The organism is Legionella pneumophila subsp. fraseri (assembly GCF_000586315.1).
Classification (GTDB): Bacteria; Pseudomonadota; Gammaproteobacteria; order Legionellales; family Legionellaceae; genus Legionella; species Legionella pneumophila_B.
On sequence record NZ_JFIM01000031.1, the window covers coordinates 1 to 50,896 of the forward strand.

Genomic DNA, 50,896 nt, shown 5'->3' on the forward strand with positions numbered 1-50,896 from the left:
ATGCCTAACGGAATTAGTGATCAAGTCCTCCGGAATACGCATTCATCCTCACCGCCTACGTACCGCTGCTTGCCAGCGGTATCCATAAAATAAATTTATGATTGTTTTTCTATGTTTTAGGACCGCTTGAACTCAACTCATCGGCCATGTCATTTGTGTTTCTCTCTTGCGTAGCGGGAGTGAAAAATAAAGGAGGAGTGTGGATAGGCTCCTCGTCCTTTTCTGAGCATTCTTTATCAGGTTTACCCGCAGAGTCTGATTTTAAATCGATGCCTTGAATCTCGGTGTTACTCTCACGGTTTTTTATAATATTTAATGGAGTTCTATTCCAAAATACACTGGCTATAATACCTGATATCAACAAACCTGCTCCTGCACCAATAAAAGCTCCCGCTATCGCTCCCATTAATACACCCAATCCTGGCAAAAGGAAAAAACCTATGAGTCCGCCAACAATCGCCCCTGCTCCTCCTGAGGCGGATGTACCCCCACCTATAAAAAGACCTGTTCGCATAGCCGGTGATAATTGACTTTCTTTATCTTTAACAGTTTGCCGAATAGTTGTTTTTTTTGATTTATTAGTATTTTCAATTTCGGAGGATAACCCTTTTGCTCCTGCTTTAAGTTTGTCAGTGGACGATATTGGCTCTTTTTTATCTGCAGCCCGCATAGACTGAACAGCAGGATGAATGTGCTGTCTTCCTCTGTCTTTATCAACAAGGGCTTGCGTTTCTTCGCGCGTTGCCATACGAAGCACATTATCTTCATTACCTAAATTATCCAGTGTATCGATAAGAATCGGATTATAACTACCTTCTGGAGCTCCAAATTCTTTCATTTTCTTATGGCTATAGGCACAAGTAAAATCCCCACATGAGTAAGCATCACCTTGCGGATGTTTCGGACCCGTATGCCGTATATTCACAAGCTCTTTGGGAACGCCACACTGGTTTAATAAATCAAGTACATAGTCATCAAGTATTGCAGCGCCTTCAGGCCCATAAGGGTCAAATAATTCAAGATCATAAGCTGTATCGCTAGTGCCGCCTTGGGGTTTGCTTAAATAAACTCCTCGCCAATGTCCGGGTCCAACAGGTATCATAATGTAATGAACTTCAGGATTGAATACATCACTTGCCAAAGTGTCTATAATCGCATTAGCAGAATGAGAGTCGTAGCGATTGAGAACTGCCATCACAACGATACGCCCCTGAGATTTTGGCATGAGCAGAGTCATGTCATGATCTTGCATTTGATCACGCTCTGTTCTTAAATACAATGCTGTTTCATCAAAACGTCCCTGCATAAGATGTCTTTGGCGGTTTATTTCAGATTGAGCCTCCATTTCTGCAGTGATCAATCCATAAATGAAATAAGAAGTTCCCTCCAAATCCGGACTGTGTTCAGACTGGCTGTCTTTAATGGTTTTAATTAACAAATTGATAACATTTTGGTTTTGGGCATACAAAGGAATATCATCTGCTGCAGCGAGATTATTGATAAGCTCTATGAGTTTCTTGTCTGTTTCATTAAGTTGTCTGGCGTATTTTTGGATTAATGATCTTAAACTTTTATTCTGAATTTCTTTACTTAATGCCATATTATCGCTCCCAAAATCCCTATACAGATGCTATATAAAACAATTAAGAAAAAATGAAGCCTCTTCCCTCCTCTCTAATAATGCATGCTCCATCTGAAGCAGCTCGACAATGCTTTTGACTCTAAAATAGACCTCTTGCCCAACCTATCTCTTTTGTTTTAGGGCAAGAGGTCTAATGAAAGAAGAAATAATTAACCGAGAAGAAATTTACTCTCATGATTAATTATTGTACCCATTGAATATATGATTACTTAAACACGATAATACGTTCATGTCCACATAAAAAAGAGCATTACTTACCCATGATAGAGATCACAACTTATATCTTTATTGTCAATACATCAGTTGGATGCGAAAACAATTGATTTTCTGCAATCACTTTTGCCCCGCTCTTTTCATAAAATCGATTCAAGCCAGGTTTTAAAGTATCCAACATAATGTATTCCGATTTTGAACAGCTAGCTAATTGTTTCGCCTCATCAATAATTTGCTTTCCAAAACCCATTCCTCTATAAGGTTCATCAATATAGACATACATCAACTCACTCACTACCGGGGGTTTAAATCTTCCATAGTTAAATTCCGAACTCATCTCTTTATCGAATAAAACGAACATGGCAATGGGTTGTCCATTAAAAGTTCCTATATAAGTATGCTCTTTCAAATCAGACAGGATTTTTTTACGAAACTCTACCCCTTTATTACGAATATATCCCCATTCGTCTTCTGCCCATGTTGCAACAAGATCCAAATACTCCATACACTCAGACAGTTTAGTAAAAATGAGTTTGTGTTTGGACATTGCTAAACTAAAAAGTAACATCTGATAACCCTCTTGATTAAAATCATACAACCTGCAAATTTTATCTAACTTTACCCTGTTCTATAAATACCTTTCTCTAATGTGCGCTAAATAATATTGCGGGTTTAAGTTTTCGCCTGTTGCTTGATGCAATAACTCTTGATAAGAAAATAACTTTGCTTTTTGATGAACATTTTCTCTAAGCCAAATTAACAACGATTGAAAGTCACCTGATTTGATTTGATCATTGATATCAGGGATTGCTTTTTTGGCCGCCGAAAACAATTGAGCGGCAATTAATGCACCAAACGTATACGCTGGAAAATAGCCAAAATTTCCAGAAGGCCAATGAACATCTTGCATCACACCATTTTTGTCGTTCCCTTTGGTTGATAATCCTAAATATTTTCTCATGAAGTTGTCCCATACCTCTGGTAAATCATCAATAGTAATCTCCGAAGAAAACAAAAGTTGTTCGATTTCGTAACGCAGTATTACATGTAGTGGATAAGTGACTTCGTCTGCCTCAACACGAATTAAATCAGGTTGTACTTTCGTACAATGAAAATAAAGATTTTCTTCAGTTATATTTTGAGCTTCTTTAAAATATTTTTTCGCGATAGGAACCAAAAAACTTATAAAGTCCAAACTTCGACAAATTTGCATCTCAATAAGCAACGATTGGCTCTCATGCACAGACATTCCCAATGAATGGCCAACAGGTTGCCGACTCCATTCTTTTAGCAAGCCTTGCTCATACAGGGCATGACCTGTTTCATGGGTAATTGCCATTAAGGAAGATATAAATTCCTGCTCGCTGTATCGGGTTGTCATGCGAACATCATCTGAAATACCACCACAAAACGGATGGTGGCTAACATCTAATCGGCCACGATTAAAGTCAAACCCCAATCGAGACATGATTTCAATCCCAAATTGCTTTTGTTTTTCCGCAGAAAAATCACCTGAAATCACTTTAATATCTCGCCTTTTTTGTTTTTCGATAACGTTGGGAATAATAGCTGGTATTTCTTGTTTCAAGATATCAAAAACCGGGGTGATGGCCTTGCAATCCAAATCCGGGGAGTATTCGTCGATTAAGACATCCAAACAAGGCTTATTAAATCGTTGTGATTTAATATCGGCAATCATTTTTACTTTTTCAAATAACTTTTTAAAGTACGGTTTAAATGAGCGCCAATCATTTTTAGCTCGTAATTCCCGCCATGCCTGAACACATATCAAAGATTCATTCGTAAACTCTTCTATCAGTTGCGCTGGAATGCAGGTTGCCTGCTGATATTGCTTATCAATCCAATAGATATTTCTTCGCTGCCATAATGATAAACCGGGTAAATCTTTTGCCTGCTTTATCCAGTCACCTACTTTCTTATTGGTTAACCATTCATGTTGTACAGCACTTAAAGTGGCCAACGCTTCTGCACGCGCCTGCCCACCACCGGCTGGCATCATTGTTGCTTCATCCCAGGAGACAATGGCTGCTAAATTTTCAAAATCGTAATATTTTTTAAAATGTTGTTCTAATTGTTGGTAGGGGTTCATGAGAAATCCTTAGGTAATTCTTTAAAATATTGCTTCCTGGTGGTACTTAAGGGCTGTATCAAAGATTCATATAAAGAATAAAACAGTTAAACCCAATATTCTCTCAAGTCCTATATTCCAAGATCTAAATCGCTTTGGTTATCTGAAGCCTTGCTTTTTAAGTTGTTTAACACACAATTTACTTCTTTTAAATCCTTGAGAACAAATTCATATCTTCCCTGGACATTAACAACCTGGATATCTTTGGGAAAAAGTTCTTTTACTTCATATTTAAAATCTCTATCCGGTTTTGTATGAATACGGACTGAATTATTTTCCAAAACAATTTTTGGAATATCTTTTTCTGTATAGCCCTGAGACTCTAAAAATTTAAGCAGTGTATTCATCTCACGATATTTATCCAGTAAGTTATCCACGGAATCAGCAATTACTGTAACCGGGCTATATAAAAAACAGTCATTTTGGGAGGAAGGTTCTTCATGATGTCTAAACAGGCTGAGATTTTGCAACGTTGATGACTTATCGGCTTTCTGTGTTACGATATGGTAAGGTATCAGATAAGCCAGCTTTTCCTGTATCTCTTCTGGTAACACTGCAAATAACCGCTTGGTTCGCTCAATATCTTCTGGTTTATCCGATGTACAATGCGATAAAATCAATTTGACAATGAAATCTTGATATTCCTTCAGAATATACTTGGAATCAAACTTAAGTTTCATCTGAAAATCTTCAATTAACTCCGAACAAGCTATATTTCTATCATGAGTTGTAAATTCTTTATATTGACGACTCATTTTATCGATTAACTCTTCACTCAAAGAATCGCCTCTTGTCATACCAAAAACACATAAGAAACCGCGTATGGATTGTTTCGTATTAACATAACCGCAGGTGGCGTAGTTTTGTGCTGACGCAAAAATAAAAGGGTGTAAAATCCGTGCCTCTTTAAGACATTTCCTGATATCTTTTTCAAATGATTTCTGTTGATATCGAAAAAGACCCAATTTATTTTCACCTATTTCAAAATGAGAGAAAAACTCTTCATTCAGTTTACCGTTTATCTCATAGATAACGGAACCAGCTTTTGGATCTTTCTTCTCAATTAAATCCTGCTCAGTAAGACATGACGTTATTCCTCCCTGCCCACGGTTAGAAAATACAAGATAAGTTTTATTTGACTTTTCATCCCACAATATAGATAAACCAACGCCATGTTGAGTCCATCCTACTGTGAGCAATAGAGGTTCTCCTTCCATATAGCTTTGATATAAAATTTTTCGCGCTACTTCCACATTTGATATGGCGTTTAATAGCACTGTCTTTTGTAGTGCCCTTAAAATAGGTTTGAAATCTTCACTATTGTCTGTCTGATTGACATATTTACCGACCGCATGTAACAAAAACCTGTTTGCCTGTTCAGCACCAGCACTATATTCGTTTAACCCTAACCTGTGCGCATAACCTTCCAAACTTCTTGCTTCGGGTATATGAAATCCCCTTCTTATAAAATACTCTATCAGGCACATACCCGCTTCAACGGAGTTGACCTTATCTAACATCAAGAACTTTAGCTCAGGATTACATACAGGTAACAGAAGTTGAATCATCTTGACATCACTCAACTCAATTGCCCGTATCAAACAATCCTCTATTAATGTCTCAGGAATTTTATTTATAGAGTCGACAAGCACTTTCCTTATTTTCACCAGTTTTTCTTCATCTCGATCTTCCATTGCCAAAATGGCTGCATCAACCAGATCCATCAATTCAAGAATTTCCTTATCACGAACTGATAAAACAATATCTACTTCTCCTAATTCTTTAGGATTAAAGAAAAATCGCTTTTTCTTACTTTCTAAAATACAGTAAAAAAATGCTGTATGCCCATCGGAGTCGGTAACATTGATATCAGGTATAATTTTAAGCTCTATAATCGCTTTTACTGCGTTAAAATGACCTTTTTTAGCTTCCCTTAAAAAAACATCTTCTAATAGCTGATTATTTTCTCTAATTGCCTTCTTATTTTTCAAATAATTATAAATTTCTACAATGTTTTGAGAGTATTTATTTCCTTCATAAGGATTGTGCAAAAATAGAAAATGCAATAATTTTTCCTCAGATAAAGAAACATGAAGTTCATCGATAAGGTATTTAATGATATCAAGACGCCCACAAATAAGAGCCAATTCCAAATAATACTGCAGGATTTGTTCATGATTGAAAGACTCATGATTGTCTTTTCTCTGTGTGAATAAGTTTCCGCTCTCAAACTCTTTTTTGAATATTGATAATCCATTGGCTATAACAGCGGCCTCTGCTGGAATTAAATAATTATCATCAACCAAATAATTATAATATTTTTCATCAAATCGTTTATCGATTTCCAAAATACTTTGAATTGATGATCTGGAGTCAGCCAAAACTTCATCTCCTCTTGATGGTTATCTTTAAGTATAATCAAAAAATAACTAAGCAGAGGTTTCTTTGTTATTTATATAATCATATAAAAATTATTAAATGCGTTTTTTATAATTTTCATACATATTGCAAAAATAATTTTGTCTTTTATTTCAATACGAAAAAATTGTTTAATTACTCTACCAAACTCTGTAAATTAATTGTAAACTTGTCGCCGAAAAGATAGATTCTTAATTAGATTATCTTTTTTGGGCAGTATTTTTTGGATTTAATTTTAGTTTAGGAGTAATGATTATGCCTTTAACACCCCCCGCCTCACCAAAAACTGAAAGACGTTCTGAAGAAGATAATCAGCAAACAAATCAACAGGGAAACCAGCAAGGAAATCAACAACCCAAAAGCAGTATATTGACTCTTTTTGGTTTTACTCCTAATGCCATGGTCATGCCATGCCCCAAGGGCCACGCTCACTTCCATGTTATGGATATTCAGGCGGATGATACATTAGTATTTGCTACTATGGATGGCAGCCCGGAAATAATGAGTCTATTGGCACTGCAATTCCTGATGCAAGGCATAAACTTAAATGTTGATGACGAACTGGCAGCAGAAACAGATGCGAAAGAAGCAGAAAAAACAGAAGAATCAGAATTTTCATCTTCTGAATCTGAGAGTGAAGAAAAAGTAGATGAAGAAACGGAAGAAGAAGACGAAGAAAACGAAGAATCAAACCGTTTTACAATGTAATATATCTGCCCTCTTTTGAAGGGACATCCCGTATTTACCTTAGGTAAATACGGGATTTTTTTAATTCCTCTGTCTCCAATATTGTCAATCCTTATCAGAATAAATGTCCCAATAATCAAACGAGAGCAATTAATCTCGGTAATAAACTATATATCACTGAATATCCCTTATTTTCTCAACCAATATTTTTCTGCTTTCAAAAAATCAGTTAAGCGTTTGGAAAATCGATAATAAATAAAAGGGCTATAATCAGGTTATCGCTGAAGAAAAACATCAGTATAGGGATATGACGAAGATGGGTAAAAAAATAGCGGTGGTCACAGGTTGCTCAAAAACATCCGGTGTAGGATATAATCTTGTATGTGAAATGCTAAATCGTGGATATCAAGTCATTGCGACAGTGAGAAATCTTGAAACGAGCCAAATTGACAAAGCAAACATTTCAAACTCCAGCCATTTAGATATAAAAACATTAGATCTATGCGATGAACATTCAATTGACCGCTTTATTAAAGAAGTTTTATCTCAATATCAATATATTGACGTATTAGTTAACAATGCGGCGAATGTGGTTATTGGCCCTGTTGAAAGCGCAACCACTCAAGACGTATTAACAACTTATCAAACCAAAGTATTTGGCCCATTGGCTTTAATCAGGGGATTCATCCCTGTAATGAGAGAAAGAAAAAAAGGCTTATTGACAACGACTTCCACGATTTTTACCTCTGTTCCCTTTAGTATTCCAGGAATAGCAATCTATTTTTCAGCACTTGCAGCATTTGAACGATTACAAGAATCCTTGGCAATTGAGCTGGCTCCATGGAATATCAAAGTAATTAATTTCCAACCTGGGCCAATTGCAACAGAATTGACTCGATTTGAAGGCTCTCGCTCCGATATTGTTGAGAAATACTATAAAAATTTTACGGAACAAGCTTACCTATGGTTCCATCAGAATACTGTTTTTCAAACTGCGGCCGAAGTGGCCAAAGTATTTGCTGAAGTCATTGACACGGAGAATCCTGATTTATGTTATCAAAGCAATCTTTTTGGAAGGCAATTTGTTGCAAAAAATAAAATAGATACAACAGGACGTGAGGGATTGAACGAACTTCTGGAGCATTTCAAAAATTTACCCCATGACAATCCTGACGATTGGAAAATTCAATAAATGATCTACTGGATAAAGTCATGATATCCGCCGCGAAATCTCTGTGCATAAGCAAAAAAATCGGTCATATACGCCTACGCGGGCATGACTGATTTTTTTGCTCATGTACAAAACACAAAAATAGATAATAATTGACTAATTTTTTAATATTGGGAACAAAGTTTGTGATTGACTGGACAAGATCAGTCGCAGCGCACATAATTGCAGTTTTTATTTAATAAAGCAGATGACAACACCGCTCATTGAAATCCGTCAGATCTATAAATCATACGGCAATACGCCAATTTTGAATAATGTGTCGTTAAACGTCAATGACGGTGAATTTTTAACCTTGCTTGGCCCTTCAGGTTGTGGAAAAACAACCCTTCTTCGCCTTATATCCGGTTTTGAGCAACCAACGCAAGGTGATATTTTTATTAATGGTCAATGTGTTAATCAGTTACCACCACAAAAAAGGGATGTGCACACTGTCTTTCAAAGTTATGCTCTTTTCCCTCATTTGTCAGTCTTCGAAAATGTCGCGTTTGCCTTGCGCTGCAAAAAAACTCCTAACCAGGAAATCAAAGAGCGCGTCCTTGATGCATTAAAACTGGTGCAACTTGAATTGTTAGCAGAACGAAATGTGAAACAATTAAGTGGAGGCCAACAGCAACGTGTTGCCATTGCCCGAGCTATCATCAACAGACCTCAAGTGCTGTTATTGGATGAGCCATTAAGTTCCCTTGACTACAGGCTTAGGAAAGCCATGCAATCCGAATTGAAGCAATTACAAAAAACCTTGAATATGACGTTTATTTTTGTAACGCATGATCAGGAGGAAGCCTTATCAATGTCTGACCGTATTGTCGTCTTTAATCACGGCCACATTGAACAAATCGGAACACCTAAAGCAGTCTATGAAACACCGGCAAACCTGCATGTTGCCATGTTTATTGGCGAAGCGAATATATTCGATATTCAGGTTCAGTCAATAAAAGATCAAGACATCATAACGAACATTGAAGGAATACAATTATTCTGCAAAAACACTGGCAATTATCAAGTTAACGACCGACTTCATTTGATCGTGCGTCCAGAGGACATTCGAGTTTGGAGCTTATCTGAGGTCGAAAAGACAGAAGGAATGTTGCCTGGTCGCATTGTTGATATTGTTTATAAAGGTTCTACGGTTGATCTCAAAGTGGAATTGTCATCAGGCAAAATCATCAATGCTTCAGAGTTTTTTGATGAAGACGATGATAAGCTCGAATACACACTCCATGAAACCGTTTGGGTACAATGGTTGCCTGGCTGGGAGGTTTTATTACCTTATGAAGGCTAAATCATTCGCCCTGTATTTATTGTATTTTTGGTTAATTATTTTTGGCTTCATTCCTTTGTTGATGGTGCTGGTTGCCAGCTTTTTATCACAAGACAGCATTCATCTTGTTACCTTGCCATTTACATTGGAAAATTATTTTGACTTGTTCACCCCTGTTTTTGCAAAAATCCTTTTCCGCTCCTTGCTGATGGCTTCTATCACTACCCTGCTTTGCCTGATCATCGCATATCCTTTTAGTTATCTAATGATTAAATCAAAACATCAATCTATTTTATTGCTGTTGATTATCATACCTTTCTGGACAAGCTCATTAATAAGAACTTATGCACTGATTGCAATTCTGAAATATAAAGGGGTGATAAATGACCTATTGCTGAAATTGCACTTGATTGATGTTCCCTTGTCACTACTCTATACCAATTTTGCAGTCGTTATTGGCTTGGTTTACAATCTTTTCCCTTTCATGGTTCTACCCATTTTTACTAACATGGAACGGTTCGATTTCAGGTTAATCGAGGCAGCCAAAGATTTAGGGGCAAACAAATGGTCGATATTTACTCGAGTATTTTTGCCTAACACAGCCCCAGGAATCTTGTCAGGCTGCTTGTTAGTTCTATTGCCAGCAATGACTTTATTTTACATACCTAATGTATTAGGCGGTGCTCGATCCATTTTATTAGGTAATTTAATTCAAAATCAGTTTCTTGTCCTAAGCGATTGGCCGCAGGGAGCCGCTACCAGTGTGCTATTAACTTCCGTCTTGCTTATTTTAATGTTCATTTTTCGGCGACAGAACAATGAGGTCATTCGATGAAAACAATGACACAACGTCTGTTTCTTTTTTTAGTTTATGCTTTTCTTTATATTCCCATAGCAATACTGGTGCTCTATTCAGTGAACGATGCTAAATTTTCATTACAATGGCATGGTTTTTCTTTGCGATGGTACAGAGAACTATTTCATGACCGCGGCTTGTGGTCTGCCGTTTTCAATTCCATCATCCTGGGTCTTACCTCCTCTTTAATCGCTACAACAATGGGGTTACTGGCCTCAATTAACTTATTTTTATTTCGTACAAAACACCGCCAGATCCTGTACACCTTATTACTATTACTTATTATTATTCCCGATATAGTCCTGGGTGTTGCCCTATTGATTTTCTTTAATATTACCCAAGTGCCGCTTGGCTTCTTGAGTCTTTTAGCCGCCCACATTACTTTCTCAATTCCTTTTGTTATCCTAACCATTAATTCGCGAATAAATACTTTAAATCCCAACATTTATTTTGGCGCCCTCGATCTCGGTGCCAGTCGTTATTATGCTTTAACGAGGGTCTTACTCCCTTTATTGTGGCCTGCTGTTTTAAGCGCTTTTTTATTAAGTTTCACTTTGTCATTTGATGACGTCATTATCAGTTATTTTGTGGCAGGGCCTGATTTTACTATACTCCCTTTGACCATCTACTCTTTAGTCCGTGCTGGAGTCACTCCTGAACTCAATGCACTGTGCTCTATTACATTTGGTTTATCGATGATTCTCGTTATTATCTCTCATCGCCTGTCAGGTAAATTGATATGAAAATTATTTCTTTGTTGCTTGCTCTTCTTACATTTAAGGCATTCTCCAATCCAGTAGTTAATGTCTATGCCTGGGGAGGTGAAATCCCTAAAAAAGTCATTCAACAATTTGAACAAGAGTCAGGAATTAAAGTTAATTTTTCGACTTATGATAGCAATGAAACCATGTACGCCAAGTTAAGAGCCAGTCAAAAAACTATTTACGATGTCATCCTCCCCTCCGCCTATTTTGTAGAGCGCATGCAAAAACAAGGTATGTTGCAATTACTCGATCACAAACAACTCCCGAATCTTCATAATCTGGATAAACAATTTGTCGAGAATGATTATGATCCGGGCAACCGTTATAGTATACCCATCATCTGGGGAGCAACCGGGATTTTCTTTAACCATAATTCTGTATCGAACCCGCCAAAAACCTGGCAAGGCTTATGGGATAAAAAGTGGCGTAATCAGTTAATGTTACTTGATGATTCACGCGAAATATTTGCCATAGCCCTGATGAGCCTGGGGTTTGATCCCAATGATATCAATCCAGGCCATATAAAAGCAGCCTATGAGCATCTCTTACAATTGGTACCTAATATTAAGTTATTTGCCAGTGATAGCATTCAAGCCATCATGATAGATGAGGATGCTTTTATTGGATCAGCATGGAATGGCGATGCTTTCAAAGCACATACAGAAAATAAAGCCATTGGGTTCATTTATCCTCAGGATGGTTTTGTGATTTGGGTGGATTGTTTAGCTATCCCTAAAAACCCGCCCCACCTGAAAGAAGCCCTCCAATTCATTAATTTTATACTGAAACCGGAAACAAGCGCTCAAATTGCACTAAAGGAAGGACATGCGATTACCAATGCCGCAGGAAGAGCATTATTGCCATTACCTATAAAAAATAACCCTGTGGTTTATCCGCCAGACGAAATACTAAAGAAGGGTTATTTCCAACGCGACATCGGCGAAGAAACACTAGCGCTTTATAATCAATATTGGGAACAGTTAAAACTTGCTTTTTAGTTTTCTGTTGTGAAGTAGCACTAAATATCCAGATGAAGTACTTCATTAACTCAACGAATTAAAATTCAGAAAGCAAGATTAAATGCTTACTTTATATTCAAAAAGAAAATAATTATGCTTAATTTGTATAAATTTAATCTATTTTGTGGTCTTATTTGTCTCATTTTTTACATATTATTTTCATACTTAATATTTTTTTTTCATACCAGTTAATATTTGCTTAATAATAAATTGTTATCATTACAGCACATTGATTTAAGTGATTCAAAGAGGATTTACAATGCAAGAACGTAGAGAGAAACAGGGTAATAGTTCACCCTATCTGTTGACGCCCTATGAAATGGCCAATTTAGTTTTTAAAACAGGAGCTATTTCTTTCACTGTTTCTGCAGGAACTCAACCATTTCAATACTTGCTAAACAAATTGCAATTTTCACAATCTGGAACTCCATCTGGATTGAGCGGAGGACTTTTTCGAGGCATGTACCGTGGATTCCTTCCTTATGCTATTGCAGGTCAAAAACGCGGTGCTGTGGCTGTAACCCATAAACAAACGAACAAAGCAACAGAAGAGGAAGAATTCGAAGCCCCATTCCGTCAACGTTGGTTGGGAACCATATTCTTTTCTCAGGCTGATCTATTGGTTAGTAATGGTTTAAGTGGAAAAGCAAGATTGCAAAATGTCGGCGTTATTAATGCTGAAAACTTTAAATGGTCCCTTTCCAACTTTTGGAAATTAACTTCAGTCAACTGGGGTTCTCGTTCTTTTGCCGGTGGGGTCAATTTTGCATTGATAGGATTTGCAGGAGACTATGTCAGTTCATTTTATAAGTTTGATAAAGACTTGTATAACAAAATATTAGGCGGCGCTACTTCTGGTGTCATTGCGACATTATTTACAACCGTCCCTAATGCTTATGCGGATAGTAAATTGTTGCAAACCAAAGTGGCTGAAAATAACCGTTTAGTTACTGTGTCACCCTATACCATGTTTGGTCAAATGAAATCACATGTAAAAGCGGTTGGTCTTAAAGATGCGTTCATGACCTTTTTTAAAGTGAACTATTTGCAACAGGTAGCGGTAAGAGCTCCTCAAGCAGCCATCACTTTTGCCCTCATTTTTGGTATGGATGAATATATGGGTCCTCAACCTTTGAAAAAGATTTGGCCTGGACGAGTCGAAATCGAAGAGCTTGAGTCAGAGACTCCATCCCCATCCCCTGCCAAGAAATAATTAAGAGTAACAAGGATGTTATTTTTCATCATTGTGCCTTAACAAATAACAATACGTTTTACGGTATAAATTGTACTTATTTAATCTACATGACGTTAAAAAAGATATGGTTGATTTAATTTTAATCATATAAACAGGGAAATGTATTGCATTAGGCAGAAATTCATTTAGAATGAATGATGAATAATTAACAGGATAATTAATTAACTAATCAGGACGGAAAATATGTTATCATTTTTTGGGAAATGTATGTTAAAGACCTTAAGCGGAGCAACCAGGACTGCAGCACTTGATAGTGCGAGAGTTACAGCAACAACAACGTTGGTCCTAGGTGGTATGTATTTCTGGGATAGAATGGCTAAAAATTATGTACTATCTGACAAAAATACTTCCAAACCGATAAGCCTTGATCTGACTAATGACGAATATATGCGCCCTAAAGTTTAAACTAAAAGATTATTTTTGCTCCCAACTATCCTGTTGGGAGTATTTAGCTCTTACTTCAATCAAAATCTGAAATACGCTGCAAATTCTATTGTTTAAAACGAGAATAAATTACCCTACCTATCCAAAATACGAATAAAGCAATAATTCCCCACAGTAAGATCATTGGGACAAACAAGATAACAAATTCGATGACTCCATAAGTAAACTGCCGTAAATTATCTATTAAAGCCTGGTAAGATTTCATCACAACTTCAGATATTTGCCATGTGGAATTTTGTGTATTTTTTATCGCAGGATCAATCTGCAGGTAAATTGTAACTAGTGAATATGCGATAGATTCCTTGTAGTACTTAATCTGCCCTTCTATCACATCAATTTTTCTCTGCGTTTCACTCAGTTGTTGATAGACAGCAAGTACATCAGAAGTATTTTTTGCACCTTGCATAATTTTATTTAATTGATCTTTAGCGACTCTGTAATTTTTCAGTTCGCTTTCAAGATCAACGTATTGCCGGGTAATGTCTTCACTCGTGATCGATTCCTCAATGACTTTAACAGCCAAAGATTTTAAATTTTGCAATACATTGTTTAAACGATTACTTGGTACTCTGATACTGATTTGAGCTACATTCCCACCAACATAGAAGCTATCCTGTCTTAAGTTAGAGTTTACTACATATCCTCCCTCTCGCTCAGCCATCTGCATAATTTCATCAATAACTTTAGTCGGATCATTGACCTCCAGAGTGATATTCGCATTACGAATTATCATTCCTTTCATGACTTGATCTGAAGCAGAAGGATTATTGTTGCTATCACCAGAACCACCTGGTACCTCATTAACTTTTTCAACAATGGGATAGGCACTCCCCATTGCTGGAGCACCCCCATATAATGTTTGTCCGGCTCGATTTATCAGCATGTTGTACGCAAATAGAAGGACAGCGTAAACTCCAATAGCGACAAACAAGTATAAAATTATTTTCTTCATTTTTAATTCAATATTCCGATATTATAAAAATAAGTGTGGCATAGACTAATTGAAATAACCAATAGTCTTTTTTGATTTAACTTATAGTTAATTTAACTACCAAAACCATCAAAAATTAATCCTGATCATAAAATTAGTAATAAACTAATAAGAGGCAGGGAGGTGTTTCATGGAAAAAATAGCACCAACACTAAAAAATGAGATCATCAATACAGCAATAGACATTGCCCAGGATACCTCTTGGGAAAAAGTGAGGCTGATTGATATCGCTAAAGCATTAAATATCGATTTAAATACGATCCGATATTTTTTTGCGGAAAAAGAGCAAATTATTGATGCCTGTTTTGATCGTGCTGACGAAACCATGCTCAATGCTGTCTTAAAGCCAAAATTTGATTTGCTGACAGCCAAAGAAAAACTTCATGATTTATTAATGACTTGGCTAAGTACTTTCGAAGGACAGCAAAAAGTAATCCGGCAAATGATATTTCATAAATTAGAGCCCGGTCATCTTCACCTTCAATTGCCTGCAATCAAACGCATCAGCCAAACTGTTCAATGGTGGCGTGAAGCGGCTGGTCTTAGAGAGACTTTTATTCAACGTGCCATACAAGAAACCGGATTAACCATCATTTATCTGGCTACTTTTAGTTATTGGTTATTAGATAATTCCAAAGAACATCTCGCAACCCGCCTTTTTTTGGAAAACAAATTAAATATGGCAAAAAATTTATCCAATTTTTGGAGTTTTACTTACTATGCACCATCCAAAATTAGCTGAAAGACTTGGTATTCAATTTCCTATCATTCAAGCACCTATGGCAGGAGGAGCCACTACCCCAGAGTTGGTTGCAGCAGTTTCTAACAGTGGTGGTTTGGGCTCTCTGGGTGCAGGGTATATGAAACCTGATGAGATCAGACAAGCGATTATAAAAATTCGCCAATTAACAAGTAAACTTTTTGCTGTTAATCTTTTTATACCCGAAGAGCATCATGCTACACCAGAGCAAATTCAAAAAGCTTGTGATGATATTAGTCTGTGCTGCACTGAGCTAAACATTGAAATCAGTCCCGTGAGTAAGCCCTACTCCCAATCTTTTGTTGACCAGATGCAAATCCTGATTGAAGAAAAAATCCCTGTTTTTAGCTATGCATTCGGTACATTAAAGCCCATGTGGATAAAACACTTGAAGGAAAATGCGACATTTTTAATAGGAACAGCAACCACTATACACGAGGCAAAAATACTTGAAGCCAGTGGTATTGATGCCATTGTTGCACAAGGAAGTGAAGCAGGAGGGCATCGAGGCACTTTCATCGGTAATGCAGAGGATGCTTTGATTCAACTATCTGATCTGATACCCCAAATAATAGAGAAAATACAAATTCCAGTGATAGCCGCCGGAGGAATCATGAATGGTAAAGGCATAGTTTCTGCCATGAATGCTGGTGCCGCTGGTGTGCAAATAGGAACCGCTTTTTTAAGTTGTTTTGAAGCTGGCATCACTTATAAATACAAACAAACCCTGTTATCACAGCAACAAGACAATACTGTACTAACACGTGCTTTTTCGGGAAAGCTTGCTCGTGGAATTCGAAATAAATTCATTACTTGCATGGATAAGAGGAAAATAAATATCCTCGACTACCCCATTCAAAATGCATTAACCCAGGTAATGAGGCAAAAAGCCAGGGAAAAAGATAATATTGATTTTATGTCGTTATGGGCTGGACAATCAGCTCAATTATGCCGGCCTATGTCGGCAGGTGACTTAATAAATACTTTAGTTATTGAGGCAGAAATGAAGTAAAAGAAACACCCGTTATTGCAAAATATTTTAATCCATTTTTTAAGCGTGGTTTATAATAAAAATTATAAACAACATAACAGGATGCGTATGTTTCGTTACTTTAAACAGGGATGGAACGGGGAACTTAAATTTTCTGAAGTTCTGTTTGGTTCAGGTGGTGATTATTTTTTGCTTGAAGGCGGCCTGGCGTATATTGGATTCTATATTTTATTTGCCATTTTGTTAATGGCATCTAAACCATTATCTCTGGATAATATATTAGCCTTGGCTCTCTTCTCCTATGGCATAGTCTTATACATCTGGTTAATTAAAGCCTTTTGGGGATCGGCCAATCTTTGTTCAAATAAAATTTCAGCAGTTTTGATTCGTACCTTTACGATTATTTTGCCCTTGATTTCGATTGTGTTGTTTTTTCTGATTATCATTTATTATCTTGTTACAGCCATTATAGACGCTTTGAGTGGCTGATTATATTACGTTCTGTGAATGTTTAAACATCCTTTAGAAAAAGGGAATTTGATATGGATATTAAAAAAAACAAAGCAAAAACGTTTGTCAATTACATGCTTCATCTAGCCAATATCAATATCAATGGCCAGACACCTTGGGATATACAAATTTATAATGATGAGTTCTACTCCAGAATATTACGTGATGCCGATTTAGGCTTAGGTGAAAGCTACATGGATGGTTGGTGGGATTGTCAACGAATTGATTTGTTAATTTCAAAACTGATTAATGCAAATCTTGAATCCCAAATTAAAGTTAATTTTAAACTGGCATTTAAAGTCTTTTTATCCAAAATATTGAACCTGCAAACTCCAAAACGCTCCCTGCAAGTTGGCAGACATCATTACGATAGAGGGAATGATTTGTTTCAAATTATGCTGGATAGCAATATGAACTACACTTGCGGTTATTGGAAAAAGGCTGAAAATTTGGAGCAAGCCCAACTCGATAAACTCGATCTAACCTGCAGAAAGCTCTGTCTTAAACCCGATATGAAATTGTTGGATATCGGGTGCGGTTGGGGAGGACTGGCAAAATATGCTGCTGAAAACTATGGGGTATCCGTAGTCGGCATAACCATATCACAGCAACAATACGAGTTAGCTAAAACACGCTGTGCCCATTTGCCGGTTGAAATCCGATTTCAGGATTATAGGGATTTAAATGAAAAATTTGACCGTATAGTTTCCTTAGGGATGTTTGAACACGTTGGTTACAAGAATTACCGAAAATACATGGAGATTGTTCATCAATGCTTAAAGGATGATGGTTTGTTCTTATTACACACTATAGGATCAAATGAAAGTGTTACAAAAGCCACGCCCTGGATTTCAAAATACATTTTTCCCAACGGAATGACTCCATCCATCATGCAAATAGGCGAAGCTTCCGAAAAATTATTCGTCATGGAGGATTGGCATAATTTTGGAGCTGATTATTATAAAACCTTAATGGCATGGCATGAGAATTTCAACCAGGGATGGGACCAAATTAAATCCCACTATAACGAAAAATTCTTCCGTATGTGGAACTATTATTTACTCTCTTGTGCTGGCGCTTTTGATGCCAGAATGTTGCAATTATGGCAGATTGTTTTTTCCAAGAAAGGAATTCACGGGGGGTACTCTGCGCCGAGATAAATGTTTAAACGATTTATTCTGCATTGTAATACCCCCAACAGCAAATCTGATTTTCCATTCCATGAAGTTAGCAAGATGATTCATCTATTCTATTAATTTTGCTTGCAATTTTTATTATCTGGAATATAGTTTGAACTGAAATTTTGTCTAAAAAGGAATTAATATGCCAAAAAAAAATGAACCAAGTGGAGAAGAGCTGAAAAAAGCAGGGATAGTGGTAGGAATAACAAACCTGCTTTTATGGCCATTTTATTATGCCGATTCGAGATGGGGATTGTTTGCATCCATATTCGCTACTTCCGCAGTACTTTATGCTTCTCACGAAGTAGGGGAAAGTAAACGGCCAGTTGAAAATTCAGTGACGCGACTCGGTCTCTTCCAGCAGCGTGGAGCCAGTGAGGCTGAAATCGAAAATGCTTTTAATAATACAGTGACAGGTGCTGCTGCGATATATGATTGGCTTGTTCCTGGCTCCAATGGCCCCAAATAATCATTATCCTGTCTTAATTAAATTATATTTTTGGGAAGTATTATTGTATCCAAAACCACGTCATTCTGGAGATTGGTAAAGATCTCCAGAAATCTGTAGTCTTTACTTCTCATGGCCTTTATCCAATACTTATAATTAATCTGCTCATGGTAGATAAATAATGAAATTTCGAACTAAGTTATTTCTTGGCTTGCTGCTCATTGTAATTATTACTAACGGCATATTTCTGTTTTTATCTTATCAATATGGTAAAGAAACAGTATACAAAGAAGTAGGCTCATCCGCTTTATCCATAGCTGCGGCAACAGCCGTTCTGATGAATCCGGAGGATATTCAGAAATTTAATCTGGATACGTCTGCAAACTCACCTCTTTACAAAGATCTTGAAAAAAAACTTCTTGAAGTACGTAACGCAAATCGCCGTAAAGATGTTTATGTCAATTTCATATATAGTTTATTTCCCGACTCTAATAATCCCAAGGTACTTCGATTTGCTGTAGATCCTGAAGAAAACATTATAGATAAAACCGAATTGGGCACAGTCATGAAACTTAAGACTGAATCAGGGCAAACAATTAATGTAAATTATGAGTCTCCTGTCGTTCTTCCCGAATTTGTTGAAGACATCTGGGGTAAATGGCTGACCGCTTTATATCCAATAAAAGACGCGCAAGGGAAATACCTTGGAAATATCCGGGTGGACGTAGACGCCGGTTCGGTTAACCAAAGATTTCATTTCTTGCTGTACTCAGGTATTGCCGTCTTTATCTCAACATTTTTATTTGCCATGTTTTTAGGTTGGTTACTTTTTCAGTGGTTTAATAAACCCTTATTAAAAATTACAACCGCACTCAAAAATATTGCCCAAGGTGATCTTGAACAGCATCTCGACATTAGGACAAAAGATGAATTCGCGGAAGTGGGTCGAGTAATCAATGAAATGACTGAAGGATTGAGACAGCGTAACATGCTGCAAGTAAGCTTAACACGTTTTATTTCTCATGCTTTAGCAGAAAAAATTGTGAAATCCGGCGAGTTACCGCAAGTATTTAGCGAGAGACGTAAGGTCACAATTATGGTCTGTGATATACGCGATTTCACAACCATTTCGGAGCGTATAAAACCTGAATTGGTAGTCGATTTTTTAAATCATTTTTTTGAGAAAATGATAGAAGCTATTACCTCGCAACATGGAATATTGGATAAGTATCTTGGAGATGGTTTTTTAGCGATTTTCGGTTCACCTGATGATGACGCCTATCAAGAAGACCATGCTATCCATGCCTCATTAAAAATGCGAGAAGCGATGAAATCACTCAATGCCGATTGGGCAAAAATATTAGGCACTGAAATACAAATTGGTATTGGTATCAATACAGGCAGTGCCATTGTCGGGAATATTGGAACCGATATACATATGGAATACACAGCTATTGGCGATACTGTCAATTTGGCTTCCCGAATAGAAAGTGCCACCAAAAAACTCAACACAGATATCCTAATCAGTGAATACACGTATATTGCAACAGACCATACGATGTTTCAATTTATAGAGTTAGGAGAAATTTCTATCAAAGGAAGAGTTCATAAAGTGAAAGTTTATACGCTGTAGGATTAATTATTTTTAATCTGTAACAATTGACTGAAAACCCTCTATCACACCATATCAAAATACACCCACTAATTCTTGTGTCAAAATGGCATAGTCTTAATCAACACCAACAACACTTTGCTTGCCAGCTAGCCTCCCTTGGTTGGATTTCGCGAAGGCGATGTCGTTTTATCTTTCTCTATTTTGTTGTGTTCAGCTGTCTTTTTGGGGGAATCGCTAAAGAACTCGTGTCTACGTTCCTGAGGCCGTGCTCCCCGAACAACGGGTATTCGTTGCCTTTTACTTAAATCCATTTTGGGTTCTTCTTTTTCTCCAGATGGTTCAGATACATGCTGTCTTGTTTTTTGTACAGCAGTAGTTTCGCCGTGACTCAATCTGGGTTTCTTTTCATGTTTTTTCTTTATTGTTTCTCTATGAGATTTAAGTGATTCCTGGACTTGCAAAGGAGTAACAAACATTAATAAATCCGGATTTTCTTGGGTTGACTGCCCATGAAGTGATTTCTCTACCAATTCTTCATTTTCAGTAATGTGTTGTGTCAGAGTAGCTATTATACCCTGAGGTAAAATGTCAATTGGCGTGACTTTGTTGTTAGTCGTATTAATTGAAAAAAGTTCTCCATTCTTGTTTATTCCATAGCGAATGCTATGAATTCCATCAGAAGCTTGAAAAGATGCTGCAATGAAGACATACTTATTTTCAGTATCAGACTCATTGGCTGAACTCCAGCGCAATATAAAGTCTGTGCTGGACTTGGAAAAGTATTGATTTACTTCTTCAGCAGTTCTGATGTTTTCCTTGTAATGTCGGTCAACAAATATTTCCTCCATCACTTTATATATTTTTTCACTTTCCAGAGATTCTAGTTGTTTACGACTGTACAAGTTATAACCTTCAATCCCATTATTGGTAACATAAAGACGCCCTTTATTTTTCGATTCGATCGTTGCTTCCTCGGTAAAATCAAAAATACGGATGTCTTTACTACCATTCTCTGTTACAAACTCCATAGCTGGAGTTCCCTCTAGAGTTGGGGAATAATGACCATCAAATCGCATAGTAGTTGCTGCTGAAGCAATAATCCTTGTATTGATTTGTTTTTCCCTGAACAAGCGCCCCAATAAAGCTGCCCCACTACTTAGACCACCCTCACCAGCATTACATGCCCAGAGAACTATCGTTATCGTATCACCTGCCTTGAGATTTCCATTCTTCAGAATCAGGTCTCTAAACTGTTTATAGGTCCAATCGGTACTCATTGGCTGAATCGGAGTCGCTAATGGGGGGACATAATCACCGGTAAGATGATCCAGAGTAGTATTGCTATGTCCGGTAATGAAAACCAAACTGCCATCTTTAATTTGATTAAAGTATTTTCGCTCGTCAGGACGAGCCTGGGCATCCCTATGCATTTTAATAATAGGAAAACCAGTCACATGGTTTATTCCAGCAGCAGTTCCTCCTCGACGAGGAAAGATGCTTGTGGTTTCAGGGGATTGTGAACTTAAAACGATTCCAGTAGGCATTAGTCATACTCAATTAGCTTATCTTAAAAATTAGAGAAAAATTATATACAATCTGCTTTTTTATTATTTTAAATGCAAGGTTGTTTTACTTTGCTCAATTGTGAGTGCTTTATAATGATCAACGGGAATCCTCTTGATTTTGAAAGAAACTTTCCATTAGCTTCGTGCTGTCCAATATAAAACCATTATAGTCTATTATAAAAACATTAAGGTTATATTAATAACAATTAAGCATTAAAATAAAGAATACATTCGAGATGTTTTGGAGTTTTTAAGATATGCTGAAAAATGGACTGCAAAAAGCTGGAATATTACCCATAATATAAAAAGTAACAAATCAAGCAGGCAAACATCATGATTAAAAGAGGAATAGAACGGCTTATTTTTTCAGAGATCGAATGCGATATGAAAAAATGTTCTATGACTATTACAGGCAAACCCATATCCTATGGGAAATTGTTTGATACTGTAAATCGTATTGCATCTCACTTTCAAAATGCAGCACTTTCAGGAAACCGCATTGCTTTTATGCTGCCCAATAGCCTTGAAATCATAGCCATTTACCTGGCCTGTTTTCAATCAGGATGCATAGCAATGCCTGTTAATCGACGCTATGCCCCACCTGAGTTTGAAAAGGTATTGCAAGATGCCCAACCAATTTATTTAATTATCGAAGCAAAGAAGTTATTTTTGTTAAAGAAAATCAATTGGTCAGCGACGGGAATTAAAAAAATTTTTGTGCTAGGTGAAGCTCATAATCATCCCTATTTATCTTTTAATGAATTATTAAGTGCACCAGCGAATTGCCCAAAACATCACATAAATTATAAAGCGCCTGCAGTAATTTTTTATACCTCCGGTTCAACGGGAGAACCCAAAGGAGTTGTTCATACGCTTTCTTCCATTGAAGCGATGCTTGACTCGACTTCATTGGCAATGGAAAACATTACGGCTGAAGACAAAATGATAATTTGTGAGCCACAATGCCATGTAAGTGGATTTATCGAAACATTCTCTACATTATCACGAGAAGGTACCGCGTTAGTTCATGATGGTTTTGATATGGATTGGTATCTTGTGACCGTGCGACATGAAAAGCCAACACTCGCCGTACATCACATTGATACCTATATAAAATTATTAGACTCTGGACGCTGTAATACAGAAACGTTTCAATCATTTCGCGGAATTTATACAGGTGGAGATGCACTACCCGTAGCAGTCCAGGACAAATTTCTGGCTTGTTCTGGTAAACCAATTCAAGTGGGTTATGGAATGACTGAAGCCATTTGGTTAACTGTCTGCAGAACCCCTGATTTGACTCAAAAATCCTGTATTGGCAAACCAGTACCAGGAGTCACATTACGTCTTGTGAACGCAAATGGAGAGGAAGTACCTTGTGGTGAAACAGGAGAAATCCAGGTAAAAGGCGATATGGTGATGCATAGTTATTGGAATAATCCTGAAGAAACCCGCGAAGCATTCATAAAGGGCTGGTTTAAAACAGGGGATTACGGAGCACAGGACGAGAAAGGTAATTTTTATTATAAGGGTCGGATTAAAAACATTATTATCCGCAATACCTCCAATATTATGCCGGGAGAAGTGGAAGCAGCCATTTATAAACATCCATCGATTAGCGCAGCAGCTGTGATTGGTGTACCTGACAAGAAGGAAGGAGAAGTACCAATTGCTTTTGTAGTCGTGAAAAAGAGTAACCAATTGACAAGAGAAGAATTATATTCTTTCTTATTTGAGCAAATTGCTCAATATAAAATACCTGCAAAAATATACTTTATTGATGAGATGCCCTTGACCAATAGTGGAAAAATCAATCATAAGAAACTGTATGATTATCTTTAAAATTAAAAAAGCACAGTTTGCATGAGGTCAATAAGCATCACAGAACTATTTACGACCGAGCGACAAAATAAAACAGCCCCGTTATGCAAGGGAGCTATTTTAATGCAGGGGCATTATTTAAACCTTCTAATTCCTTTGCAGGCTTGCGTGAAAAAAAAGTTCCAAAATAACTCAAAATGGATCTATTAGAACTTGTCTCTTCCTCGTCGTCAACTTCTGTTATTTCCACCTTTGGGTACAAACTATCCTGAACCATTCTAAAGCCTGAAAAAACACTTTTAAGAATGAAAGGCAAAAAAGTTAACATAAGCAGCATAGTGCTTAAGTTTGTAGATTCATTAAACAGAGCATAATTGGCCAGGGATTGAAAAACAGCAATTATCAAAGCAATCCCCATAGTATTGGAAATCAATCTTGAAGCATTAATGTTCCGATTATCCATTGGCAAATCGGAACTTTCATTTATCTCATAAAAAGCAATCCACAACCACAATAAGTCAAAAACGACACTATACCAATGCTGCTGATTCATTTCTGTGACATCTGCTCCGACTGTTTTAGCCAAATCAAACGTCATTTTTCCACTTTTGAGCGCCAGAGCCATGGTTGGTTTTTCCTGCGAGTTGGCTAGAGGAGCAAATTTTTGAACAAACAGACTTTTGGGTAGATTAATGTCAAACAGTTCATAAAAAGTTTTCTGGGAACCAAACAACCGTCTTAGCTGCTCCTCACTAATATTGGATAAACCATCCACACCTGGAGCAAAAGTTCCATCATCTGAATGATGAGCTATCACCACATTCGAGTTTTTCATCATCATGACATCATTGGTACCATCTCCATTGGCGACAACAAAATAATGATGCTCCTTAAGATAACGAGCTAAAATACCTTTTCCCTCAGTGCTCATTTCAGCAAAAATAATGACAGGACGTTTTGCTCCCTCTCTATCCATTAGTTTTTGGAATCTAGTCAATATTGCTTCATTAATGCCTGAAAATATGACTGTGGAATCAGATGGATAATGTTCTTCATTTAAAAGTTCCATACCTTTTTCATCAACCTGATCAGCACGCAGAGTAAGAATTTTTCCTGCATTAGCCGGGCACAATACTTTGGCAATATTTTCTGCTGCTTTAGTCGTATCTCCTGTTGCTACAAAAACTGGAACGGATATTTCGCGACATTGGGCAATAAATTTTTCTGCCCCTTTTTTTACTGGATTATCAATAATAAAAGTACCGTAATACCCCAAACTTTCGAGTAAGATTCTCTTTTCCAAAATAAAATGCTCAATCTCCTTTTTATCATCCTTGCCAAATAATTCTTTTAGAGCAGCAAACTCATGTTCACTGAGCTTACCTCGAGCCAAACACCAATCACGAGATAATACACCTGTACGACTTTGCATAGTGGTATAGGCTTTTAATAAAGGAGTTTCTTTAAATGCTTCTTGTTTAGGAACCCCACAAAAGGCCAGATAATAATTTGAACCATCCTGAACCAGAGTCAAGCGTCCACCAAAAGTACGGTATAACCCCAGATGAAAAGTCTCAATTTCTTTCCGGGTTTCTCTAATGGTAATCACTTTTTTAAAATGATTATTGCCATGAATAGCAACTTCCAAACATTGCTGATTATTCAATAAGGATTTGAATAATTCCAAAATGGCATGCTCTTCAGGTTCCAATTCCTTTTTATTGTTTGTAAAAGCATTGCAAAACACTTCAAACGATTGCAGCCATTGTGTTTCTTCTGGCAGGAGCAAGCCTTCTTTTTCCTTTAATGTCTTCTGTACCTGAGGAAGCATATCAGTAGTCCATAACCCCAATACATCCATTCTTGTCGTTGTAAGAGTTCCGGTTTTATCCGAAATAATGGCAACACCATTGGGAAATCTGTCACGATAATAACCACCAAGAGCATTACATAAATCAACCACACGAAGAGCGTCTATGGTCCCAAAAGGTTGTTCCCCCAGGTTGCTATTCAATTTTTTCATCAAACGGCTATTCACAGTTTCCCGTAAAAAGGCTTCAGAAAAGGGAATCATAGTTTGAAAGAGTGTAAACATAAGCCTTAAGGTTTCTGCAGGCATTGCAGTAATATCCCTTTGTAAAAAAGCCGCCATAATAATGGAGCCTAAAATAGAATATAAAACACTTCTTTGTTTTCGTTCGGCAATAATTTCATTAATGACCGCTTTTTTCTCATAATTACTGCTTAATAAAAGTTCTTTTTCAGGTTTAATTTGAATAAAAATATTGTCATTACCATACAAGTTTAACTTATCACCTACCAACACCCCTGCCTGTTTGCCGTCTCTGACTGCATGCAAATCCACTTTGTTATAATGTGAAGTAAAAGCAGGCTTGGTTTCATGTTCTATCCAAACATCTTCCCCATTTTGGGCTTTAAGATTAACGCTGAATTTTTTTTGCTCGAGCGTTTGCGTAAACTCCCCTTTTAAATTTCGCTTTAGGGCAACCAACTCTCCAGAGAGCGGTACACAAGCCAAATCGATACTGCTATCACAATAAACCAAATCCCCTGTGCGTAATCGATACCTTGGGATACTTATAAACATTGGACCATCTGCAGTAAATCGTAAAACCTGATGTAACTTATGATTGTATTCGTAATCATGCTCAAGTTTTTGTTGCTGGATGCGCATTTTTTTTATAGTCGATGGCGCCAAATCTGCTAATAATGCAGGCAAGTTACGAAATTTCTGCATTATTCTATCCGCATAGCGAATATTGTGTGAAATGAGCCCCAGCTGAAATGCGCGTGAACTGATCATCAGTTCGCTGGCGATAAAGTGGTTGATTTGAAAATACAGATTGGATATCGGTGTAAGCCCGCTTGAAATCACTGCTGTATCCGAACGCTGTGCTCCTCGATTGTATTGGATTCGCACCAAAATCTCTTGTATTTTTTGTGTTAGATAAGAAATCCCGCTGGGAACAAGCAAGGCACTGGTTCCCAGCCCGGCAATTAATGAATATTCATCAGAAATACTATCATTCAATAAATAGGTAGTCCCTTTAAAAACGGAACTGTACATGTAAGTTATTGCCATCACCTCACTAGCCACAGCAGCAGACAATTCAACCTGGGAAGTGAATTTCCTGTCTGTTATCCGGTTTAAAGCACAATAACCTAATATCGCTGCACCAAAAAGAAATTTAAAAATAAAATCATATTCCGGACTTCCCGTTTGATATTCGCTCATGGATCGGGTTAGATAATCACCAAGAAGCAATGCCGCCCCAGAAGATATAGTTGGCCAAATGTATTTTTTAAAACTGCTCCAATCCATAGAGTCTAAAGAAAAAGTCATGGCTAAAGTGTTATAAAGCTCCCTGATGCGGGTAGAAAGAAAATTCCCTATTCCTTCTACAGTACTTCTCAGATAATACGTTCTATCCGGCTCAGTATTTTGTACCAATTGAAGCGCTAAAGCTCTGTTCTCTTTAGGAGTGGGTTTTTGCGATTTTTTTTCGGTGGCTTTCAATATTTTCATGTTATAAATCCTTTTGTACACCAATAACACTCTATTGGATCTTTAGAGCTCAACCTGATAATTAACTTATCTCTATAAAAGTTCAAGAGGATTTGAAAAAAATATTTGCAGCACGATTCGAGAAAAATAAGATTCTTTCAGGACTTACGAAAAACTCCAAGGTCGAGGCAAAAAATGTTTTTAATGAGGGAGTTTAGATAAACTAAATGACCGAGTTAAAAACATTTTTTAACAAAGAGATTGGGGTTTATCGTAAGTCCTGTCTTTAAATAAGGTTATCTCCTGAGTTGTAACTGACATTGGCCTCATTTACCCTAGGCGTTACGTATCCACTTATGTTGCAAGCGACTTAAAGTGCCATTTTGCACAAGATCGGCAAGGATAATATTGACTTTATCTCGGAGTTTAAAATTATCTTTAGCAAACGCGATACCAAGTTTTTCATGTGTCTCAGCCTGCAAAGGAACGGCCAGGTTGGGATAGTTTCGAATTAAACAGGAAATAACAGGATATAATTTAATGACTAAACCAATTTTACCAGCAGCCAGCTCTTGTATGGCCAATTCTATTTCATTGTATGCATAATATTTAATATCGCTGAGTATGTTCTTACGTAATAAATCCTTAGCTACTTCGTCTGAGGTATTCCCTTTCTGTATACCAGCAACCAAACCTTTCAAATCACAAAAAGAAGAAACATTTGGCTTTAATTCAGTATTAACTGCGATACCTTGATTAAACTCTAGATAGGAGTTCGAAAAAAGCACTTGCTTTGAGCGGTTTGGTGTGATGGTCGTTCCTGAAATGACAACATCGTATTCTTTATTAGCCAATCCTGAAAAAATATCATTAAAATTTTCTCCCTCATATTTGATCTGGACTAGCTGCAAATTTAAAATTCGACAAATTTCTTTTATTAAATCACTATCAAAACCATCACCTTGTTCAATATCAAACGGTGGATCCGGATAAGCAGTAGCCACCAATAACTTTCCCGGCTTTAGAATCATAGATACAAACTCTTGTTGGAATCGATTTATTTAGTATAGAGTAAACAGAAAAAAATTCAGCCAAATATTTGATATATCATTGATTTAAATGAATAATTTATCCATGCTCACTAGAGCAAAATGGCTAGGATTGGTTATGCAACCAGCAGCTAAAATTACAAAAGCCAAAAAGAACATAAAAAAATCATTATGTTTATTTATTTATCTAACCCAATGTTATATAATGCAGAATTTTAATCATTTAGATTTAAATTAAATCTAAATCAACCAGAGATCACATCATGCGTATGAAACTGTTTTCTAAAACAATTCCATTAACCAGCCAGGAAGCCTATCAAATATTATGCACAACAGATTATCTTGAAAAAATTTCAAAGCTTATCTTTAATTTTCAGCAATTGTTTAATGTTAAAAGCAGTACTCTTCTTTCTCATCACAAGTTCAACCCCAAAGTAAGTAACAATCAAGAATTCCTTCAGGATCTGGAAGCTCGTTATGATCGCCTCAAGCAGGCAGTAGAAAATAATGAACCTTACCCTTTTTTATACGGTGATGTTTGTTTGTTGAAAGAATACCTCCAGGTCATTCTAGGCTACTACCAGGATCAACTGAAAAGACATCAGCCCGTAGCAAAAAGCTATTTAAGCGGGATAACTAAAAGCCACAAATTTTCAACTCTAATGTCTGATATTTCAGAAGAGGAGCATCCTGAGCTTGGCAAAAAGGATTCAGAAATTTTAATCAAGTACACCATTAATTTCTGTGCAAAAAAAATCATGATGGAAGATCTAAAAACAATTAGTGACCTTGTAATAAAACCATTTTTATTTGATCACAAAGACGAACAGGATTTTTCTTATTGTAATCTATAAGCTGGAAAATAGATGAGAGGGCAGTGACCTGCATTTGACGACATCTCTAAATCGGATACTGCCCAATCCATTCCAAGCCCTACCTTGAAAAACCTCTTGATTGCGCAGCTAACAATATTTTATTTCACTAAAATAAAACCGATCCAAAATGAAAACTATTGCCCTATAATTAAAAAAGATAACTTCTCTTATTAAAAATGGACCAGATTAACAAGAGACCCAATTTATGAAACGGATAGTATTTATACTTTTGTTTATAAGCAATTTTCTTGTTCATAGTGAATCACTCAAGGTAGGTATTTTACAATTTGCCCCTCCTTTTTCATCAAAATCAGACAAAGCGAATCACTATTATGGTTTCGTAGTCGCCTTGATGAATATAATATGCAACCGTTTGCAAGAAAAATGCGAATACATACCTATTACTAATGAAGGTGAGTTAAAAGGCTTGGATCGAGGTACTTTTGATATTGTTTTTAGTTCAACCCCTATCACGACATCATTACCTGACAACTATCGGTACAGCTTACCGTACTTAACCAGTGATGGTCAGTTTCTAACATTAAAAAACAACTCAATTAATACCTTGAATGATATCAATTTTAAAAAAATTGGTTTCTTTAAGATTAATTTTCATCAATCTCCTCTTTTAAAAAAATACCAAACTACCAATACTCTTATAGAGTTCACAGATCCTGCAGAATTAGTTAATGCACTAACAGCAAAAGAAATTGATGCCATCTTAATCAACTATCAAGCGTCACGATTCATCGTGAACAATCTAAACCCGGCTGAAGACAATCAATTAAAATTGATTGGCGATAAAATACCGATAGGAAGCGGCTATGGGATCATAGCTCTTAAAAACCAATCGGCGTTGATTGATAAAATCAATCGCATTTTATTGGAGATGGAAAAAGATGGTTCCTACCTTCATATCTACAACGAATATTTTGGTGCAAACTCTGTGTATAATCTGCATCATTAGTTGGTTATTGTGAAAATTGCTATATATAATGGGTATTTAAATTTTCGAGTAAAGCACGAAAATCAGTTTTTTCGAAAGCGCTGTTCTATTTAAGATCGCTTGATTTTTTCCAAATAATTAACTGCTGACCCTTTACCAATGCTACTCCTGCGCCAATATGATTCCATTTCACAATATCTTGAGATGTCACTTTATAAAGCCTTTCGAGTGTATGATACGTTTCATTGGGTTGGACAATATGTATGACTCTGTACACTTTACCTTTTATTGGCGTCTGCCTTAAGAACTTTGACTTTGAAATTTCATGGAACGGTAATACAGGAGTATTCTTGGTACTCGGAATTAACAAGACCTGATTGGGTCGTATGGAGCCATCTGGCAGACGATTTAATTTTTTTATTAATGAAGCTGTCGTATGGTATTGTCTGGCAATACTTTGTAAGCTATCCCTCGGAAGGACGAGATGTTTTCTCCAGCTCACTCGTTTATCGACAGGTGAACGGGATAAATTGAAATAAAATTGAGTCACTTTTGCTATAGGAATAAGCAAAGTGAAGGGCTTATAGGGTGCTGTAGCCCATCTATTATAGCCCGGATTTAATTTGGTTAATTCATTAACCGAAATGCCCGCTAAACTGGCCGCATGATTCAAGTCAATTTGACTGCCAATATTCACCTCTTCAAAATAAGGTCGAAATGGTATTGCAGGCAGATTTATTTTATAAGCTCGAGGGTTGCTCATGATTTCAGCCAGAGCTAAAAATCGGGGGACATAAACTTGTGTTTCTTTAGGTACATCCAGATTCCAAAAGCTGACACTACCCCCCTTAGGGTTATTTGCTTTTACAGCTCTGCCTATGGCTCCTTCGCCAGCATCGTAAGCTGCGATGGAGAGTATCCAGTTTCCGTTAAACACTTTATTTAAGTGCATCAAGTGAGTCAGGGCTGCGTCAGTTGAATGATTAATACTTCGTCTTCCATCAAACCACCAATCCTGTATTAATCCTAATTGATTTCCCGTCACTGGCATTATTTGCCATAAACCTGCAGCACCAACTTTTGAATAAGCAAAAGGGTCGTAAGCACTTTCTATCATTGGGAGTAATGCCAGCTCACCTGGTAAATTTCGTCTTTGTATTTCTCGAGTTACATGATAGAGATAGGGCTCAGCCTGTTTACAGACCTTGGTCACAAAGCCAGGATGATCCAGCAGCCAGCGTATTTGATCTTGAACCTCTGGGCGATGGATTTCATGATTCATCTTAAATTCACTGCGCAAAACATCCCATACATCACGTGTTTCAAATGCTTTAGCATGAGTAGTGAAGATAAAAAAAATAAGACAACTGAATAGCAGCTGCATTTTTTTATCGATAAATGTCTTAATCAAATTACGATTCCTGCTCTACAAAGCTTCTCTGGAGTCCGTTGATATGTATTGTTTCTATTCCTGAACCAACCGTGAGCGTGTCTTATAAAATATACTCCTCTTGGTAGCTTGTATAAAGCACTTCCTAAAACATAAGGCTTAGGCCAATTTTGTTTAATTATGTTGTACCTGTTTAGTATAAAATTAATTAGAGAATCTATAAATGTTTTATTTAAATGCGCACTAACAGTCGTTATAATTATTTCATATATCCCCATTATGTAACGAAATGAAACGGTGATCATCTGCTCTATGGCGAAAATTTAACACCCTGTCTATTTAACGCTTTTTTATTAATATTGCTCTAACATTTGTTTCGGTATATGCTGATGGCTCCTCCAGCAACTATTTATAACAAACTGATTTTTATCAGGGCGGTAAGTGCTTATTTTCATATGGAAATGGGATAGCTGGTTGTGTGTATCAAGCATCAAAGAATGATAAGAATTAATATATTCAGGAGAATGGAAATTATGGGCACTTTTTTTGAATGGTTTCCCAGAGAAGTAGGTTTAGATAAAAACCCAGATGCGTTTAGAACAGATTGCTATAAATACTATTGGGGAGAACCTCCTCGATGGGGTGGTACCGTTGACGCATGTGAAGTTGAAACTAGTTTATACACTATGGTATATAATTCCATAGGACTTTTGAGCTACTTGATACCTTTGGTAGGTGGATATTTAGCATTACATTTTGCACGAAACGCAAACTCCAAAGCATTTTCCGAGGACAATCCAGAACATGGCCTTGAGCAGTCTGTTCTTACCCTTAAATAGGCTTAACTATTTGATCTAAAATCAATAACTTAAAAGCCCAGATAAAAAGATACGCTTTAAAATCGAATCTCGTTAAGAGATTTTTATATGTCAGGAATTTTGCCTAAGATGTCGGATCGTTGATCCGACATCGAATGAACAGGAAAACACCTGATCAAATATGAGTTTTTAAATTGTATTCACATTATCGGTTTTTATCGATAGCAAATCTTTCAATTCATTACCAATATGCTCATCTTCTAACAACGGCATAATGGTAGTGCCAAGTACTCCTGTAGTCAGTATATCTCTATCCGTATCATTGAGTGGCTCAGCTCCTTCCGTTTCAAGATTTTGAAATAATTTGGTGATAGCGTTTAGTTTGTCTGTCTTACTGTAACCTGCCGCTCCAAAAAAACTGAACAGTGTTCCAGCCATTCCATAATAATGTTCATATGTCCTTTCTTGAGTAGAATCGATATAAGGTTTCAACGCTTCTCTCAATCGTGCAATGGCCACCGATCTTGTGTCAGGCTCACTGACAGGTTCTTGATGAGTAACGGTCACAGGAACAACATTCTCTCCATCAATACCGTTATCATAATCAACACTTTCAGAATCTGAAATGGATTCATCAAGGGTTTCCTCATTTTCAGCAGCCAATTGGAGCTCGAGCAAACGCACTTTTTTTTGCAGATTTTCTATTTTTTCAGGCAAGGTCTTTGTAGCAAGTATAATTAAGCTCACAATAGGGTGCTCTGGGTCAATAAAAACCCGTAATTGATCTTTGTTTTGTATTAATTCTGAATTTTCAAATTGAGATAATGCTCTCCTTTTAACTTCTGTTGACTGACTCAACAGGGCCTGATCAAGAATGAGAGCCAATTCATTCGCTTCTTTTTCCAGTGCTCTTAATTTAGACATAACTCTTCCCAATTTAGTGATAATTTTTTTCAAACAGTGATTAATTATAAAACAAAAACATTAAGATAATCTTAACTTAAGAAAAATGGGCTATATCGCGAATTGGCTCAAACCAGTTGCTGTAGCCCCCTTGTAACAACAGATAGTTTGAGGCCGTTAGACTCACTCACCCCGGTCAGATACCGCTACGATGAGTAATCACACTGAATTTTTAGAATCATTCACCAAATTTATAAGCTGTTGTAACTCACAAACTGAACCACCACACGCTGGAATAGGAACCGGATTGCCATTATAGGTAATTTTTACTGTGTAATAATTTGCTCCATTATCGTAGAGAGAAAAATTAACATTTGAGGCATAAGGGGGAGACTTTTCCAAAGGAGCGCCTAAAAAGCTCAATACACTGGCTATTGTAGTATCATGGGCAGAAAGTAAAACATATTTTAGTTTAGATTTTTGCAAGCTTCCGGAATTAAGATAATTTGTTATGTTAGCCATCAGCTTTGAACTATAGACACTCGCTATTTGTTGAGGTTTCTCTTGCGCCATAAAAGCCCACTCAGCGGAATTGATAATCGTTTCAATATCGCTAGGAGTTAATCCTTCCGGCATAGGAGCATTATGGATTTGATGAATATATAAGGTATGACCAACTGTTTCCAGATCCTCCAGATTATCAATCTTAATACCAGTCAGACGGCTCCATAATGGGTATTTCTCTTTCAATTCATTATTTTTTTGTTGCCACTCCCTGGTAGAAAAAACATATTGCTCCATTAGCTTTTCCCGTTCCTTACGATCTACCTGCTGAATGATAACTTCATCGTATTTGGACGGTGCGCTAAATACTGGAATAGGCTGAAAAGCATAAGGTAAAGCAGAAGTACCTGAAGGAGTTGTTGGTCCAGTTCCAGGTGGATATAACCCCATTAACAATGACTGAGCGCTCATCAAGGTTCGTGCATAATCCGTAGAGCGGACATAGATGGTTCCGTATTCATAGTGCTCAGGTAACAAATGTGACTCTTCAACATATTTTTTGCGAAATGCCATGCCCATTTTGTATTCTTGTTGCATACCTTCTGCCGTAAGCTGGCCAAGCCCCTCTTGCCATTGGTAATTTACAGTAGGCAAAGCAACAATCGGCGTTCTGTCACCATGACGAATAATATCCACAGCAAAAATCAGCTTGTCTTCTGCCAATAAAATCGAAGGTACGCTAATTAATAGTGCGAAACTCAGGCAAATCTTGTTGACCATGTATTCATACTCCTTGAGATAAAGTAAACGAGAGGTTATGTAAAAAATTCTTGTTATATCTTGCGGCCATTGGCTAACCTGGGTTTCGCACTATGACGAAGACACAAATAAAAATCAAGACATCGCCTTTTGTACGCCTTGATTCATCTTGAACTTGGAAGAACACTCTATGTTACACAGGAAGTAAAGAAATTGTCCTGAAATCAGCTAGAATTAAGATATCGCTCAATTGTTGGGTGAGAAATCCCTTGCCATATTGGAGTAGCAATGAGCTGTTATGCGTGCAATTGGAAATTGATTTATGTTTTTTTCATTTTTATTATCTTTAATAATTGTCCATTTGCTTTTGCAAGCCCTTCCCTGACCAAGCAATTACACACCATATTAAAAAACAATCTCGCAGACTCATTAACTCCCGGAGCTGTATTACTGATATCAAGTCCAGACATAGGCACAATTTCTGTCGCGGCAGGGTTTGCCGATAAGGACAATAAAACTCCAATGAATATTATGGACAGTTTTCGTCTTGCCAGCATGAGTAAAACCTTTTTGGCTGTAACTGTCTTAAAACTGGTTGCAGATAAACAGTTAAATCTTGATGATAATATTGCAGACTTATTACCAGATAGTATAGATATTGAACGCATACCGAATGGAGATGAGGTAACAGTTCAACAATTACTGCAAATGCGTAGTGGTATTCCTAATTATACGGATTATGCTTCTTACAGTGATCTCACTGATACTATGGTAGACAAGGAATGGACACCTGAGGAATGCATTAAATTAGTCTACGATCAAAAGCCTAACTTTAAGCCGGGAAAAGATTATGAGTACAGCAATACTAATTATTTGCTACTGCAATTAATTATTGAAAACTTGACAGGAGAATCCTATGCTGAATCAATTAAGGAATACATCCTGAAACCTCTTCATCTCAAAAATACTTATATAGAAAAACAAGAATTTGATGATGACCATCATTATTTGTCAACACATGGCTATACTCTGGAAGATGGTAAAGTGGTTGACGTAACAGACTATGATGATGGTTTCGGCTTAGCTGATGGCGGAATAATTAGCACAGCTGAAGATATTAATCTCTTTGTCCAGGCATTGTTAAAAGATAAAATACTTTTATCTTCAAGTTATTTAAAAATGATGCTTACCTTTCCAGATGATTATGGTTTTGGGATAGGACGTGAAGAAATTGATGGGGAGATAGCCTGGTCCCATAATGGAGCAAGCTCAGGATATCAAGGTCAGTACTATTATTTTCCAGATCGGCAATTGACTGTTGTCATTTTAACCAACTATTTTGACAGTGATATCATAGAAGACATAGCATCTCAGACTCTCAGTGCGATTGACAATTCTGAATAACTACTTGTCCGTACTCAACTAATAGAAATCCGCAAAATAGATTATATGTTATACTAAGTGAAAATTATATGACCTTTTATGAGGGCAAAATATGGCCATTTATAAATTTGAAATCTCGACCATGCAAAACGGCAATACACAGATATCAGCAAGGCATAAATCAACAGGAGAGATACATGGCTATGTTCAACTCGCCTCATCGGACAGGTTAGAAAGCAGAAATTTGCTAGAAATAGACCAGCTTTATGTTGACAATAATGCCAGAGGACATGGATTAGGAAGTGAACTTGCCTCAAGAGCCATTAAATATGCTCTTAAAATGGACAAAGGCATTCATATGATGATTCAACCAGGCTCGGATGTGTTTTGGAAAAAATATTTTAATTCTCGTTTTGATGGAAAACGCATTACCCTGTTTGGTGGAGAAACTTTAAATACCAATTTAGCTGATGGAAAAATATTTGAAATTTCTAAAGAAAGTCTGGTTGCCAATTACAAATTTCCTCAAGATAGACACTTGCGTGATCGAGATATGGAAAGAATCTGCACCAAACTCTCTAATTAAGTGTCAGGCTCTAAAGCCTGACTTGGCCAATTGGATTACTTACAAACACCATTAATAACACAATTTTTCAATTATCTCGCAAATTTGAATTGATTGTTTCAGGACTTACGAAAAACTCCAAGGTCAAGGCAAAAAATGTTTTTAACGATGAGATTGGGGTTTTTCGTAAGTCCTGTGTTTTTATCATAAGTCACTTCCCAGCCGATATTCCCATAAGCTCTTGGCGGAGTGTAAACACCGCAACTGGTATTGCTTGCAATCGCCGTGTTAAGGCATTGAATGACCCATTTGATTGTAGCTGTCAGAGTAAACGGTGAACCATCACTGCCACCATTAGCATTTGGCGAGGGATAACCAATGACAACCTGGGAAGGTCTTAAATAGCTAATATAAGTTTGGAATCCTGTAGGACGACCATTAACCGTTGCTGGCCAATTCTCCAATTTTCTTATTTAACGATAAATTATATAAAAATTGTCAATTTTTTTACAATTGGTTTTCATCTTAAAATCACATCAAAACAATTGATTCTTGATGATGGCAATGCAAAGGAAGACCAAAGCCATCCACAAATGAGATGTTCTTAGATAGCAAAGAGATGCCAAATCAATCATGTAAAGACTCGATTTAATATTAAGTAAGAGAATATTAAGTAAGAGAGCTCAGTTTAGATAACAAGTTGTACTATAATTTAATAGACAATATCTCAATCGCAACTTAAATGGTTTATTGGAAGATACGAATTTCTTTGAGGACAAAAATGTGAATATTAATAAAGTAAACACAGGAGTTAAGGGATTAAACGATATTTTAAATGGCGGCTATTTGAAGAATAAACCAACTCTCCTCAAAGGTAGTCCTGGCACAGGAAAAACAATTTTCACCCTTTTTTTTACCTACGAACAACTCAAGTCAAACAACAGCGTCATTTATGTCACCTGCGAAGAGTCGCCAGAGCAAATTATTTCTCACATGGATGGATTCAACATTGAAATTAAGAAATTTTTGCAAGAGGGTAAGCTGTTAATTCTTGATTTTACACCTATATTGATAGATGAAGTGGCTGGAGAATTCGATATCAACGCCCTTTTACTTCGTATAGAACAGGCGCAACAGAAAATCAAAGCCGATACCTTAATTATCGATTCACTTCAGTCCATTCTTTTAGGTATTAAAAACTATGATCCCAACTATGAGCTTTTAAGATTGTTTCAGTGGGGGCGGCAAAAAAATCTTACCATTCTCACAACGATTGCTGAAAACCAAACGATTTTACAAACAAACCTCTATGATGAATATGTTGTCGATTGTGCTATTGAACTGAAACAAAAAGTTAAGAACGACCTGATGACGCGCTATTTGCGAATCATTAAAAACCGTGGTTCATCTCATGGCACTAATGAATATCCCTTTTCTATTACTGGTAATGGCATTTCATTACTTCCCATAACCAATACAAAATTAGATACAATAGCTTCGAGTGAATATCTAAGTACCGGCATAAAATCCTTGGATAAAATGTTGGGTGACAAGGGATATCCGATTGGATCTCAGGGAATAATCACTGGACGTTCTGGAACCGCAAAAACCCTTTTTGCAGCAAGTTTCGCCCAATCAGCCGTTCGACAAGGAAAGAAAGTATTGTTCATTTCATTTGAAGAAACCCCTAGTGATTTAATTCACCATGCCAAATCCATTAACATTGATTTAATGAAATGCATCACTCAAAAAAAGTTACAAATCAACTCCAGACGCTCTGTAGAAATGGGGCTGGAGGATCATATTATATCAATCATTAATTTAACAGAACAAAAGCAATTTGATGTCCTCATATTGGACCCTCTTTCTTCGCTTTTGGATTTAGGGAATCAAACAGAAGTTAAGAGATTGTTCATACGTTTCGTCTCTTATATGAAATCTCACAATAAAACCCTACTTTTTACTGAATTAATACCTGATTACCTTGAAGAAAAAAGTGAGCTTGGTTTATCCAGCTTAACAGAAATCTGGATTCGCTTAACGAACACACAAAGCAATGGAGAGTTCAATCGATTAATCCACATCGCCAAAGCACGTGGCATAAAAACATCCAATCAAATCAAGGAATTTTATGTAACTGATAAGGGAATTCGCATTGAAGAACCTTATATTGGTGATAACCAAATGGTATTTGGCTCGCAAAAATCAGCCTGTATATTGAGAGAAAAACAAGAATACCATCTGAGAAAACAGGAAATTAAACGCATTGAACGTGAAATACAAGTTCTTGAAGAGGAACTGCTTGCCCAGCAAAAAATTCAGGAAATAGGTTATCTGGCTAAACGGAATGCATTAATGTCTAAAAAAAATAAATTGCTTGCCCAAGAGCAAGAGATTATTACACGAATGGAATCGAATAAATTGCTAAGAGAGTAATTGAATGACTCGAATTAAGCTAAAACTGTTTGTGATTGGCAATAGTGCTATATCAAAACGTGCCATTATTAATTTGCAATCGATATGCTCACACCCCAAGCTTGCTGATTTGTGTGATGTTGATGTGGTAGATCTATGTAAAAACAAGGGGATAGCAGAAGAAGAAAAAATTCTCGCAACTCCGATATTAATTAAAAAAGAGCCTTTGCCCGAACGTCGAATCATCGGTGATTTATCCGATACACAAAAAGTTATCGCTGCTCTGGAAATGGATTAGGTGATATCGTGATTTCAAACCACCCTGTAAACACTCAAAACTTCTGGTATCAATTAGTTGAAAAAATGGCTATAGGAGTGTTGGTGATTAATAATGAAGGTCAAATTCTTTATGCGAATGATTATGTAATTCAATTATTTGGCGTTATCCGTACAGAACTCATTGGTTCTAATTTCTTATACCCTATGGCTGCAGATGAAACACAGGAAGTTGAAATTTTAAAATCCAATAATGAAGTTTTAACAGCACATATGAATGTCAGGAAAAGTATCTGGGAAAATCGTCTGGTATGGATTATTTCTCTCTTTGATGTTACAGAACTCAAATTAAAAGAAAAACTTTTAACCATTTCAAGTAAGGGTATTAGTTCAGCTTTTGAAGGCATTATTATCACCGATCCGGAAGGCACCATTCTTGAAGCGAATAACGCTTTTATGAAAATGTCCGGATATATAGAACAGGAAGTCATAGGCCAAAAACTGGCCATTTTACATTCAAGAAAGCAAAATGAGAAATTTTACAAGGAACTTTGGAAGATATTGGCTGAAAAAGGACAGTGGAGTGGTGAGCTTTGGGCTAAAAAGAAAAACAAAAGGTTATTTCCTGTCTTTTTAGCCATCTCGGCTGTCAAAAATTCTGTCGGGGATGTGATAAACTACATTGGTTATTACCATGATCTAACACTAATAAAAAAACAAGAACAACAAATTGAGAATTTCAAATATTATGATTATTTAACAGGTTTACCAAATAAATTTTTACTCACCCAAAGACTTCAGATGCTTATCAGCGGATTGCCTGAAGAAAACGAAGAACTCATCGTTTTTAATATTAGAGTATTTGACTCAAACAGCAAAAACTCTCTGTTAGATTTCCCCCCTGATACTCGCGATAAAATCATATTGGAAACAGTTAACCGTATTGATCGAACATCACCTAAAAAAATATTTTTCTCACGTATCGGTTTAAGCGAGTTTATTGTTGTTTATTTTATAAAAAACCAAATTGAAGTGATGGCTTCCATTGCACAAAGAATGATAGAAAAACTCGCTTGTCCTTATTACATTGATCACCAAACTATTATTTTGCAAACGATCATTGGATTAACCGCATATTATAAAAATAGCGCATTCAGTGCCGAGGACCTGCTACAACAATCAGAAATTGCCCGCCATAAAGCTCAAATCAACGGTGTTAATATTTTTGAGTTTTTTGATCCACAGGTTGAAGAGCGAATTATAGAATTTAATAAACGCATTGAATCTGTCTCTAAAGCGATGCAATTAGATGAACTGAAAATTTATTACCAGCCTATCGTGGAATTAAAGACAGCTAAAGTAGTAGGTTTGGAAGCATTGCTGCGCTGGCAGCATCCAGAAAAGGGCCTCTTACTTCCCAAACAATTTTTATCTGATCTTAATAATCACCCTCTTTCTCTACAGCTTGGTGATTGGGTGCTGCATCAGGTATTGCAGCAAATTGAAAAATTACTGGCATGCAACATAAAAATACCCATCAATATTAATGTGAGTGGTTACCAATTGCAGAGCCCCAATTTTGTCAAAAAACTGCTTGATACATTGGCACAATACCCAAGTGTTCCTCATCACCTAATCATGCTTGAAATTCTCGAAACAGAAGCTATTGAAGATTTGGCGCTAGTTTCCCGGATAATAGCCGAGTGCAAGACTAAAGGAATTAACTTTTCTCTGGATGATTTTGGGACAGGTTATGCCTCTTTAACCTTTCTTAAAGAATTCAGTACCGTTGAAGTTAAAATTGATCAAAGTTTTATCATCAATATTTTTGATAATCCTAAAGATTTGGCAATTCTGAAAATAATGATTGAGTTTTGCAGGGTCATTGGGCGTGTCTTGGTTGCAGAAGGGGTTGAAACAGTAGCTCATGGGAAATTATTAAGCTTGTTTGGTTGCAATCTAATCCAGGGACACGCTATTGCCAAACCCATACCTCCCAAGAAATTAATTCCATGGATAAAAAATTGGAAACTTGATCCAGAATGGGGGGAAAGCCTGTTTTCGCAAACCGTATTAAATAAATTAGTCGAAATCTCCATAAAACACTATCTTATCTTTCAATCAATCAGACTTTATTTAGAGAATAATCAATCTCCTAAACCTGAATTATCACTTGAAGTATGTCCAATAGAACAATGGCTTTTTGAAAATCAACAAACAATCAAAGAAAAAAAACGATTTAAAAAAGTGTGTGATTTGCATCACAAGGAACATAAGTTGGGAAATATAATAATTCAGCTAATTCAGACAGGGCAAAAAAAACAAGCGGCCAAACAACTTGCAAAGCTTGATGGCTTAAGAGATAACTTCCTGAAAGAGTTAATGAATTTAATTTTTTAATTCAATTACCATTTAAAATATTGAAGAATGAATTTCAATCAAAAATATTTTTTCTTTCAATGAGTTATAAATTAAAGTGTAAATAGATATAAATAATGACAAGGAGATAGTCGTGCGTAATCTAAAATTTTCTCATCCCTTTTCTATGGGGATTTCTTTATTTTTATTCATTTTATTTTTTGTTCCCTTGCTATCTTATGGCGCTGAGACATCCAATATGCGTGGCAAACGATATTGTGAAATCATCCTATCAAAAACCATCTCTAGTTATGCTGTTTATAATACTTGGGGATTAAATGATTGCCCGGAGCAATTATGGAGTAAAGTTTCTATTTCTGCAGTAAAAAAGGAAACAGGATCTTCTTTTGTTCATCTTAATGGTCCTCGATACTGGGTAATTGATGGATTTAAAAACACGTCTTTGATAAATCCTGCCATCAAAACAATCAGTGGAATTCCCATGAGGGAAGCAGGCATCTTGCGTCTTAGTTTAATAGATTTATTTAAAAACAAACCATATCAATCCCACGAAGTAGACCGTAAAACAACATGGATCTATCAAGAAGGAAAACCTGTCTTTGAATTGATTGACCCCACTGGGCAAGTTTTTGTAATGCAATCCTATAGTGTTCAAAAATATCCGCAAACAATGGATGCCCTCAGGCAACTAGGTAATAAACTTCAACTTCCCAAAGGTTGGAAATTTAAAACTGGTGTGCTTAACAAGCCAGAAACAATTCAAGCTGTCAATAACAAAGCCGTCGTTGTCCAGGATAATTTTTTGAATACCTATCAAAAAGCCAGCCATGATTTCCTGAAATAAATTCAACATGTTGAGTGTACTCCATAGGGTAAAGGACTAATAAGCCTTGCCCTTTGCCTAAATTGATAACAAACAAGTTATGGGAATTGTATTTAATCAAAACTATTTGCAAATCAAGTCATGCCAATTGATTAAATAATGAGTCAAGAGTATTGCAAAAGTCAATTTGATCCTATAAGTTACTATTGAGATTAAATAACAGCTAAAGGACTATTATTATGCCAACTTATTTTGATCCTATTATGCAAGAAGATACTGTGCTGGATGAAAACACGATCGTTTACCTGGTTCGGATTGGTGATAATAAATTCACCGTTAAAGCAATTTCATCAGGATTGGAACATCTCCCCAGCGATCCAACTACCCACGCGGAGAAATACTGGCCAATCCCTGCCAAATCATTAATTGATCATTCGAGTAACAAGTCCCTTTTTGAAGAGGATAAGTTAACCAATCAGCCCATAACCAAAGAACAGGTAATAGAGTTTTTTGCACTTGATCCTGATAAAACTGAACCTAAGCAATTTAGTGATTCTGTTAAGAGAGAGTTAACTGAAAACTGGGCACGAGAGGTACTACAGGATGAATTTGCTCACGCAGGGCAAAACCCCCATCTCTTTTTTTATCAACCGCTGTTCTTTGCACAACATGGAAATAATCCTGGTCAACAACAGGATAATGCAATGCCGCTCCCTCTACCTCTCCTGATGTTTTCCTTGATACCGCCTATGAATAATAATAATAATCAGCAACAAATGACATTATTATTTTTTAACATACTCCTGGTGCCTGAGAATCAGGGCCATGAACCTGAACAGGAAAACACAGGCGAGCATGCTCATGCTCCTGGACACTCACATTAAACACAACTCGTATTCCAAGCGTTGCAAGTGTCGGGCACCTTGTCCGACATCGCTGGTTTGATAAGGCACCAATACCTTTTTAATAAGATAGTTCACAAGGTATTTTATGATCCATACCCATTTTATTATCCAAAATGTTAAGTCTGATTTTGTATTGGTCTTCTTGCTGTACAAAATATTCTTTTAATGTTTGAAGAGTGAGTTCATCAGGATAGCTGAATTTTTTATTACTTAATAATCGATTTAGCCATGAGGCTTTCATATTCAGTGACGACCCGTAAAACTGCTTGAGATCCGTATCGGCAAGCACAAAAATCTCACCTATCCATGGATCAAGGAGATAATTTTCAGTGATAACTACAGTATGATTAATGTCTTCAATATCATAAATAAGCGCAGGGATATTTTGTTGTCTCAGCAAGGCAGCAAGATAAAAAGCCTGGTGTTCACAATTTCCTGCCATCCCCTTTGACATTGTATTTTTTATTGCCGCCCTCCCATCCAGAAAATCAATCTTGTTATTCTCAAGATGTTTAAATATCCTGAGCAGGAAAACTCTTATCTCACCGATACCATGAATAGCAACAGAGCTATTTTCCTCATATTGAGTCATTCTATCTTTATGGATTTTTGCGCTTAGTTCATTAATAACTAATGCAGAAGTGCTGGCGATGCACACTGACATAGTAGCTTTTAGAGCATTACACAGTTTTTTGTAATATTCCTCTGGTAAGTCTTTGAATTCAATTTCCCTGTCTTTGAAAAATCTGACCATGTCTAATCCCTTATATCCATTAAGGGATTTAGTTTACATACAAGTATGGGATGAGCAAATAGAACAGCCTCTTTTCACCAAAACTACTCTTGCTAACTGTATTTGCTATACTTCCATTGGCACAGATTAAAATGGAGTTTCAAATGACAAAATATAGAGATGCAGGAACTGGGCGATACGTCACCAAAGAGTTTGCAAAGAAACATCCTGGAACAACGGTTGGTGAAAACAGCAAGCCAAAATCACAAAGAAAACCTAAAAAATAATCACCATTAATAATTGGCTTGAAGCTGTATTTTATACAAAATAAACCATATTGACTTCAAAGAAGTCAATATGGAGTGCTTGATGTTTTAGTATAAATCCATCAACATACATATTTTGTATGAGTTCAATTCTATTAACGAATTCTCAGGATGATTTAGTGAATAGAATAAACTGTTACTTTTACATTAAATTTAACCATACGGATATTAGTTAATATAATGAAATATTTTTTAAAACAGTCTCGCCAGCATGCCTCAACTCAAAAAAAAAGAAACCCATCTGCTCAATCCGGCTCTATCACCATTGATTTTATTGGCAGCGTAAGGTTTATCTTCACCTTTTCGTTATTTTGTTTTAGAGCAGTCGCTGATTTGGCCACTAGTGTGGTTTTCGGAAAAGAGCTTTTTGATTTTGTATTTAATAGAATAAAAATTGTCCTTACAGGCTCAATTGACATCATTACAGTTAGAAGAGAATTAACAAAAGCGATCCATAAGATACAAGAAACGACTGAACAAAAATCATTATTTAAAAAAGAGTTAGAAGAACCGTGTAGTTCGACCGACACGAAGCCAATTATCAAACCCAATACTCTTCATACGCAGAATGTTTTTTTCACAAAACCTAAAGAGAAATTAAAAACAAAATCATTTAAAACAGTTGAATCCCATGATTTCAACAATTCTGAAGAGCTTATGGCGTTCACGGCAAAAATCAATGAGCTCATAGCACAAGATGAGGCACTGGCTATCCCGCAAAAAGAGGAGAAGAATTTATCACCTCCAGAGGAAAAAGATATTGAAAAATTAATTGAGATAATGAAAAACTCAGAATTATTAAAACATGAATTTTGGAGCAGACTGAACCAGATGACTCATAAAGACATTAAATTATTTGTCAGTAGACTCAGTCCAATTAAAGAAAAAAAGAAGTTTGGCTCAAGCGATCTGGATTATTTATGGCGTTATTTTAGTGGCTTTGAATTTGAGCCATCAAAAAGAGAAAACAGAAAAGATAAATTTGCAGTGATGCTGGAAGCTCTATCAGAAGATCAGTTAAAAGCTTCTTTTGATTCACCTGATTTTTTAAATCTTTTAAATAAAGACTCCTATATTGAAGCTGCAGCTAACACATTAAATCGTAAACAATTGGCATTGTTTGCTTCAAATATCAAAAAGCATGACATTCTCAATTTAATGATAAAAAAACTGAAACCAAGCGCTTATTTGTTAGGTAAACTTGTTTCTATTATGCCTTATGCCTCTACAAAAATTAAAATAGCCCTAATCGATCAGATTGCTCATTTACCCCATTCCGCTTCTTTTAAGATTGAACTCGCAAAATTAGCTGAACATTATATTGGTATAAATACTCAAGCATATAGAAAACGTTACCAGTCCCTGCCTGCCTTGCCATCCAATACAACCCACAGCAAACCTCCCCTCTCAAAATGGTCTTCTGTAACCGCTATCTCCAAACCAATATCTACCAACATACCTGCAGCAAAAGAAGATTGGACTGATGAAGCGTTTGATGCATTCCTGCGTGAAATGAATGCAACAACGTACATCATCAATGAGAAAAAAATAATTGATGATTTAAACAGTTTACCAGATCACAGAATTAAAATGATTGTAGAAAAAGCCTCTTCACCCGATTATAAGGATATACTGAAACACCTTTGGATGATCGAGTCCAAGACAATAAATCATAAATCGTTCATAGAGAACAGAAAAAACCGCTTGAAAATTATTCTAGAAAATTTATCAGAATCTCAATTAAAAAGTTCCATAGAAGATAACAAGTTTTGGGATATTTTTAGAAACACTCAAGAGCCTTATTGTAAAATGGCTGCCAAAGTATTATCCCCCAGACAATTTGAAATAATCATTTCTAATGCCACTCTCGAAAGACATGTCGATTTTGCAGTAATCATTACTCAAATTAAAAAAGACAGCAGTACTGACAAAGAAAGATTGCAAAAAATTATAGATGCAATCATTCCCCACACTACTCCGTGGTTTGCCTTAGCTTTAGAACGCCAAATAAAGGGTTTATTGACAAGTAATAAATCCCTGTTTGAGAAATTTAACGCTGATTTAAAAAAATTCCTCAGTCAATCGCTGGAAAAACCTGAGGTTAGTTTAAAATACAGAAGAGATAGAGATCTAAATAGACATGCCATTTCTCATCTCCTGGCAGAACCATTTGCAAATTCTTATAAAACATCTTTTAGTTTTTAAAAGATACGCCTGCTTTTTCATTAACATCTTTGCTTCTGACTGGGAATGCAATGATGAAAACAAATCACTAGAGAATATGAATGAATTTTTAACTGAATCCCAATTCATTGAATAACTGACGCTGATAACTCTTTAAAACATGATTTAAAATTGCCCTATGTTACGCTATATTGATGAGAAATTATTGACAGTATCCGACTTTCGGAACCCAACGCTCCACAATAAAAAAGGAATTAAACCATGTTGAAGCGCGCTCTCAATACTGCAAAAGCCAAACAACCCATCTCCACCACGGGGATATTTGCTCATACTTATTATTGGTTAACCTCTCCTTCTGGCGATCAATCCTATCAAAATCCTAATTACAAAAACGAACAAGATAATAATACAGGGACAGCGATCTATTTTATCCATGGTACAGCTGATCAGCCTGCGGCATTTAAACGTGTTGCTGAACGCTTGATTACGACTAGACTTCCTGATGAAATTTGCTCTCTGAATTTACTGGGCTTTGATCAACGTTACCAGGGAAAAAGTATCAAATTTTTTGCTGAACAACTCAAAAATAAAATAAAGGCTAATCATCATCAACGCATCATTTTAATAGCGCACTCCAGAGGTGGGCTGGTTGCTTCTTATTTTGCAGAGTTTTTAGCTAAAGAAGCCTGCATTGAAGTCCCGCTGATCATTACAGTAGGTACTCCATTTAATGGTTCTTACCTTGCTGTACAACCATTATCATGGTTTTCTGATTCCGTTAGAGAAATGGAAATTGATAGTGAATTTCTTGCACAACTTAAACAAGAGATAGTAGAACACTCCATTAGCGCCTACCATTTTTTTATTGCAAAGGAAGATGCGATTGTACCAGGAGAATCAGGGTATATAAAAGAATACGTCGATAAATACCCTGACTCACTACACATTTTAGATCGCCACGGCCATCTTTCTATCATGTCCTCTCATCGTTTGGTATCACATATTGCCGGTTTGCTCCACGATTATATTGATCGCTGTGAAACTCATGCAGAAGAAGTAAAAATTTCTAAATTAGGGGAACTCAGACTAATTGAAGACTATTATTCTGTAAAATCTGAACAAGACTCCTCGTTCAATCCATAAATGCCCAGTCATGGATTTTTTGCTTATTATTTATTCAGAAAAATAAACTACTTTGGTAATTAGCGTTTTTGTAAACCACAGCTCATCATGATAATAAGTAAAATTTAGTAATAAACAGTATTATTTTCACTAATGAACAGTTATCCTGAACAAACCTCAAACAAATTGCTTGATAAGATAAAATTATGAATTTTAGTACTTGGTACTTTCCTTCTTTGGCTGCATTATTTCTTTATGGTGCCTGGGGATATTGGGGGACAAGAGCTGCTAATTTTATTAATCCCCTTTCCATCACTTTTTATTCAAGTATAGGGGTTTTAATTTCTGGGATTATTGCTTTGATTTTATTGGGTTTTAAACCTGAGCTTTCTGTTAAAGGGAGCACTTATGGTTTGCTAAATGGCCTGGCTAACGGGATTGCCTGTATTTTTTTTATTTTGGCATTACGCAATGGTCCCACCATGCCGGTAGTTTTGGTCACCTCTATGTATCCCATGATTACTTTAATATTCTGTATGATTTTTCTCAAACAAGAATTAAGCATAAAACAAGGATTAGGGATGGTTTTCGCACTGACTGCCTTAATTTTATTTTCAATGGAATGATTACCCTGGCACTGGATATTAAATCAACCACTCACAGGCATAGGACTGCAACAACTGAACCGCGGTTTTCACCTCATACTATTTATACCTGCTGTCAAACACTCCACGGATTTTTAACCAGGTTTTAAACCCCCAATTTGTCATCAGCAGAACGAAAAATTCCAAGCTCTTTGTTAAGGATAGTTTTTAATTCGATTATTTAGTTTATCTAAATTCCCTCATTAAAAACATTTTTTGCCTTGACCTTGTTTTTTTTGTAAGTCCTGATCAGATAGCATGAAAATCTTCTTGACTAATATAAACAATATAATCAATATGAAATCATCATGACTAAAATAGGACTAAAAACATATCTGTTGATTGTTACAAACAAACATGGGTTCGAAGCTTTTGTTGCATCAGCTATCGCTTTTAAACTTTTTGAAATAGGTTCCTAACTATGCGAAATAATAAAATGGGAGAAAAAATTCCAAGTTTTTTTCATCATGATAATAAAGCCAACTCACCTCAAATATTGGTAGACGCTCCATTAATCATTAAAGATAGCGAATTGTTGGACCTGTTAAATGTCCCAGTGGACAGGGATGAGAAATATCACCTGCTCATATCCTGCATTCGCAGTCACAGCTGCGACTATTTAAATCAAAGAATCAAGGTTAAAAGCCACACGATAATTGAAGGCGATGAACATACCCCTCCCCATTGGACAACTTTCGCAACCAAACGAGAATATGGTTACCTAAATCCTGGAAATAAAGACATTGAATTGACAACAACCCTGGCAAATATCATTGCTACCAATGAATTAAATTTTTCTTCTGCTCAAATGGTTGCCTTGTTTAGAGAGTTAATGATTAAAGGAGTCGATTTTACCGCCATAGATCAATCTCCTTACCTCAATTTAATACATCCCAAATCTGGCAATAACCCTCTCAAAAGCTTGATAGCAGCCAGTTTGGGGGATTATGAGATTATCCACTTACTGCATGACTTCATGAGTTATATTGAAAATAAAGTTCCTCACGATGAACAATTATTGATTATCAACAATCAAGACAATTTTGAATTCGAAGCGATGCGACCGGCTGAATTTTTATTGCGGCTAGGACATGAAGATTTGGCTTTACGCTTATATAAGATGGGAGCTCAACCGACTGTGCAGGCATTCCGACTGGCTTGCTCAAGTTACGGTACCACCATTCACTACGAAGAAGCGATGGAATGCATTCAAGTCTTGATGAATTCCGTTGAGTTGGATGAAACAGATTTACTGGAAGGAAAAAACTCCTTGCAAAAAGCAAGCCCGGCACAATACAACGAGATGCTGACAAGAATATTACGCTCCCTGCAGGAAGATTCGGAGCTTGATACTGGACATTCCTCTCTCTTTGAAATGATGCAGAAAGACTACATAGAAAATTATCAGGATAAAATGTCCATTTCATTTCGTGATTTTTGTCAGAAGGTAGCGAAGAGTGACCATCCGCTGATTCAAAAATATGCTCTTTTACGCATTGGGCAAGAGAACGTAGGTAATGGTTTGTTCTCAGATTACTACCGCACTGAGTCCAGACATTTGGCTGAGAATAAATGGGCTTTCCTCAATAAAAACCAAAGAGCCAATCAATTGCTGATTAATCTCATTAATGTAATTGACGTTGCATTAATTGGCATTCAACTAGGATCGTTAAGTACACCCTCAGCCAGACTATAATTTGGGGAACATAAGGCAAGTTCCGCTCATTTCTATTCCAACATTGATTTGAGCTTAATGAATTCCATAGGCTAACTTGCTGGAAAAACAAGGGCAGATTATTTTTTATTGAACAGATAAAGGTACTGCCCATACCCCGCTTGCTCCATTTCATTTTTTGGAATAAATTTCAAGGCAGCTGAATTCATACAATATCGCAACCCGGTTGGTTCTGGCCCGTCTTTAAAGACATGACCCAAGTGAGAATTTGCGTATTTAGAGCGAACTTCCGTACGCACAATAAAAAAATAGCTTCTGTCTGTGTGAAAAACCAAATACGATATATCGATTGGCTTTGTAAAACTGGGCCAACCCGTTCCTGAGTCGTATTTATCAGTAGAACTAAACAAAGGTTCTCCTGATACTATGTCAACATAAATGCCTTCCTCTTTATTGTTCCAGTAAGCATTATTAAATGATTTTTCCGTTGCCCCATTTTGAGTCACCTGATATTGCAATGGAGTCAGCTTCTTAAGCTGCTCTGATTTGTTAAATTGAGGGGTATAGGCCATCGCATTCGTCATGATGAACAGATAAAATAAAATGCTGATTAATCTCGTCATGTCCTAACTCCACATGCACCGTTCATGCCCACATTGATGACGCTTACTTATAGTGTAGCAAGAGCACCCGATATTAGCGAAGAGAGTAAGAAATCTGCAGAATTAATATTCATACCCAAAGCAGAAGACAGGCAGGGTGCTTGGACTTAAACTATTTTATACATTAAATTCATATTAAAGACTTTTAGTTACGAGCCAACTGTGAATCAAATGCGTATTCCGGAGGACTTGATCACTAATTCCGTTAGGCAT

At 36.5% G+C, this 50,896-nt stretch carries 43 protein-coding genes and 1 pseudogene; 30 read left to right on the forward strand and 14 right to left on the reverse strand.

The features are described from left to right. Window positions 1–109: 109 nt before the first annotated feature. From CC34_RS0107890 to CC34_RS0107905, 4 genes are all read right to left on the reverse strand, one after another. Complete coding sequence (locus tag CC34_RS0107890) at window positions 110–1,627, reverse strand: type IV secretion protein Dot (RefSeq protein WP_080274164.1); 1,518 nt, start codon at window positions 1,625–1,627, stop codon at window positions 110–112. Between the two features lie 292 nt (window positions 1,628–1,919). Continuing rightward, on the reverse strand, window positions 1,920–2,423 hold the full coding sequence (locus tag CC34_RS0107895; RefSeq protein ID WP_028379366.1) for a GNAT family N-acetyltransferase: 504 nt from the start codon (window positions 2,421–2,423) through the stop codon (window positions 1,920–1,922). A gap of 60 nt (window positions 2,424–2,483) precedes the next feature. Next, window positions 2,484–3,965: a carboxypeptidase M32 gene (locus CC34_RS0107900; RefSeq protein ID WP_027227728.1), complete on the reverse strand. Its 1,482-nt coding sequence runs from the start codon at window positions 3,963–3,965 to the stop codon at window positions 2,484–2,486. A 110-nt stretch (window positions 3,966–4,075) separates the two neighbouring features. Next, window positions 4,076–6,385 (reverse strand): hypothetical protein, encoded by a 2,310-nt coding sequence (locus CC34_RS0107905; protein ID WP_028379367.1) that lies wholly within the window; start codon window positions 6,383–6,385, stop codon window positions 4,076–4,078. Window positions 6,386–6,677: 292 nt separating this feature from the next. Between CC34_RS0107905 and CC34_RS0107910 the strand changes: the two genes are divergently transcribed. The 8 genes from CC34_RS0107910 (at window position 6,678) to CC34_RS0107945 (ending at window position 13,900) form a co-directional block, all read left to right on the forward strand. Continuing rightward, complete coding sequence (locus tag CC34_RS0107910; RefSeq protein WP_028379368.1) at window positions 6,678–7,130, forward strand: hypothetical protein; 453 nt, start codon at window positions 6,678–6,680, stop codon at window positions 7,128–7,130. Between the two features lie 295 nt (window positions 7,131–7,425). After that, on the forward strand, window positions 7,426–8,301 hold the full coding sequence (locus CC34_RS0107915; RefSeq protein WP_229310329.1) for an SDR family oxidoreductase: 876 nt from the start codon (window positions 7,426–7,428) through the stop codon (window positions 8,299–8,301). A gap of 226 nt (window positions 8,302–8,527) precedes the next feature. Continuing rightward, window positions 8,528–9,622, forward strand: a complete 1,095-nt coding sequence (potA, locus tag CC34_RS0107920; protein WP_032830229.1) for a spermidine/putrescine ABC transporter ATP-binding protein PotA — start codon at window positions 8,528–8,530, stop codon at window positions 9,620–9,622. Continuing rightward, complete coding sequence (locus tag CC34_RS0107925; protein ID WP_027227723.1) at window positions 9,612–10,436, forward strand: ABC transporter permease; 825 nt, start codon at window positions 9,612–9,614, stop codon at window positions 10,434–10,436. The genes potA and CC34_RS0107925 overlap by 11 nt, the downstream gene beginning before the upstream one ends. Continuing rightward, on the forward strand, window positions 10,433–11,200 hold the full coding sequence (locus tag CC34_RS0107930; protein ID WP_027227722.1) for an ABC transporter permease subunit: 768 nt from the start codon (window positions 10,433–10,435) through the stop codon (window positions 11,198–11,200). The genes CC34_RS0107925 and CC34_RS0107930 overlap by 4 nt, the downstream gene beginning before the upstream one ends. Next, on the forward strand, window positions 11,197–12,219 hold the full coding sequence (locus CC34_RS0107935; RefSeq protein WP_027227721.1) for an ABC transporter substrate-binding protein: 1,023 nt from the start codon (window positions 11,197–11,199) through the stop codon (window positions 12,217–12,219). Before CC34_RS0107930 ends, CC34_RS0107935 begins: the two co-directional genes overlap by 4 nt. Before the next feature lie 259 nt (window positions 12,220–12,478). Continuing rightward, complete coding sequence (locus CC34_RS0107940; RefSeq protein ID WP_080272119.1) at window positions 12,479–13,453, forward strand: lpg1137 family Dot/Icm T4SS effector; 975 nt, start codon at window positions 12,479–12,481, stop codon at window positions 13,451–13,453. 249 nt (window positions 13,454–13,702) lie between these two features. Beyond that, complete coding sequence (locus CC34_RS0107945; RefSeq protein ID WP_027227719.1) at window positions 13,703–13,900, forward strand: hypothetical protein; 198 nt, start codon at window positions 13,703–13,705, stop codon at window positions 13,898–13,900. Between the two features lie 85 nt (window positions 13,901–13,985). Here the strand turns inward: CC34_RS0107945 and CC34_RS0107950 are convergent, their stop codons facing one another. Continuing rightward, the gene (locus CC34_RS0107950; RefSeq protein ID WP_028379369.1) at window positions 13,986–14,891 is read right to left on the reverse strand and encodes a DUF4349 domain-containing protein; all 906 of its coding nucleotides are present in this window, start codon (window positions 14,889–14,891) and stop codon (window positions 13,986–13,988) included. A gap of 169 nt (window positions 14,892–15,060) precedes the next feature. Here CC34_RS0107950 and CC34_RS0107955 point away from each other — a divergent pair, with 169 nt between their 5' ends. From CC34_RS0107955 to CC34_RS0107980, 6 genes are all read left to right on the forward strand, one after another. Next, on the forward strand, window positions 15,061–15,672 hold the full coding sequence (locus tag CC34_RS0107955; RefSeq protein WP_027227717.1) for a TetR/AcrR family transcriptional regulator: 612 nt from the start codon (window positions 15,061–15,063) through the stop codon (window positions 15,670–15,672). After that, entirely contained in the window at window positions 15,650–16,702 is a 1,053-nt protein-coding gene (locus CC34_RS0107960; protein ID WP_028379370.1) for an NAD(P)H-dependent flavin oxidoreductase, read from the forward strand. Before CC34_RS0107955 ends, CC34_RS0107960 begins: the two co-directional genes overlap by 23 nt. An 87-nt stretch (window positions 16,703–16,789) precedes the next feature. Continuing rightward, the gene (locus tag CC34_RS0107965; protein WP_027227715.1) at window positions 16,790–17,170 is read left to right on the forward strand and encodes a hypothetical protein; all 381 of its coding nucleotides are present in this window, start codon (window positions 16,790–16,792) and stop codon (window positions 17,168–17,170) included. Window positions 17,171–17,223: 53 nt separating this feature from the next. After that, on the forward strand, window positions 17,224–18,351 hold the full coding sequence (cfa, locus tag CC34_RS0107970) for a cyclopropane fatty acyl phospholipid synthase (protein WP_027227714.1): 1,128 nt from the start codon (window positions 17,224–17,226) through the stop codon (window positions 18,349–18,351). Window positions 18,352–18,514: 163 nt separating this feature from the next. Next, the gene (locus tag CC34_RS0107975) at window positions 18,515–18,841 is read left to right on the forward strand and encodes a hypothetical protein (protein WP_027227713.1); all 327 of its coding nucleotides are present in this window, start codon (window positions 18,515–18,517) and stop codon (window positions 18,839–18,841) included. A 160-nt stretch (window positions 18,842–19,001) separates the two neighbouring features. Beyond that, on the forward strand, window positions 19,002–20,453 hold the full coding sequence (locus CC34_RS0107980; protein ID WP_027227712.1) for an adenylate/guanylate cyclase domain-containing protein: 1,452 nt from the start codon (window positions 19,002–19,004) through the stop codon (window positions 20,451–20,453). Between the two features lie 128 nt (window positions 20,454–20,581). Here CC34_RS0107980 and CC34_RS0107985 read toward each other — a convergent pair whose 3' ends face one another. After that, a complete protein-coding gene (locus tag CC34_RS0107985; protein WP_028379371.1) occupies window positions 20,582–21,979 on the reverse strand; it encodes a hypothetical protein in 1,398 nt (465 codons plus the stop codon). A 354-nt stretch (window positions 21,980–22,333) separates the two neighbouring features. Here CC34_RS0107985 and CC34_RS0107990 point away from each other — a divergent pair, with 354 nt between their 5' ends. Continuing rightward, window positions 22,334–23,842, forward strand: a complete 1,509-nt coding sequence (locus CC34_RS0107990; protein WP_028379372.1) for a class I adenylate-forming enzyme family protein — start codon at window positions 22,334–22,336, stop codon at window positions 23,840–23,842. A gap of 94 nt (window positions 23,843–23,936) precedes the next feature. Here CC34_RS0107990 and CC34_RS0107995 read toward each other — a convergent pair whose 3' ends face one another. Both CC34_RS0107995 and CC34_RS0108000 read right to left on the reverse strand, forming a co-directional pair. After that, entirely contained in the window at window positions 23,937–27,368 is a 3,432-nt protein-coding gene (locus tag CC34_RS0107995) for a cation-translocating P-type ATPase (protein ID WP_028379373.1), read from the reverse strand. Window positions 27,369–27,682: 314 nt separating this feature from the next. Continuing rightward, window positions 27,683–28,378 carry an ABC transporter substrate-binding protein gene (locus tag CC34_RS0108000; RefSeq protein ID WP_028379374.1) on the reverse strand — a complete coding sequence of 232 codons (696 nt, stop codon included), beginning with the start codon at window positions 28,376–28,378 and terminating at the stop codon, window positions 27,683–27,685. A 281-nt stretch (window positions 28,379–28,659) separates the two neighbouring features. Here CC34_RS0108000 and CC34_RS0108010 point away from each other — a divergent pair, with 281 nt between their 5' ends. After that, window positions 28,660–29,250 carry a lpg1124 family Dot/Icm T4SS effector gene (locus CC34_RS0108010; protein WP_027227707.1) on the forward strand — a complete coding sequence of 197 codons (591 nt, stop codon included), beginning with the start codon at window positions 28,660–28,662 and terminating at the stop codon, window positions 29,248–29,250. Between the two features lie 226 nt (window positions 29,251–29,476). Next, on the forward strand, window positions 29,477–30,238 hold the full coding sequence (locus tag CC34_RS0108015) for a transporter substrate-binding domain-containing protein (RefSeq protein ID WP_028379375.1): 762 nt from the start codon (window positions 29,477–29,479) through the stop codon (window positions 30,236–30,238). Window positions 30,239–30,323: 85 nt separating this feature from the next. Here CC34_RS0108015 and CC34_RS0108020 read toward each other — a convergent pair whose 3' ends face one another. After that, a complete protein-coding gene (locus tag CC34_RS0108020; RefSeq protein ID WP_028379376.1) occupies window positions 30,324–31,628 on the reverse strand; it encodes a transglycosylase SLT domain-containing protein in 1,305 nt (434 codons plus the stop codon). A 512-nt stretch (window positions 31,629–32,140) separates the two neighbouring features. Here CC34_RS0108020 and CC34_RS01000000116245 point away from each other — a divergent pair. Then, window positions 32,141–32,446 (forward strand): hypothetical protein, encoded by a 306-nt coding sequence (locus CC34_RS01000000116245; RefSeq protein ID WP_231957872.1) that lies wholly within the window; start codon window positions 32,141–32,143, stop codon window positions 32,444–32,446. A 168-nt stretch (window positions 32,447–32,614) separates the two neighbouring features. On the opposite strand, the gene ceg19 is transcribed toward CC34_RS01000000116245, so the two are convergent. Continuing rightward, window positions 32,615–33,349, reverse strand: a complete 735-nt coding sequence (gene ceg19, locus CC34_RS0108035; RefSeq protein WP_028379378.1) for a Dot/Icm T4SS effector Ceg19 — start codon at window positions 33,347–33,349, stop codon at window positions 32,615–32,617. A 198-nt stretch (window positions 33,350–33,547) separates the two neighbouring features. Further along, entirely contained in the window at window positions 33,548–34,612 is a 1,065-nt protein-coding gene (locus CC34_RS0108040; protein WP_028379379.1) for a histidine phosphatase family protein, read from the reverse strand. A gap of 267 nt (window positions 34,613–34,879) precedes the next feature. Here CC34_RS0108040 and CC34_RS0108045 point away from each other — a divergent pair, with 267 nt between their 5' ends. Beyond that, entirely contained in the window at window positions 34,880–35,995 is a 1,116-nt protein-coding gene (locus CC34_RS0108045; protein WP_027227701.1) for a serine hydrolase domain-containing protein, read from the forward strand. Between the two features lie 91 nt (window positions 35,996–36,086). Further along, entirely contained in the window at window positions 36,087–36,560 is a 474-nt protein-coding gene (locus CC34_RS0108050; RefSeq protein WP_027227700.1) for a GNAT family N-acetyltransferase, read from the forward strand. A gap of 71 nt (window positions 36,561–36,631) precedes the next feature. On the opposite strand, the pseudogene CC34_RS0108055 reads toward CC34_RS0108050, so the two are convergent. Next, window positions 36,632–37,003 (reverse strand): annotated as a pseudogene (locus tag CC34_RS0108055) (hypothetical protein); the annotation flags it as partial. Between the two features lie 319 nt (window positions 37,004–37,322). Here CC34_RS0108055 and kaiC point away from each other — a divergent pair. The 5 genes from kaiC (at window position 37,323) to CC34_RS0108080 (ending at window position 43,316) form a co-directional block, all read left to right on the forward strand. Then, entirely contained in the window at window positions 37,323–38,975 is a 1,653-nt protein-coding gene (gene kaiC / locus CC34_RS0108060; protein ID WP_027227698.1) for a circadian clock protein KaiC, read from the forward strand. A gap of 4 nt (window positions 38,976–38,979) precedes the next feature. Continuing rightward, entirely contained in the window at window positions 38,980–39,252 is a 273-nt protein-coding gene (locus CC34_RS0108065) for a circadian clock KaiB family protein (RefSeq protein WP_027227697.1), read from the forward strand. 8 nt (window positions 39,253–39,260) lie between these two features. Then, window positions 39,261–41,630: an EAL domain-containing protein gene (locus CC34_RS0108070; RefSeq protein ID WP_028379381.1), complete on the forward strand. Its 2,370-nt coding sequence runs from the start codon at window positions 39,261–39,263 to the stop codon at window positions 41,628–41,630. A gap of 112 nt (window positions 41,631–41,742) precedes the next feature. Next, window positions 41,743–42,453: a hypothetical protein gene (locus CC34_RS0108075; RefSeq protein ID WP_028379382.1), complete on the forward strand. Its 711-nt coding sequence runs from the start codon at window positions 41,743–41,745 to the stop codon at window positions 42,451–42,453. Window positions 42,454–42,671: 218 nt separating this feature from the next. Further along, window positions 42,672–43,316, forward strand: a complete 645-nt coding sequence (locus tag CC34_RS0108080) for a hypothetical protein (RefSeq protein WP_028379383.1) — start codon at window positions 42,672–42,674, stop codon at window positions 43,314–43,316. Between the two features lie 79 nt (window positions 43,317–43,395). Here the strand turns inward: CC34_RS0108080 and CC34_RS0108085 are convergent, their stop codons facing one another. After that, window positions 43,396–44,091 carry a hypothetical protein gene (locus CC34_RS0108085; protein ID WP_028379384.1) on the reverse strand — a complete coding sequence of 232 codons (696 nt, stop codon included), beginning with the start codon at window positions 44,089–44,091 and terminating at the stop codon, window positions 43,396–43,398. A 143-nt stretch (window positions 44,092–44,234) separates the two neighbouring features. Here CC34_RS0108085 and CC34_RS0108090 point away from each other — a divergent pair, with 143 nt between their 5' ends. The 5 genes from CC34_RS0108090 (at window position 44,235) to CC34_RS0108115 (ending at window position 50,042) form a co-directional block, all read left to right on the forward strand. Then, entirely contained in the window at window positions 44,235–44,357 is a 123-nt protein-coding gene (locus CC34_RS0108090) for a multidrug transporter (RefSeq protein WP_229309785.1), read from the forward strand. Window positions 44,358–44,576: 219 nt separating this feature from the next. After that, a complete protein-coding gene (locus tag CC34_RS0108095) occupies window positions 44,577–46,601 on the forward strand; it encodes a hypothetical protein (protein WP_028379385.1) in 2,025 nt (674 codons plus the stop codon). Window positions 46,602–46,841: 240 nt separating this feature from the next. After that, a complete protein-coding gene (locus CC34_RS0108100; protein ID WP_027227690.1) occupies window positions 46,842–47,723 on the forward strand; it encodes a lipase family alpha/beta hydrolase in 882 nt (293 codons plus the stop codon). A gap of 185 nt (window positions 47,724–47,908) precedes the next feature. Continuing rightward, window positions 47,909–48,328, forward strand: a complete 420-nt coding sequence (locus CC34_RS0108105) for an EamA family transporter (RefSeq protein ID WP_027227689.1) — start codon at window positions 47,909–47,911, stop codon at window positions 48,326–48,328. 439 nt (window positions 48,329–48,767) lie between these two features. Continuing rightward, the gene (locus CC34_RS0108115; protein ID WP_028379386.1) at window positions 48,768–50,042 is read left to right on the forward strand and encodes a hypothetical protein; all 1,275 of its coding nucleotides are present in this window, start codon (window positions 48,768–48,770) and stop codon (window positions 50,040–50,042) included. A gap of 98 nt (window positions 50,043–50,140) precedes the next feature. On the opposite strand, the gene msrB is transcribed toward CC34_RS0108115, so the two are convergent. Further along, the gene (gene msrB / locus CC34_RS0108120; protein WP_027227687.1) at window positions 50,141–50,644 is read right to left on the reverse strand and encodes a peptide-methionine (R)-S-oxide reductase MsrB; all 504 of its coding nucleotides are present in this window, start codon (window positions 50,642–50,644) and stop codon (window positions 50,141–50,143) included. Between the last annotated feature and the right edge of the window lie 252 nt (window positions 50,645–50,896).

What these genes read in the sequence shown, in the direction of transcription:
- CC34_RS0108045 (WP_027227701.1), top strand. Translation starts at nt 34,880, where the DNA reads ATGAGCTGTTATGCGTGCAATTGGAAATTGATTTATGTTTTTTTCATT.
- CC34_RS0107935 (WP_027227721.1), top strand. Translation starts at nt 11,197, where the DNA reads ATGAAAATTATTTCTTTGTTGCTTGCTCTTCTTACATTTAAGGCATTC.
- CC34_RS0107960 (WP_028379370.1), top strand. Translation starts at nt 15,650, where the DNA reads ATGCACCATCCAAAATTAGCTGAAAGACTTGGTATTCAATTTCCTATC.
- CC34_RS0107975 (WP_027227713.1), top strand. Translation starts at nt 18,515, where the DNA reads ATGCCAAAAAAAAATGAACCAAGTGGAGAAGAGCTGAAAAAAGCAGGG.
- CC34_RS0108080 (WP_028379383.1), top strand. Translation starts at nt 42,672, where the DNA reads ATGCCAACTTATTTTGATCCTATTATGCAAGAAGATACTGTGCTGGAT.
- CC34_RS0108100 (WP_027227690.1), top strand. Translation starts at nt 46,842, where the DNA reads ATGTTGAAGCGCGCTCTCAATACTGCAAAAGCCAAACAACCCATCTCC.
- CC34_RS0107915 (WP_229310329.1), top strand. Translation starts at nt 7,426, where the DNA reads ATGGGTAAAAAAATAGCGGTGGTCACAGGTTGCTCAAAAACATCCGGT.
- CC34_RS0108010 (WP_027227707.1), top strand. Translation starts at nt 28,660, where the DNA reads ATGCGTATGAAACTGTTTTCTAAAACAATTCCATTAACCAGCCAGGAA.
- potA (WP_032830229.1), top strand. Translation starts at nt 8,528, where the DNA reads ATGACAACACCGCTCATTGAAATCCGTCAGATCTATAAATCATACGGC.
- CC34_RS0108105 (WP_027227689.1), top strand. Translation starts at nt 47,909, where the DNA reads ATGAATTTTAGTACTTGGTACTTTCCTTCTTTGGCTGCATTATTTCTT.
- CC34_RS0108090 (WP_229309785.1), top strand. Translation starts at nt 44,235, where the DNA reads ATGACAAAATATAGAGATGCAGGAACTGGGCGATACGTCACCAAAGAG.
- CC34_RS0107990 (WP_028379372.1), top strand. Translation starts at nt 22,334, where the DNA reads ATGATTAAAAGAGGAATAGAACGGCTTATTTTTTCAGAGATCGAATGC.
- CC34_RS0108015 (WP_028379375.1), top strand. Translation starts at nt 29,477, where the DNA reads ATGAAACGGATAGTATTTATACTTTTGTTTATAAGCAATTTTCTTGTT.
- CC34_RS01000000116245 (WP_231957872.1), top strand. Translation starts at nt 32,141, where the DNA reads ATGGGCACTTTTTTTGAATGGTTTCCCAGAGAAGTAGGTTTAGATAAA.
- CC34_RS0107925 (WP_027227723.1), top strand. Translation starts at nt 9,612, where the DNA reads ATGAAGGCTAAATCATTCGCCCTGTATTTATTGTATTTTTGGTTAATT.
- CC34_RS0107930 (WP_027227722.1), top strand. Translation starts at nt 10,433, where the DNA reads ATGAAAACAATGACACAACGTCTGTTTCTTTTTTTAGTTTATGCTTTT.
- CC34_RS0108000 (WP_028379374.1), bottom strand. Translation starts at nt 28,378, where the DNA reads ATGATTCTAAAGCCGGGAAAGTTATTGGTGGCTACTGCTTATCCGGAT.
- CC34_RS0108050 (WP_027227700.1), top strand. Translation starts at nt 36,087, where the DNA reads ATGGCCATTTATAAATTTGAAATCTCGACCATGCAAAACGGCAATACA.
- CC34_RS0107955 (WP_027227717.1), top strand. Translation starts at nt 15,061, where the DNA reads ATGGAAAAAATAGCACCAACACTAAAAAATGAGATCATCAATACAGCA.
- ceg19 (WP_028379378.1), bottom strand. Translation starts at nt 33,349, where the DNA reads ATGTCTAAATTAAGAGCACTGGAAAAAGAAGCGAATGAATTGGCTCTC.
- msrB (WP_027227687.1), bottom strand. Translation starts at nt 50,644, where the DNA reads ATGACGAGATTAATCAGCATTTTATTTTATCTGTTCATCATGACGAAT.
- CC34_RS0107945 (WP_027227719.1), top strand. Translation starts at nt 13,703, where the DNA reads ATGTTAAAGACCTTAAGCGGAGCAACCAGGACTGCAGCACTTGATAGT.
- CC34_RS0107965 (WP_027227715.1), top strand. Translation starts at nt 16,790, where the DNA reads ATGTTTCGTTACTTTAAACAGGGATGGAACGGGGAACTTAAATTTTCT.
- CC34_RS0108040 (WP_028379379.1), bottom strand. Translation starts at nt 34,612, where the DNA reads ATGGTCAACAAGATTTGCCTGAGTTTCGCACTATTAATTAGCGTACCT.
- cfa (WP_027227714.1), top strand. Translation starts at nt 17,224, where the DNA reads ATGGATATTAAAAAAAACAAAGCAAAAACGTTTGTCAATTACATGCTT.
- CC34_RS0107985 (WP_028379371.1), bottom strand. Translation starts at nt 21,979, where the DNA reads ATGCCTACTGGAATCGTTTTAAGTTCACAATCCCCTGAAACCACAAGC.
- CC34_RS0108115 (WP_028379386.1), top strand. Translation starts at nt 48,768, where the DNA reads ATGCGAAATAATAAAATGGGAGAAAAAATTCCAAGTTTTTTTCATCAT.
- CC34_RS0107995 (WP_028379373.1), bottom strand. Translation starts at nt 27,368, where the DNA reads ATGAAAATATTGAAAGCCACCGAAAAAAAATCGCAAAAACCCACTCCT.
- CC34_RS0107950 (WP_028379369.1), bottom strand. Translation starts at nt 14,891, where the DNA reads ATGAAGAAAATAATTTTATACTTGTTTGTCGCTATTGGAGTTTACGCT.
- CC34_RS0107895 (WP_028379366.1), bottom strand. Translation starts at nt 2,423, where the DNA reads ATGTTACTTTTTAGTTTAGCAATGTCCAAACACAAACTCATTTTTACT.
- CC34_RS0108085 (WP_028379384.1), bottom strand. Translation starts at nt 44,091, where the DNA reads ATGGTCAGATTTTTCAAAGACAGGGAAATTGAATTCAAAGACTTACCA.
- CC34_RS0107980 (WP_027227712.1), top strand. Translation starts at nt 19,002, where the DNA reads ATGAAATTTCGAACTAAGTTATTTCTTGGCTTGCTGCTCATTGTAATT.
- CC34_RS0108095 (WP_028379385.1), top strand. Translation starts at nt 44,577, where the DNA reads ATGAAATATTTTTTAAAACAGTCTCGCCAGCATGCCTCAACTCAAAAA.
- CC34_RS0107910 (WP_028379368.1), top strand. Translation starts at nt 6,678, where the DNA reads ATGCCTTTAACACCCCCCGCCTCACCAAAAACTGAAAGACGTTCTGAA.
- CC34_RS0107900 (WP_027227728.1), bottom strand. Translation starts at nt 3,965, where the DNA reads ATGAACCCCTACCAACAATTAGAACAACATTTTAAAAAATATTACGAT.
- CC34_RS0108065 (WP_027227697.1), top strand. Translation starts at nt 38,980, where the DNA reads ATGACTCGAATTAAGCTAAAACTGTTTGTGATTGGCAATAGTGCTATA.